General features: G+C 45.3%; 47 protein-coding genes, 1 tRNA gene and 1 pseudogene. 13 read left to right on the plus strand and 36 right to left on the minus strand.

From position 1 onward, the window contains the following. From Xinn_RS22435 to Xinn_RS11345, 5 genes and pseudogenes are all read right to left on the minus strand, one after another. Positions 1 to 201 (minus strand): annotated as a pseudogene (locus Xinn_RS22435) (IS4 family transposase); the annotation flags it as partial. Between the two features lie 136 nt (positions 202 to 337). Beyond that, the gene (locus Xinn_RS11330) at positions 338 to 736 is read right to left on the minus strand and encodes an antiterminator Q family protein (protein ID WP_086955590.1); all 399 of its coding nucleotides are present in this window, start codon (positions 734 to 736) and stop codon (positions 338 to 340) included. Between the two features lie 12 nt (positions 737 to 748). Then, a complete protein-coding gene (locus tag Xinn_RS11335) occupies positions 749 to 2,644 on the minus strand; it encodes a toprim domain-containing protein (protein ID WP_086955589.1) in 1,896 nt (631 codons plus the stop codon). A 36-nt stretch (positions 2,645 to 2,680) separates the two neighbouring features. Next, positions 2,681 to 3,433: a helix-turn-helix domain-containing protein gene (locus Xinn_RS11340; RefSeq protein ID WP_086955587.1), complete on the minus strand. Its 753-nt coding sequence runs from the start codon at positions 3,431 to 3,433 to the stop codon at positions 2,681 to 2,683. Between the two features lie 78 nt (positions 3,434 to 3,511). Further along, the gene (locus Xinn_RS11345; protein ID WP_086955586.1) at positions 3,512 to 3,739 is read right to left on the minus strand and encodes a transcriptional regulator; all 228 of its coding nucleotides are present in this window, start codon (positions 3,737 to 3,739) and stop codon (positions 3,512 to 3,514) included. A 179-nt stretch (positions 3,740 to 3,918) separates the two neighbouring features. Between Xinn_RS11345 and Xinn_RS11350 the strand changes: the two genes are divergently transcribed. From Xinn_RS11350 to Xinn_RS11360, 3 genes are all read left to right on the plus strand, one after another. Then, a complete protein-coding gene (locus Xinn_RS11350; RefSeq protein ID WP_086955584.1) occupies positions 3,919 to 4,530 on the plus strand; it encodes a helix-turn-helix domain-containing protein in 612 nt (203 codons plus the stop codon). Between the two features lie 283 nt (positions 4,531 to 4,813). Then, positions 4,814 to 5,164, plus strand: coding sequence for a hypothetical protein (locus Xinn_RS11355; RefSeq protein ID WP_086955583.1), 351 nt, complete (start codon positions 4,814 to 4,816; stop codon positions 5,162 to 5,164). 301 nt (positions 5,165 to 5,465) lie between these two features. Further along, positions 5,466 to 5,642 carry a helix-turn-helix transcriptional regulator gene (locus tag Xinn_RS11360; RefSeq protein WP_422645984.1) on the plus strand — a complete coding sequence of 59 codons (177 nt, stop codon included), beginning with the start codon at positions 5,466 to 5,468 and terminating at the stop codon, positions 5,640 to 5,642. A 73-nt stretch (positions 5,643 to 5,715) separates the two neighbouring features. Here Xinn_RS11360 and Xinn_RS11365 read toward each other — a convergent pair. Further along, a tRNA-Arg gene (locus Xinn_RS11365) sits at positions 5,716 to 5,792 on the minus strand. A 193-nt stretch (positions 5,793 to 5,985) separates the two neighbouring features. On the opposite strand from Xinn_RS11365, the gene folD reads away from it, so the two are divergent. The 3 genes from folD (at position 5,986) to loiP (ending at position 8,918) form a co-directional block, all read left to right on the plus strand. Further along, the gene (folD, locus tag Xinn_RS11370) at positions 5,986 to 6,861 is read left to right on the plus strand and encodes a bifunctional methylenetetrahydrofolate dehydrogenase/methenyltetrahydrofolate cyclohydrolase FolD (protein ID WP_086955579.1); all 876 of its coding nucleotides are present in this window, start codon (positions 5,986 to 5,988) and stop codon (positions 6,859 to 6,861) included. Beyond that, positions 6,861 to 7,073, plus strand: a complete 213-nt coding sequence (gene ybcJ, locus Xinn_RS11375; protein ID WP_086955577.1) for a ribosome-associated protein YbcJ — start codon at positions 6,861 to 6,863, stop codon at positions 7,071 to 7,073. The genes folD and ybcJ overlap by 1 nt, the downstream gene beginning before the upstream one ends. 1,089 nt (positions 7,074 to 8,162) lie before the next feature. After that, positions 8,163 to 8,918 carry a metalloprotease LoiP gene (loiP, locus tag Xinn_RS11385; RefSeq protein ID WP_086955573.1) on the plus strand — a complete coding sequence of 252 codons (756 nt, stop codon included), beginning with the start codon at positions 8,163 to 8,165 and terminating at the stop codon, positions 8,916 to 8,918. 156 nt (positions 8,919 to 9,074) lie between these two features. On the opposite strand, the gene secA is transcribed toward loiP, so the two are convergent. Both secA and secM read right to left on the minus strand, forming a co-directional pair. Next, positions 9,075 to 11,783, minus strand: a complete 2,709-nt coding sequence (gene secA / locus Xinn_RS11390; protein WP_086955572.1) for a preprotein translocase subunit SecA — start codon at positions 11,781 to 11,783, stop codon at positions 9,075 to 9,077. Positions 11,784 to 11,938: 155 nt separating this feature from the next. Continuing rightward, positions 11,939 to 12,478: a secA translation cis-regulator SecM gene (gene secM, locus Xinn_RS11395; protein WP_086955570.1), complete on the minus strand. Its 540-nt coding sequence runs from the start codon at positions 12,476 to 12,478 to the stop codon at positions 11,939 to 11,941. 37 nt (positions 12,479 to 12,515) lie between these two features. Between secM and Xinn_RS11400 the strand changes: the two genes are divergently transcribed. Then, the gene (locus Xinn_RS11400; protein ID WP_086956591.1) at positions 12,516 to 13,073 is read left to right on the plus strand and encodes a DUF721 domain-containing protein; all 558 of its coding nucleotides are present in this window, start codon (positions 12,516 to 12,518) and stop codon (positions 13,071 to 13,073) included. A 112-nt stretch (positions 13,074 to 13,185) separates the two neighbouring features. Here Xinn_RS11400 and lpxC read toward each other — a convergent pair whose 3' ends face one another. The 21 genes from lpxC to leuO all read right to left on the minus strand — a co-directional run bounded on the left by lpxC (position 13,186) and on the right by leuO (position 38,437). Next, complete coding sequence (gene lpxC, locus Xinn_RS11405) at positions 13,186 to 14,106, minus strand: UDP-3-O-acyl-N-acetylglucosamine deacetylase (RefSeq protein WP_086955568.1); 921 nt, start codon at positions 14,104 to 14,106, stop codon at positions 13,186 to 13,188. Positions 14,107 to 14,205: 99 nt separating this feature from the next. Further along, complete coding sequence (gene ftsZ / locus Xinn_RS11410) at positions 14,206 to 15,369, minus strand: cell division protein FtsZ (RefSeq protein ID WP_086955566.1); 1,164 nt, start codon at positions 15,367 to 15,369, stop codon at positions 14,206 to 14,208. Positions 15,370 to 15,437: 68 nt separating this feature from the next. After that, positions 15,438 to 16,694 (minus strand): cell division protein FtsA, encoded by a 1,257-nt coding sequence (gene ftsA, locus Xinn_RS11415; RefSeq protein ID WP_086955564.1) that lies wholly within the window; start codon positions 16,692 to 16,694, stop codon positions 15,438 to 15,440. A gap of 14 nt (positions 16,695 to 16,708) precedes the next feature. Then, complete coding sequence (gene ftsQ, locus Xinn_RS11420; RefSeq protein WP_086955562.1) at positions 16,709 to 17,518, minus strand: cell division protein FtsQ; 810 nt, start codon at positions 17,516 to 17,518, stop codon at positions 16,709 to 16,711. 1 nt (position 17,519) lies between these two features. Then, entirely contained in the window at positions 17,520 to 18,440 is a 921-nt protein-coding gene (locus tag Xinn_RS11425) for a D-alanine--D-alanine ligase (protein WP_086955560.1), read from the minus strand. Beyond that, positions 18,433 to 19,908: a UDP-N-acetylmuramate--L-alanine ligase gene (murC, locus tag Xinn_RS11430; protein ID WP_086955558.1), complete on the minus strand. Its 1,476-nt coding sequence runs from the start codon at positions 19,906 to 19,908 to the stop codon at positions 18,433 to 18,435. Before murC ends, Xinn_RS11425 begins: the two co-directional genes overlap by 8 nt. A 103-nt stretch (positions 19,909 to 20,011) precedes the next feature. Beyond that, on the minus strand, positions 20,012 to 21,082 hold the full coding sequence (murG, locus tag Xinn_RS11435; protein ID WP_086955557.1) for an undecaprenyldiphospho-muramoylpentapeptide beta-N-acetylglucosaminyltransferase: 1,071 nt from the start codon (positions 21,080 to 21,082) through the stop codon (positions 20,012 to 20,014). Continuing rightward, the gene (gene ftsW, locus Xinn_RS11440) at positions 21,079 to 22,272 is read right to left on the minus strand and encodes a cell division protein FtsW (protein WP_086955555.1); all 1,194 of its coding nucleotides are present in this window, start codon (positions 22,270 to 22,272) and stop codon (positions 21,079 to 21,081) included. Before ftsW ends, murG begins: the two co-directional genes overlap by 4 nt. Beyond that, positions 22,272 to 23,582 (minus strand): UDP-N-acetylmuramoyl-L-alanine--D-glutamate ligase, encoded by a 1,311-nt coding sequence (gene murD / locus Xinn_RS11445; RefSeq protein WP_086956590.1) that lies wholly within the window; start codon positions 23,580 to 23,582, stop codon positions 22,272 to 22,274. Before murD ends, ftsW begins: the two co-directional genes overlap by 1 nt. Before the next feature lie 17 nt (positions 23,583 to 23,599). Beyond that, positions 23,600 to 24,682, minus strand: coding sequence for a phospho-N-acetylmuramoyl-pentapeptide-transferase (mraY, locus tag Xinn_RS11450; protein WP_086955553.1), 1,083 nt, complete (start codon positions 24,680 to 24,682; stop codon positions 23,600 to 23,602). Then, positions 24,676 to 26,058: a UDP-N-acetylmuramoyl-tripeptide--D-alanyl-D-alanine ligase gene (gene murF / locus Xinn_RS11455; RefSeq protein WP_086955551.1), complete on the minus strand. Its 1,383-nt coding sequence runs from the start codon at positions 26,056 to 26,058 to the stop codon at positions 24,676 to 24,678. Before murF ends, mraY begins: the two co-directional genes overlap by 7 nt. Continuing rightward, a complete protein-coding gene (murE, locus tag Xinn_RS11460; RefSeq protein ID WP_086955549.1) occupies positions 26,055 to 27,557 on the minus strand; it encodes a UDP-N-acetylmuramoyl-L-alanyl-D-glutamate--2,6-diaminopimelate ligase in 1,503 nt (500 codons plus the stop codon). Before murE ends, murF begins: the two co-directional genes overlap by 4 nt. A gap of 42 nt (positions 27,558 to 27,599) precedes the next feature. Further along, positions 27,600 to 29,354: a peptidoglycan glycosyltransferase FtsI gene (locus Xinn_RS11465; protein WP_086955547.1), complete on the minus strand. Its 1,755-nt coding sequence runs from the start codon at positions 29,352 to 29,354 to the stop codon at positions 27,600 to 27,602. 28 nt (positions 29,355 to 29,382) lie between these two features. Beyond that, positions 29,383 to 29,703 carry a cell division protein FtsL gene (gene ftsL / locus Xinn_RS11470; protein ID WP_086955546.1) on the minus strand — a complete coding sequence of 107 codons (321 nt, stop codon included), beginning with the start codon at positions 29,701 to 29,703 and terminating at the stop codon, positions 29,383 to 29,385. Further along, on the minus strand, positions 29,700 to 30,659 hold the full coding sequence (gene rsmH, locus Xinn_RS11475; protein WP_086955544.1) for a 16S rRNA (cytosine(1402)-N(4))-methyltransferase RsmH: 960 nt from the start codon (positions 30,657 to 30,659) through the stop codon (positions 29,700 to 29,702). The genes ftsL and rsmH overlap by 4 nt, the downstream gene beginning before the upstream one ends. A 2-nt stretch (positions 30,660 to 30,661) precedes the next feature. Then, positions 30,662 to 31,120: a division/cell wall cluster transcriptional repressor MraZ gene (gene mraZ, locus Xinn_RS11480; RefSeq protein ID WP_086955542.1), complete on the minus strand. Its 459-nt coding sequence runs from the start codon at positions 31,118 to 31,120 to the stop codon at positions 30,662 to 30,664. A 649-nt stretch (positions 31,121 to 31,769) separates the two neighbouring features. Next, the gene (gene cra / locus Xinn_RS11485; RefSeq protein WP_086955541.1) at positions 31,770 to 32,777 is read right to left on the minus strand and encodes a catabolite repressor/activator; all 1,008 of its coding nucleotides are present in this window, start codon (positions 32,775 to 32,777) and stop codon (positions 31,770 to 31,772) included. An 89-nt stretch (positions 32,778 to 32,866) separates the two neighbouring features. Further along, on the minus strand, positions 32,867 to 33,361 hold the full coding sequence (gene ilvN / locus Xinn_RS11490) for an acetolactate synthase small subunit (protein ID WP_086956589.1): 495 nt from the start codon (positions 33,359 to 33,361) through the stop codon (positions 32,867 to 32,869). Further along, positions 33,361 to 35,088, minus strand: a complete 1,728-nt coding sequence (gene ilvI / locus Xinn_RS11495) for an acetolactate synthase 3 large subunit (RefSeq protein WP_086955539.1) — start codon at positions 35,086 to 35,088, stop codon at positions 33,361 to 33,363. Before ilvI ends, ilvN begins: the two co-directional genes overlap by 1 nt. A 277-nt stretch (positions 35,089 to 35,365) precedes the next feature. Next, entirely contained in the window at positions 35,366 to 37,168 is a 1,803-nt protein-coding gene (locus Xinn_RS11500) for an AMP-dependent synthetase/ligase (protein WP_086955537.1), read from the minus strand. A 324-nt stretch (positions 37,169 to 37,492) separates the two neighbouring features. After that, the gene (gene leuO / locus Xinn_RS11505; RefSeq protein WP_086955535.1) at positions 37,493 to 38,437 is read right to left on the minus strand and encodes a transcriptional regulator LeuO; all 945 of its coding nucleotides are present in this window, start codon (positions 38,435 to 38,437) and stop codon (positions 37,493 to 37,495) included. 898 nt (positions 38,438 to 39,335) lie between these two features. Between leuO and leuA the strand changes: the two genes are divergently transcribed. The 3 genes from leuA to mutH all read left to right on the plus strand — a co-directional run bounded on the left by leuA (position 39,336) and on the right by mutH (position 43,587). After that, positions 39,336 to 40,901, plus strand: coding sequence for a 2-isopropylmalate synthase (gene leuA, locus Xinn_RS11510; protein ID WP_086955534.1), 1,566 nt, complete (start codon positions 39,336 to 39,338; stop codon positions 40,899 to 40,901). A gap of 2 nt (positions 40,902 to 40,903) precedes the next feature. Further along, positions 40,904 to 42,025 carry a 3-isopropylmalate dehydrogenase gene (gene leuB, locus Xinn_RS11515; RefSeq protein WP_086955532.1) on the plus strand — a complete coding sequence of 374 codons (1,122 nt, stop codon included), beginning with the start codon at positions 40,904 to 40,906 and terminating at the stop codon, positions 42,023 to 42,025. A gap of 872 nt (positions 42,026 to 42,897) precedes the next feature. Further along, positions 42,898 to 43,587, plus strand: coding sequence for a DNA mismatch repair endonuclease MutH (gene mutH, locus Xinn_RS11520; protein WP_169923569.1), 690 nt, complete (start codon positions 42,898 to 42,900; stop codon positions 43,585 to 43,587). 117 nt (positions 43,588 to 43,704) lie between these two features. Here the strand turns inward: mutH and def are convergent, their stop codons facing one another. From def to Xinn_RS11535, 3 genes are all read right to left on the minus strand, one after another. Continuing rightward, positions 43,705 to 44,211: a peptide deformylase gene (gene def, locus Xinn_RS11525; protein WP_086955528.1), complete on the minus strand. Its 507-nt coding sequence runs from the start codon at positions 44,209 to 44,211 to the stop codon at positions 43,705 to 43,707. 277 nt (positions 44,212 to 44,488) lie between these two features. Continuing rightward, positions 44,489 to 45,643, minus strand: coding sequence for a trans-sulfuration enzyme family protein (locus Xinn_RS11530; protein WP_086955526.1), 1,155 nt, complete (start codon positions 45,641 to 45,643; stop codon positions 44,489 to 44,491). 20 nt (positions 45,644 to 45,663) lie between these two features. Continuing rightward, a complete protein-coding gene (locus tag Xinn_RS11535) occupies positions 45,664 to 47,034 on the minus strand; it encodes a pyridoxal-phosphate dependent enzyme (protein ID WP_086955524.1) in 1,371 nt (456 codons plus the stop codon). Between the two features lie 378 nt (positions 47,035 to 47,412). On the opposite strand from Xinn_RS11535, the gene Xinn_RS11540 reads away from it, so the two are divergent. Together Xinn_RS11540 and Xinn_RS11545 are read left to right on the plus strand one after the other, a co-directional pair. Then, complete coding sequence (locus Xinn_RS11540) at positions 47,413 to 48,357, plus strand: lipase family protein (RefSeq protein ID WP_086955522.1); 945 nt, start codon at positions 47,413 to 47,415, stop codon at positions 48,355 to 48,357. Positions 48,358 to 48,389: 32 nt separating this feature from the next. After that, positions 48,390 to 48,881, plus strand: a complete 492-nt coding sequence (locus Xinn_RS11545; RefSeq protein WP_086955519.1) for a membrane-associated Zn-dependent protease 1 — start codon at positions 48,390 to 48,392, stop codon at positions 48,879 to 48,881. Between the two features lie 115 nt (positions 48,882 to 48,996). Here Xinn_RS11545 and Xinn_RS11550 read toward each other — a convergent pair whose 3' ends face one another. The 4 genes from Xinn_RS11550 to galE form a co-directional block, all read right to left on the minus strand. Beyond that, positions 48,997 to 49,689, minus strand: coding sequence for an O-methyltransferase (locus Xinn_RS11550; RefSeq protein ID WP_086955518.1), 693 nt, complete (start codon positions 49,687 to 49,689; stop codon positions 48,997 to 48,999). Positions 49,690 to 49,737: 48 nt separating this feature from the next. Beyond that, positions 49,738 to 50,892 (minus strand): galactokinase, encoded by a 1,155-nt coding sequence (galK, locus tag Xinn_RS11555; protein ID WP_086955517.1) that lies wholly within the window; start codon positions 50,890 to 50,892, stop codon positions 49,738 to 49,740. 60 nt (positions 50,893 to 50,952) lie between these two features. Then, positions 50,953 to 52,011 carry a UDP-glucose--hexose-1-phosphate uridylyltransferase gene (locus Xinn_RS11560; RefSeq protein WP_086956588.1) on the minus strand — a complete coding sequence of 353 codons (1,059 nt, stop codon included), beginning with the start codon at positions 52,009 to 52,011 and terminating at the stop codon, positions 50,953 to 50,955. Positions 52,012 to 52,140: 129 nt separating this feature from the next. Continuing rightward, on the minus strand, positions 52,141 to 53,160 hold the full coding sequence (gene galE / locus Xinn_RS11565) for a UDP-glucose 4-epimerase GalE (protein ID WP_086955515.1): 1,020 nt from the start codon (positions 53,158 to 53,160) through the stop codon (positions 52,141 to 52,143). Between the two features lie 185 nt (positions 53,161 to 53,345). On the opposite strand from galE, the gene Xinn_RS11570 reads away from it, so the two are divergent. Further along, positions 53,346 to 53,663: a SymE family type I addiction module toxin gene (locus tag Xinn_RS11570; protein WP_186435710.1), complete on the plus strand. Its 318-nt coding sequence runs from the start codon at positions 53,346 to 53,348 to the stop codon at positions 53,661 to 53,663. Positions 53,664 to 53,830: the final 167 nt, after the last annotated feature.

The following is a 53,830-nucleotide window of genomic DNA, read 5'->3' on the forward strand; positions in this document are numbered from 1 at the left end:
GGGGCACAGGCCATTAACTTTTTGATGCAACTGGGCAATGGAGGTGATTTTCCCCGAGCTAAGTGCCGTAATAAGGCTAAGGATAAACACATGAGGTTCAATATTTCTCACGCGTTGAATAAATCCACATTGAACAGCAATCTTTTGCAAAGAAACATCATTGAAGAATTGCATTAGCTGGTGTTTTATAGCGATAATCATCACAGGCTTCATCCGTGGTTTTGATATTAGTTTAGCGACGATTATCAGATCATAAATGAAGCCTTTTTTCTATCTAAAAATAAACGGTTATTGCTTAAGATCCTATCTATGTATCACAATATACTGACTTTTGTCATTACGCAACCGCTTTAACGCCTTCTTTTTGAACCCCTTTATGGATTTCCAGTGCCGCCCCGGAAACCGCCAGAACACCTTCAATAAACCCTTCTGCCACCTGTATCCGTTTAGTCACTTCATTATGGGAAATACCTAAGGGTTCACTCATTGACCGCAAGGCGATCCCCTTAATATAGTGCAGCACAATCAGCTGGAATAAATAAGGGTCATGCTGTTTCAGCCGCAACACGGCGGCATCCAGTACCCTACCGTCATCATCACAACACGGGGAACGTATTCTCCGGTTACGGGGCAGCAATCCCTTAAACCCAGCGGCAACAGAGGGCCAGTCCAGCGGACTTTTGCCCACACAAACCCACGCACCCCATTGGTTGAGGATCATTCGCATATCACGCATTCGTGTCCTCGCTTATCCATCTTCATGTTCGGTAACATTTTGTCTCTTCCACACTTCGTCATACTCAGAGGCCGGCATATTGGCAATATAGTGATAGGGATCAGCCCGTTCCTGCGGCAAAAACTGATGGGATTTTTTGTCCAGATACAGCCCGATACCGCCCTCCCAGCCGTTGCCGTTCCGCTGTTTCTCAATCAACACCATGGCCGCCGGATCGGCCAGTTTTTCCCGTTCCTTTTCCGTTAACCCGGCTCCGGTGTCCTGCTTTTGCAACACACGCTCACGGGCTTTATTGCGCCAGATAATCATCAAATTGTCGGTCAGGTCAGTAATCGCCCCGGTGCCTTTGACATCCATTTTCCCCGTCGGTCGCTCCTCACTGTCCCCTTTTCGACTGTGGGTCACCAGGATCACATGGCTGCGGGTACGGTTTTTGAAGTCACACAGGGCATCCACAAAGGCTTTCTGCCCGTTGTAATCATCCTCCCCGATACCGCATTTCATCAGGCTGTCGATAACAAACAGCTGAATACCGTAACGACGCTGCGCATAGCTGAAGATCTCAATCACCCGCGCGGCTTTTGCCGTTCCCGTCAGGCCAAAAACCCACAGCCGATCATCGTAAAACTGAAATGCGGCCTCGATTTCTGCCACCGGCGGCCTTTCCGAGCAAGCCGCCTGCTGGGTCAGCCGCTTCAGTAACTGTCCCGGCTTCAGCTCAAAAGAGGCCACACAGGCCCGGATGCCCTGCCCCATCGCTTCACACAGCAGGTGCCCGACCATCTCACTTTTTCCGTGCCCGTTGACCCCATTGAGCACCGTCAGCTCTGATTCGCGGAAACTGAAATGCGGATTCAGCCTGTCCCACGGTGTGGTAAACAGGCAGTGGGCCTGACCGTAGAACGCCTCAATCGTGTCCTGATAAAACTCGCGGGCACTGCACAACTCTTCCGGGTCAAAAAAGGCTGCCGTTTCAAGGCAACGCACCACCTCATCCGGTGTCATGCCCGCCTGCAAACCGGCATTGATATCCTTGTACGGCAGGCTGACTAACCGGCAGCGATGTGCCCCTAACCGGCTGGCAATCTCTTTGGCCGCCTCCCGCCCCACGTCATCGTTATCCATGGAAATCCAAATTTCCTCAAAGCGATCCAGATTGTGGTATTCAAACTCAATCCACTGCTGTTTGGCCCCCTTACCACCCCCGAACGGCACAGACAGGGCCGGCAAACCGTACTGGTGATAACTCAGGCAGTCGATCTCCCCTTCACACAAAATCACCACTCGGACAGCGTTCGGTATTGCCTGCCAGCCAAACAGGCAGGGTTCACACCGGGCTTCCGCCATCATCACTTTTTTACCCTTGGGACGCACCGTACTGATGCGCTTGACCTGCAACAGTTCCCCGTTCCGTTTGTAGGGGAAGGCAATGGCCGGCAATACCCTGTTTTCAGCAGGAAACCAGACACTGGCATCCCCAATCTCAAACGCTTCCGCGGTCTGGCGACTGATCCCCCGGCTAGCCAGATAGGCATAACACTGGTCAGGTTTGAAGACGTGTTTTGCCAGCCTATGACGATCTGGCCGGACAAAGTTTTTTGTCTGTTTGGCGGCAAAATGGCGATCGTCATCGGCAATCCCCAGAAACTGTTTTGCCTCCGTCATGGCCTGATGCAGCCCACAATCACGCACCTGCACCCACAAATCCAACAGATCCCCGCCGGTGCCTTCAGCAAAGTCGGACCAGACTTTCTTGCCGGACAAATTAATTTTCAGGCTGTTGCCGGCTTCCCCGTTGACCGATCCGACAACCCACTCATGCCCGGCCTTGCGTCCGTCCGGCAGCAGGTATTTTGCTACCCGCACTACGTTATTCCAGAGTTTTTCCGACAGTACTTTTGGTGTCATACGCTCTCCCTTTCACTGACTGAATTCCGGCCAACCTTATCGTTCGAGGTAGTAATAATCCCCGTACTTCTGAAGTGGGGCATGATCCGGATGCGGATTTTTTTGTGGCTCCCGCTGATAAGCTTTGGCATTACGCAACCAGCTGTTCAAGGCCCGCCCCCAATCCACAAACCGGTTGCCCTTGCTGGCATGGTGATCCGCAAATTTTAAAAATTCTTCTCGCAGGTTCACGCCCAACTCACTGGCCAGCCCCTGATGCTGCTCGGTCGGGAAAAAATTGTCCGGCAGCGGGTAGGGGATTTCTGCTTTTCGTGACGGTTTTTCGTTGGCGCTTATAACAGGTTCTTTGACCGGTTCAAAAGAGTGACTGATTCTGGTGCCATCTGGTGGCATAGGGGGGCTGTCATCTGACGGCACAGGGAGGTCAGCAAATGGCACAGGGGTATTTTCTGGCGGCACAGGGGATAGGCTTTTCGGTGACACAGGGGGGGTGCTTTTTGATGGCACAGGGTCAGCGGATAAGTTCAGGTAATAAACATTCGAGGCATTCCCCTTGCCGTTATGGTTCCCCAGTCGGTTCTCCTTGGTCAGCAACCCCATTTTAATCAGGGCATGAATGTGACTTCTCACCGCACTTTTACTGCATTCGCAATGATCAGCAATGTGCCGGTATGAAGGCCAGCACTCCCCTTTGTCGTTCGCATTATCCGCTAATTTGATCAGCACCAGTTTTCTCAGGGAATTGCCTACCCTGATACCCATTGCCTTCGCCATCAGACTCATACTCATACCACTTCCCCCTTACCGTACGCTAAACAAGAGCCACCTGCTCATATCGGACCTGCCTTATCCACCACCGACCGGTGTTTATTTGGTTTTAGGCGGCGGAAAAACAGTCGGCAGATCAGGACGCAACTCATGGGCCTGAACCGCCCCGTTCGAAAAAACCACAATATCGGGCACCAATGACACCGAAACCCGTTTTTTTCCGTATAACCATGCGCTGATCAGCGATTGCGCACACCCCAGAACCTGAGCCAGTTTGGCCTGACTACCGGCGATTTTTATCACTTTCTTTATCACTTTGTTTTTCATTGTTGCCTTCTCCAACACAACCGCAATAACAATATCACTAACAGTCAATATAAATCACTATCGGAGTATTTGTAAAGGTATCACTTTAGAGATAGAATGAGAAAAAAAGATCCAAGACTGCGATTCTTGGGTTCTATCATGCATTTCACCGAAATGCGGGAACCACTTATGAGGCACTTATGACTCTTGCTGATAGATTAAAAGAAGCCATGGCAGACAAAGGGCTGACCCAATCTGCACTGGCAGAAAAAGCCGGGATGGCGCAATCGATGATATGGAAATTACTCTCCGGAAATGCGACTAAAACAGGCCGGCTCGTTGATTTGGCCAAGGCTCTGGGAGTGCGACCGGAATGGCTCAGTGATGGCAGTGGTGATAAATATCAGCCGGGTGAGACTGATGTGACTGCCGGACAGGATAACCGTTATGTGCCGGTCAAAGTGTATGAGGCAGAGCAGGAAACCCGGGAAACCTTTGTAGTGCCGGCCTTTTCTGAACCGCAGGCTTCGTTTAGTGCCTGCCGCGCTTATCGTATCACCCAGAATACCGGCTGTGCAGAAGCACCGGAAGGCACGGTGATTGTGGTGGATACACAGGAAACTGTCGCCAATGATGATTTAGTCTATGTGCGGATAGGCGACCATTATTCGGTTTATCGTTACAAGCAAGGCGGCGCAGTCGGTTTTTTGGCCGTTGATGACACCCGTATCCCCTTGATAACACTCTCGCCTGAGATGGAAATCCTCGGGGTGATTGTCTATTTATTTCGTGACATGAAGCGAAGACGGTAGCGGTAGCGTTCCCCTCCCTGACGTCAACCAGCCTCTCTTCCCCTCTTTTTATGCCAGGATGCTGTTTTTCCACACAGCGTCTTGGGTACGAACTGGCTCTTTATCACTGTCACGCTGAAAAATCATTCAGGCAAGATTTGATTAAAATAACTTCATATCAGCAGGATAATGAAAAAAACGCCCTTTATATCACTTTAGGTATGGATTTGATGCGATTAAAGTGATAACGTTAGCGGCATCAAAGTGATAGGAATAATCACTGTTATAGTAAAAGAGAGGATTTATGCATACCTTTATTTCTGACACCATCAAACTGCCGACAGCAAAACAAAAAAATATCCTTAACATTAAATACATTATTGCCACTATTCCGCCAGCAGATCGCCTGTACTCAGGAACACATAATTCCTCTTTTTGGACAGGTTCGTGCCCTGAGAGTTGGAATAACGGCCTGAATATCGATGAATTTAAACATCATATATTAACGACCTATCGGGTTAGCCCAAAACATACCGAACCCGTGTCTTGTTATCATTTAGAACGCATTTCTGATTATGGTTATGCACTCTATAAACGGCGAGGACGATATATGCATTTGGTGAATACCATCCCTTTTATTAAGCCCAAAAAATAAAATCAAAAAATTTTTATTCCGATAAAAACCGAATGACAGCGCCTACGCTGGGGCATTTTTCAACCTGAATTCAGGACGAGGATACACAAGAAGAGAAGATGGAAGACAACTCGATACGGATATGATTAATGGGTACTTGATGTGGTATCCAACAATGGAAGATCAATAAATTCAAATAACATCCCTCACCCTCAACCCTGAGCTGGAAGACACCATTTGGGGGTGGTGGATGGAAAGGTCACCACGGAAAAAATTATCAAGGTGATTTTGGGAAGCTGAGTTCAAAAAACAGGAGATAGTGATGATAAGATATATCAAACGGGAAGAAATGCAAAAGTTAACCGGGAAAAGCAAAACAACACTTTGGAGAATGTACGCAAAAAGAAATGAGTTTCCTAAACCAGACAGAACTGCTGGTGGAACATTTCTAGGGTGGTCTGAAGAGGTTTATGAAGCTTGGGTGAGGGAAAAGAAGTAGTGCTAACTTGACCCGTTACCTGACCTGCTGTTATGGAGAATCTTCGATTTTTTATCGTAACTTATTGATTTTATGGTACGCCCTACAGGATTCGAACCTGTGACCTACGGCTTAGAAGGCCGTTGCTCTATCCAGCTGAGCTAAGGGCGCATTGAGATGTGAAATAAGAAACATCATTAATGCAATGCGTTAATGCTGACGTGGATTATACGGGCATAATGGATTGAGTCAATGGCCTTTTCGTTCAGATGCTCATTTTATGATTATCATTAAAACTGACAGGCGCTTCATGTTCTGACAAAATAGCCCCCATTCCTATAATTGATGATGGAATCTTAAATACATGTCAGCAAAAATTATTGATGGGAAAACGATTGCGCAGACAATCAGAAGCGAAGTTGCAGAAAAAGTCAGACAACGTGTTATTGCCGGAAAACGTGCTCCGGGGCTTGCCGTTGTTTTAGTGGGAGAAAACCCCGCTTCCCAAATTTATGTCGCAAGTAAACGCCGCGCCTGTGAAGAAGTCGGTTTTACTTCCCGCTCTTATGACCTGCCAGATACCACCAGTGAAGCCGAATTACTCTCTTTAATAGATAACCTGAACAATGATCCTGAAATTGACGGTATTTTAGTTCAACTTCCTCTCCCCGCCGGTATTGATAACGTCAAAGTACTGGAACGCATTCACCCTGATAAAGATGTTGATGGTTTTCACCCCTACAATATCGGCCGCCTGTGCCAGCGTGCTCCAAGGCTGCGTCCTTGTACACCAAGAGGGATTGTGACACTGCTTGAGCGCTGTAATATCAACACTTATGGCTTAAATGCGGTTATTATTGGGGCTTCCAATATTGTCGGTCGCCCAATGAGTCTTGAATTGCTGTTAGCCGGATGTACCACAACAGTTACTCATCGCTTCACGAAGGATCTACGCCAGCATGTTGAACAGGCTGATTTGTTGATCGTTGCTGTCGGTAAACCAAATTTCATTCCCGGTGAGTGGATTAAACCCGGCGCGATAGTCATTGATGTCGGTATCAATCGTCTGGAAAATGGTAAAGTCATTGGGGATGTCGATTTTGATAAAGCATCTGAACACGCAAGCTGGATTTCTCCTGTGCCGGGTGGTGTCGGCCCGATGACTGTTGCGACATTAATTCAAAATACCTTGCAGGCATGCGAGGAATATCATGATAGAGATACAACTGAAGGTTATTGATGGAAATTTTTAATTTAGATGGTCATCCTTATGTCGAACTGTGTGATTTATTGAAGCTTCAAGGGTGGAGCGAAAGTGGAGCTGCCGCAAAAGCTGTGATTGCAGAAGGTTTAGTTCATGTTGATGATCAGGTTGAAACCCGCAAACGCTGCAAGATTACTGCCGGTAAAGTTGTTACTTTTAATGACGTGTCTGTTCGTGTAGAAGAGTAACCTGACTTTTATTATTAGTTATTTAAAAACAGCATGTTATATATTGATGTGCTGTTTTTCATCTTATAACTATATATCCATCAGAATTCAAGGTGCTTTTTTTATTCGTATCAAAGCATGATTACTTCCATGAGAATTAATCTGACAGATGTTCCAAAAAATCTCGGATTTATGCATGACATGGCTCGTTATGAACGAGTTTGCGACTAATTATCGAGCACTTCAAACATATATTCAGCTTGATAATGAAAATCTGTATTCTCTGCCTCCATTGTTTTAACCCGTAGATCACAGATTAGAATCCTGTAGGAATACATTTATACCTGTAAGACTAGCAGTAATGAACGTGTGGATTAAGTCATTGTTCAATATAATACCAATAATAGCTTTATTTATTGTTAACAATATGGGGTTTATTTCTATAGAGTTAACTATCAAAGAGGTAATAACTATCTGGCCAAGTCATGAATATTCGCCAGATGAACTACATTTCCTTATTGATGCCACTGATTATGTGATGCTGACTAACAATTTTCTGTTTATTTTTTGTATCATAATTTTCTTTTTTCGGAATAAATTAAAATACAGTTTACAACTGATTTTCTCTGCCTTTTTAATTAGCATAATTAATAATGCCGTTAGACTAATTTACATCCTGAATTTCTCAGTGCTTCTCAAATTCATTAAAGTTCAATCTCTAAACTTTATATTTATTTCGTTTCCAGTCTCAATAGTTATTATTTACATTCTTGCAAGGGTTAATCTTCATAAAAAGTAACTAAGATGATGAGCACAGACAGCCATCTTGTTGTTACAACGAAAATAATCATAACCATATGTTTATAATCATTATTTTTAAATCCGACTGACTTTTCTGGCAAAATAGTAATATCCATTGTGCTATATTTATTAAGTTAATCTAAACTAAATCGCTCTGTTTATGGTTTAATTATTTTGTTTAAAGTGTTATCAAATTCACATAATCACCATTATTAGAGTTTATTCCTATTATTATTTTTAGCAAAATGCATCGTCTTTTAATGCTCTAAAAATATTAGGGCTGTGTATTGCAAAGGAAAACAAAACGTTATGAAAATGAAAGCTCTTGTTGCAGTAGCTGTTTCTGCTGTAATGCTGACTGGTTGTAAGAACCTTGACCATGGAATGCTGGCTAGCTCAGGAATGCAATTATTCAAAGCAGCAACGCTAAGTGATTCTGATGTCAAACAGCTATCTGACCAATCATGTGAGGATATGGATGCACAGAATAAAATTGCACCCGCATCCAGCCAATACACTAAGCGCCTGAACAAAATCGCCAAAGCATTAGGTAACGAAGTTAACGGTACGCCAGTTAACTATAAAGTTTATCTGACTAATGATGTAAACGCGTGGGCAATGGCTAACGGTTGTGTACGCGTATACAGCGGCCTGATGAATATCATGAACGATAATGAAGTTGAAGGTGTTCTGGGTCATGAAATGGGGCACGTTGCTCTGGGCCATTCACGTAAGGCTATGCAGGTTGCTTACGCTGCGGTTGCTGCTCGTACAGCAGCAGCATCAGCCGGTGGTGTCGCAGCACAGTTGAGCGATTCTCAACTTGCGTCACTGGGTGAAAAACTACTCAATTCGCAGTTCTCACAGCATCAGGAAAGTCAGGCGGATGATTTCTCTTATGACCTGTTGAAAAAACGCAATATTAAAACTGAAGGTTTAGCGACCAGCTTCGAGAAACTGGCTAAACTGGGCAGTGGTGAGACCAGTATGTTTGATTCACATCCACCGTCAAAAGAGCGTGCTCAACACGTTCGTGACCGTATTTCAGCAGACAAAAAACAATAGGTTCTGCCCAGATTACAGCGGTGTCAATGGTATTGCTCAAATCTTAAACAGCGTCAAAAAAATAAAACCCTCAACTTTATTCCCTTTGGAATATCATTGAGGGTGCAAATAGCAGCCAGCGATAAATTATCACTGGCTGTTTATAGCGGGCTTTAATTATAACCGACCGTGGCAATGCTTATATTTTTTGCCAGATCCACATGGGCAAGGATCGTTACGTCCGACTTTACGGGAACCACTTGCCATTTGTGCTTCCGCTTCTGACATCAAAGCTCCCTGCTCAACTTCATGACTTAAGTGCTGCTGACTTGCCAGACGCTCTGCTTCTGCACGACGTTGCTGCTCAAGTGCCTCCACTTCTTCCGGCATTCTCACCTGAACTTTGCCCAAAGTGCTGATGACTTCATATTTCAGTGATTCCAGCATATTGGCAAACATAGCGAAAGATTCGCGCTTATATTCCTGCTTTGGATCTTTCTGCGCATAGCCACGCAGGTGAATACCCTGACGCAGATAATCCATTGCTGCCAGATGCTCCTTCCACAAGGTATCCAGTGTTTGCAGCATGATGCCTTTTTCAAAGTTACGCATCATCTCTTCACCGACGATTTCTTCTTTCTGTTGATAAACTTCTATCGCCTTTTCAAGAATACGCTCGCGCAATGTCTCTTCATGCAGTTCAGGTTCTTTATCCAGCCACTCTTTAATTGGTAAAGAGAGATCAAAGTCATTAACCAGACGCTCCTGCAAGCCCGGAATATCCCACATCTCTTCCAGAGATTGTGGCGGGATATAAGCATCAATAGTCACTTTGAAAACATCTTCACGGATGCTGGAGATGGTTTCGCTGACATCACTCACATCAAGCAGATCGTTACGCTGGGCATAAATTGCACGGCGTTGGTCATTAGCAACGTCATCATATTCCAGCAATTGTTTACGGATGTCGAAGTTGCGGCTTTCAACTTTACGCTGTGCATTGGCAATTGCTTTAGTCACCCATGGGTGTTCAATCGCTTCGCCCGGTTGCATACCCAGTTTACGCATCATCCCTGTAACACGGTCAGAAGCAAAGATACGCATCAGGGAATCTTCCATTGAGAGGTAGAAGCGTGAAGAACCCGCATCCCCCTGACGACCGGCACGACCACGCAACTGGTTATCAATACGGCGTGATTCATGGCGTTCTGTACCAATAATATGCAAACCACCTGCTGCCAGCACTGCATCATGGCGTTCCTGCCATGCCGCTTTAATTTGCTCAATTTCCGTTTCTGTCGGTTCTTCCAGCTTGGCAATCTCTGCCTGCCAGCTTCCCCCCAGCACGATATCAGTACCACGCCCTGCCATGTTGGTCGCTATAGTAACATTACCAGCATGACCAGCCTGTGCGATGATGTCTGCTTCCATTGCGTGGAATTTCGCGTTCAGAACATTATGTTCAATCCCCGCGTTAGTCAGCGCCTGAGAAATCACTTCTGATTTTTCAATCGAGATAGTTCCCACTAACACTGGCTGGTTATTGCTGACGCGCTCTTTGATATCTTCAATGATCGCATCAATTTTTTCCGCTTCCGTCATGTAAACCAGATCAGGCAAATCCTTACGGATCATCGGACGGTTAGTCGGAACAACAATGGTGTCCAGCTTATAAATGGAACTGAATTCAAAAGCTTCTGTATCCGCAGTACCTGTCATACCTGCCAGTTTTTCATACAGGCGGAAGTAGTTCTGGAATGTGATAGACGCCAGTGTCTGGTTCTCGTTTTGGATCTCAACATGCTCTTTGGCTTCCACTGCCTGATGCAGACCATCAGACCAACGGCGCCCCTGCATTGTACGCCCGGTGTGTTCATCAACAATGATGACTTCACCATCTTTAACGATGTAGTCCACATCACGGGTAAACAGGGCGTGTGCTCGCAATGCCGCAGTCACATGGTGCATCAGCATAATATTGGTCGGAGAATAAAGGGATTCACCTTCATCCATCACTTTGGCATTTACCAGCAACTCTTCTATCAGTACCAGACCACGTTCGGTCAGGTTAACCTGACGTGTTTTTTCATCAACGGAGAAGTGCCCCTCACCCTGAAAAGTATCTGAATCCTCTTTTTCCTGCCGGATTAATTGTGGGATCAGTTTATCGACTTTAATGTAAAGCTCGGAGCTATCTTCCGCCGGACCAGAAATAATCAGTGGAGTACGGGCTTCATCGATCAGAATGGAGTCAACCTCATCCACCAGAGCGTAATGCAGTTTGCGTTGTACCCGCTCTTCCGGGCTGAATGCCATGTTGTCACGCAGGTAGTCGAAGCCGTATTCGTTATTGGTGCCGTAAGTAATGTCTGCCGCATAAGCAGCACGTTTTGCCGGAGCTGGCATATTCGGCAGGTTGATGCCAACGCTCAGGCCCAAAAACTCAAACAACGGACGGTTGTTTTCAGCATCACGCTGGGCCAGATAATCGTTCACGGTAACGACATGAACACCACGGCCACTCAGTGCATTCAGATAAGCAGGCAGGGTTGCGGTCAACGTTTTACCTTCACCTGTACGCATCTCTGCAATACAACGTTCATTAAGTACCATCCCCCCCAGTAGCTGCACATCAAAGTGACGCATACCAAACACGCGTTTACTGGCTTCACGTACTGTCGCAAAGGCTTCCGGCAGTATTTTTTCCAGTGATTCACCTTCGTTGAGGCGAGCACGGAATTGCTCTGTTTTAGCTTTTAGTTCTTCATCAGACAGTTTTTCAAACTCAGGTTCCATACGGTTGATAACATCAACCGCTTTACGCAACCGACGCAGGGTTCGATCGTTACGGCTACCAAAAATCTTAGTCAGTAATTTAATTAACATAGTTAATACATCTCAAATGAGGCCACTATTACAGCCTGCCAATTGTGTCTTTTATATCCGTTATGATTCAAATTGCTGCCATGCAATTTGGTATCTATTTGGATATGTGACTCGAATTTCGTAACTGTCTTATTCTCAAAAATCAGACAGACACATTAAAATAATAAAGATTGATGGTTAACCGCAGGCCCGGCTCGAATACCCTGAGTTTGAGCAACCCAGAGTGCCGGTGTATGGACATCAGGAGGAGTTGCTGTCACAGCCGCAATACCAACCGCAGATTCAAATCGGGTCGGAGCCTGTATCAGCATAGCATGCAATGTATCCAGCATTAGCCGTTGCATGAAAGGCATTGCAACCCGGATACTTTCTTTTGCTTCTTCACATCTGACTGGCTCAGTAACAGAAAAAGCAAAAGAAAGCCGCCGGATAACATTACGAACGGCATGTTGTTGCCAGTAATTTAAGTTATTTGAAGGCTGACGTTGAGAGTTTTGTAACTGAAACAAATGTTCAAAGGATGAAAGTGCCTGATTTTGATTTCGCTGAGCGGATGATGCTTCCGTATGAGGCAGGCTTTCTGCGGCTCCGGCCAAAACGGGAGGCACACCCATTCCTGTAGCGACCAAGCTCAGTAAAAGGTGAGACCAAAAATAACGCCTGCCAAATTGTCGCCAAAGATTTAGAATACTCATGAAACCTTCATTAATAAATACTGGAACCGCCTTTATTATGCGAGATAGCCGCCCACAATCACTGGACTTATTATTGTTTGAAAATCAGCCAGAAAATGCGGCAACTGCCGGAAAAAGCCCGCTTCAGGCCATTCAACGACATGCCATTGCATTACTGAAACTCAACCGGGCTGTTCTTAGCCTGCTTCCCGGACAAGTGCGCCCTTGGTGCCGGGTCGCAAATTATCGTAAACATATTTTGGTGTTAGAAACAGGTAATGCCAGCTGGAAAACCAGACTTTACTATGAAATTCCCGTTTTACTTTCCGCATTAAGAAGTGAAATTCTACCATCTTTATCTTCTATCGACATCAGGATTAACCCATCATTAATGGTTAAAAGTCATAATAATGAACAGAGTGTCGAAAAAATATCAGAAAGAAAACTTAATAATGATAGTCAGAGCTTACCAACTCGCCAGTTAAGTCATGAAAGTGCAGAGACATTGATGGCATTGGCTGAACGTAGCCCTGAAAAATTGAAAAGAAGATTGGAGCGATTGGCTGCGCTGGCCGGAGAGAGTACCAGTGCAGCCAAGATGAAACGTCAGCGCTGAATAAAAAACATCAGCGAGAGCAGCGTAACAGATAACATAACCCACTGATGAATCATAAGAATATTCTCAATACACGGTTTATCAATAACAGCTGTATTAATAATCTATTGTATTAATATGCCAACACTGTTGATGGTGCACGGAAAGCCAGTGGCATTTCAGCTTCATCTTCAAATGTGACAAACTCCCAAGCACTTTCCTGCGCTAAAACTGCCTGTAGCAGTTTATTATTCAATGCATGACCTGATTTAAACGCAGTAAATGCGCCAATAATGTTATAACCACACATAAACAGGTCACCGATGGCATCCAACATTTTATGCCGGACAAACTCATCTTCAAAGCGCAGACCATCTTCATTGAGTACGCGGTAATCATCTACCACAATTGCGCAATCAAAGCTGCCACCTAAGCACAGACCCTGAGATTGCAGGTACTCAATGTCACGCATAAATCCAAAAGTACGCGCACGACTAATCTGACGAACAAAAGAGTCGGCTGAAAAATCCAGACTATAACGCTGAGAGCTGGAATCAATAGCCGGATGTTGAAAGTCAATCGTAAAATCCAGACTAAAACCGTGATATGGTGCCAGTTCAGCCCATTTATCACCTTCTTCCACGCGAACTGTATCTTTCATACGCACGAATTTTTTCGCCACGTTCAGCTCTTCAATGCCTGCATCTAATAACAGGAAGACGAACGGGCTGGCGCTACCATCCATAATCGGGATTTCTGGCGCGTTCACATCAATAACAATATTATCGATGCCTAAACCTGCCAGTGCCGCATTCAGATGTTCAACGGTTGAAATTCGCACATTTTGTTCATTCACCAGACAAGTGCAGAGCATAGTATCACGCACAGATTTGGCATCAGCCGGAAAATCTACCGGAGGATTCAAGTCAGTACGACGATAGATGACCCCGGTATTAGCCGGTGCTGGACGCATTGTTAATGTGACTTTTTTACCGGTATGCAAACCGACACCAGTCGCCTGAACAATACGCTTTAATGTCCTTTGTTTGATCATCGTTTATCTCTCGCAATATCACTAATCCTGCCAATCACTATAAAATATGATTGGCAGGAGATTTTAACACAAAAAGCGGAGAAACCAATTTTTTAGCTATCAGTCAGCCTGCTTGCGCAAAAATGCCGGAATATCTAGATAATCAGGTTCTTTACTTGTCTGTGTACTCTGGTCATTGACAACTTTTGCCGCTGGTTTATTTTCGTCAGGTAATGACGTCATGCCACCGGGCATCTGTGGGTAGCGACGATCCAGTGTGTTTGGCTGAGATGCTTTGTTATTAGTCACCAGTGTGATCTCAGGACGTTTATCCATCCCGATACCTGTGGCAACAACAGTAACGCGCAGCTCATCATTCATATCCGGATCCAATGAGGTACCGATAACTACCGTTGCGTTGTCTGAAGCAAATGCACGGATAGTATTACCCACGGTTTCAAACTCATCCAGACGCAGGTCAAAGCCCGCTGTAATGTTGACCAGAACACCACGCGCACCTGACAGATCGATATCTTCCAGCAATGGGCTGGAGATAGCCATTTCAGCGGCCTCTTCTGCACGGTCTTCACCCTGCGCAATACCAGAGCCCATCATGGCATAACCCATTTCAGACATCACAGTACGAACGTCAGCGAAGTCAACATTCATTAAGCCGGGACGCGTGATCAGTTCAGCGATACCCTGAACCGCACCTTTAAGTACGTCATTAGCTGCACCAAATGCATCCAGCAGAGAAATGCCACGACCCAGCACTTTCAGTAATTTGTCATTTGGAATAGTGATCAGTGAGTCCACATGTTTGGACAGTTCAGTGATCCCCTGCTCCGCGAAGGCCATTCGTTTTTTGCCTTCAAAATTAAATGGCTTGGTGACAACAGCAACGGTCAGAATTCCAAGCTCTTTGGCAATCTCAGCCACAACGGGAGCAGCACCGGTTCCTGTACCACCACCCATACCGGCAGCGATAAATACCATGTCAGCCCCTTCCAGTGCCGTACGTAGGGATTCGCGATCTTCTTCCGCCGCAGTACGTCCGACCTCAGGGTTTGCTCCAGCGCCCAATCCTTTTGTAATGCCGTTGCCAATCTGGATGGTCTGACCGACAGCTGTTTTACGCAATGCCTGAGCATCAGTGTTAACCGCAAAGAAATCGACACCTTCAATACGCTCACGCACCATATGCTCTACAGCATTACCGCCGCCACCGCCGACGCCGATGACTTTAATCACCGCGTCATTGGTTAATTCCAGTGGTTCAAACATAATTTCTCTCCGTTTTGTGCCTTTATGTCGAGGCCGGGGTGATTATTTCACGGCCTCTGTATAAAAAATCAAAATTCTTTTCTCAGCCAGCTACTGACTTTTTTGAACCAGCCGCTTACTGAAGTTCTTTTATCAGCATCAGAATCGCCGCCAAGGTGGGATTCTTTGCCATAATGCAGAAGCCCGACTGCCGTTGAGTAGCAAGGCTCCTGCACGTAATCTGTCAGGCCGGTAATGTTCAGGGGACGTCCAATACGTACCTGAGTATGAAATACTCTTTGAGCACACTCAGCCAAGCCATCTATCTGAGCCCCTCCGCCTGTCAAAACGATCCCTGCGGCCAGATGATGTTTCACTCCCTGCTGACGCAATTGCTCCTGCAATCGTAAAATTTCATCATTAACTAAATTCAGCAGTTCGGTATAACGTGGCTCAATCACTTCAGCCAGAGTCTGGCGTTGCAAACTGCGGGGAGGGCGTCCTCCCACACTCGGAACTTCAACGCTTTCATCCTTGCTGACTATCGAACCCAGCGCGCAACCGTGGCGCACTTTGATGGTTTCAGCATCGCTCGGTGGTGTACCAAATGCGTAGGCAATATCGCTGGTGACAACATTTCCTGCATATGGGATCACTTTGGTATGACGCAAAGCACCGCCGGTATATACAGCGATATCCATCGTTCCGCCGCCGATATCAACGACACATACGCCTAATTCACGTTCATCTTCGGTCAAAACAGCATAACTTGCGGCTAATCCTGCAAAAATAAGCTGGTCAACTTTCAGTCCACAACGCTCAACAGCTTTTACAATATTTTTTGCCATGTCGTTATGGCAGGTAATCAAATGGACTTTCGCCTGCATACGCACACCGGAAAGCCCGACTGGGTTTTTGATACCTTCCTGATAATCGATAGCGTATTCCTGTGGGATCACATGCAAAATACGGTGCTCATCACGAACACGAACCGATTTGGCGGTATGGACAACACTGTCCACATCATCCTGTGTTACTTCTTCTTCTGAAATTGGCACCATACCAATTTCGTTCTGGCAGCTAATATGCTTACCAGACAACGCCAGATAAACTGAAGATATTTGGCAATCTGCCATTAATTCAGCCTGATCAATCGCACGCTGGACGCATTTTACGACTGATTCCAGATCATTGACGCCGCCTTTATCCATGCCGCGGGATGGGCAATTCCCCACTCCGATAATATTAACCATACCATCGGGCAGAATTTCACCAACCAGGGCAGATACATTTGCTGTCCCGATTTCAAGGCCAACTACCAATTTTCTGTCCGTTGATTTGATCATCGTTGTTCTGCCTGTCACTGTTTATTTTCTTGCACATTCATTGAAGCTGGTGCATCAGTTAATAAAGGTGCCCAGCCTACCGCAGCACCACTGTCATAACGTAAGTCCACATAAGCCACACGTTTTTGCGTGTTTTTCAGCAACACAGGGTAAAGCTCAATAAAACGCTGAATACGCCCTTCTTGATCTTTATTACCCAACTCCAGCCGGACATCATTATCCAGTACCAGTTGCCAGGAATTACGAGCCGTCATGATCACTGCTTTCACTTTCATTTTATGTGCAGCAAGCTGTTCAGCCATTGTGCGATATTCTGCCAATACGATTTTTTCTTTGCCTTCCGGGCCATAGAGCATGGAATAATGCCCTGTGGTGCTACGTTCAATAGGCAAACTGAATACTCTTCCTTCTTTATCCAGCATGTGAGTATCATTCCAACGCACATAAGGCACGTATTCTACCAGATGAATTTTCAGTTCATTAGGCCATTGTTTACGTACCGTAACCTGACGAACCCATGGCAGCCGCTCTATCTGGCCCTGAATAACATTGACATCTTGTGTCATAAATGTCTCTGGCGTGCCCAACGACAGGATAGCCTGCCTGACATCATCATCCGTGGTGTAATGCCGCTGGCCTGTCAACACCAGTTTTGAGAGTGGCAGCCTGTCTGAATCCTTCATCCACTCTAAGGTTACCCAACCTCCCCATGTGACAGTGCCGACCACCATCAGGAAGAAGAGAAACCCAGCCAGATAATAACCATTACTGGGACGGGAACTCCGAGCTTCAATTTCCCGCGTATTCCGGGCTGCCTGTGACATATCAATCAGCCAGCTCCAGAATTCTTGCCACTAATTGTGAAAAACTTACCCCCGCCTGACGCGCAGCAAGAGGCACCAGACTATGACTTGTCATACCCGGAGAAGTGTTCACTTCAAGTAGATAGAAATTGCCATTCCCATCATCCATGATATCAACCCTTCCCCAGCCACTACATCCGACGATCTTGTAGGCTTTTGATGCGATATCCGCCAATTCTTGCTCTTTCTCTGCACTTAAACCACTCGGGCAGAAATATTGAGTTTCGTTTGAGATATATTTCGCATCATAGTCATAGAATACATCCGGTGCCTGAATACGAATGGAGGGAAGAACCTCATCACCAAGAAATGCCACTGTATATTCCGGGCCGAACATCCACTTCTCAATCAAGATAGTTTTGTCATATTGGAATGCCAGCTCCAGTGCTGCATATAGCTCGGAATAGTCATTCACTTTGGTCATGCCAACACTGGAACCTTCCAGATTTGGCTTCACCATTAACGGCAGCCCTAATTCTTGAACATATTCTTTGATTTGAAAATCATTAAGTTGTTCAAATTGATGTGAATTAATCACAACATAAGGAGAAACAGGTAGTTTTGCTCCTTCCCATAGCTGTTTTGTTCGTAATTTATCCATTGATAAAGCGGATGCCATCACGCCACTGCCGGTATAAGGAAGCTGCAAAAATTCCAGTAAACCCTGTACTGTGCCATCTTCACCACCACGCCCATGCAGAGCGATAAAGACTTTGCTGAACCCTTCTTCTTTGAGTTTAGTCACATCAAAGTATTTTGTATCGACTGAATGCGCATTAATACCCGCTTCCTTCAACCCAGCTACAACAGCCTGCCCGGATTGCAGTGAAACTTCACGTTCAGCAGAAGTCCCTCCCAATAAAACAGCGACCTTATCAGCCATGATGCACTCCTTCATTAAAAGACGGCTGTAGTTTTGTCTCAGCCAAATTGCGCGCTATTTTACCGATATTACCGGCACCCTGTACTAATACTAAGTCGTTGTTTTCCATTATTTGTGACAGCATGGCCGAAATTTGCTCCGGTTCTGACACTAATATAGGGTCTAACTTCCCTCTACTACGGACAGTACGGCATAAGGAACGGCTGTCAGCCCCCGGAATCGGAGTTTCTCCGGCTGAATAAACATCCAGCATTAACAGAACATCCACCTGATTTAAAACATTGGCAAAGTCATCGTACAGATCACGCGTTCTGGTATAGCGATGAGGCTGAAATATCATCACAATACGTTTGTCAGGCCAGCCCGCCCGCGCAGCTTTAATTGTCGCATCGACTTCAGTCGGATGATGACCATAATCATCAACTAACATGACACTGCCTTCTTTGTTATTAATATTCCGGAGAGAAAAATCCCCCAAGAAATCAAAACGCCGTCCGGTTCCCTGAAATTCAGCCAGTGATGCCAGAATTGCTGCATCGTCAATCCCTTCTTCAGTCGCGACAGCAACAGCGGCTGTTGCATTCAGTGCGTTATGTTTCCCCGGCGCATTCAGAACAACATGAAGTTCAGGCAAATCTTCACGGCTGATGGTAAAGAAGCCCTGTGCTCCTTTCTGTTCATAGTGGGTAATGCGAACGTCAGCCTCTTCGCTGAAACCATAAGTCGTTACATAACGCCCGATACGGGGAATCAATTCTTTCACAACCGGATCATCAATACACATCACTGCCCGGCCATAAAATGGCAAATTATACAGGAAGTTGACAAAAGTCTGCTTCAGGTTTTCAAAGTCTCCCTGATAGGTATCCATATGATCAGGTTCGATATTGGTTATCACCGCCATCATGGGCTGTAAGTGCAGGAAAGAAGCATCACTTTCATCCGCTTCGGCAATCAGGTAACGGCTGGTGCCGAGACGCGCGTGAGTTCCCGCAGCTTTGACCAGTCCGCCATTGACAAATGTAGGATCAAGGCCAGCCTGAGCATAGATACCCGCAATCATTGCTGTCGTCGTTGTCTTGCCATGTGTACCCGCAACAGCGATGCCATGCCGGTAACGCATCAGCTCTGCCAGCATCTCTGCACGGCGGATAACCGGAATACGAGCTTCACGGGCAGCAATAATTTCCGGGTTGTCAGCAGGGATTGCTGTTGATGCAACAACCACGCTGGCATTGCGCACATTCTCGGCGCGGTGATTAAAATAAATGGTTGCTCCCAGTGTAATCAGTTGCTGTGTCACTGGATTAGGAGCGAGGTCAGAACCACTTATCTGATAACCCTCATTAGCCAACACCTCGGCGATACCACCCATGCCAGCACCACCAATGCCAACAAAGTGGATATGCCTGACTTTTCTCATTTCAGGCACTGAAGCTCTTAATTTCGCCAACTGTTGTATATTCACGTTTTAATCTTCACTAGTTATGTTTACTTCTCCGCCCTGCCGGTATATGCGAACCCACAGAACGGCCTGAATACTCATTTTTAAACTACATTTTTTAACTGCATTAATTTTTTTTAACTGCATCAATCAATGCCGCAGCTACGCGTTCAGTTGCATTGATAATGGCAACTGAGCGGGCTTTCTCTGCCATTTCCCGTAATTGCGGACGCTGCCACTGTTTCAGCAATTCCACCACGGCATCCGCTGTAAATTGAGGCTGTTCAAGTATTTTGGCTGCCCCTGCTTTTTCCAGCGGCAATGCATTCCAGTATTGTTGACGATCTTTATGCTGAAACGGCACAAAAATCGCGGGTAAACCTGCTGCCGCAATCTCACTTACAGTCAATGCACCGGAGCGGCAGATGACGATATCCGCCCACGCATAAGCCTGTGCCATATCATCAATAAACTCAGTCACCCTGAAATCAGCGACAGCCAAGTCTGTATATTTCTTCTCTGTTTCTGCCTGCGCACCTTTTCCCGCCTGATGCCAGACAGAGATGCTGTCACCCATACGGGAAGCGGCCTCTGGCATTGTCTGGTTCAGGACTCTTGCTCCCTGACTGCCACCAACAACAAGAACGCGTACAGGCCCCTGTCTGTCAGCAAGGCGCTGTTCCGGCGCAGGTAAGGCCAACACATCTTTACGAACCGGATTACCCACTACCGGAGCATCAGGAAACGCGCCCGGAAAAGCCTGCAAAACTGTTTTGGCAATTTTAGCCAGCCAGCGATTGGTTAACCCTGCAATACCATTCTGTTCATGCAGAACGACCGGAACACCACACAGCCATGCAGCAATACCGCCCGGCCCTGAAACGTATCCGCCCATTCCCAACACAACGTCCGGCTGGTAGCGTCGGATAATCGCTTTTGCCTGCCGGATCGCTTTAAAAATTCTGATAGGAGCAGCAAGCTGTGCTTTTATTCCTTTACCCCGTAACCCTGAAATCTGGATAAATTCGATATCTATGCCATGTTTCGGTACTAAATCAGCTTCCATACGATCAGCTGTTCCCAACCAGCGGATATCCCAGCCCTGTTCTTTCAAATGATGGGCAACCGCCAGCCCCGGAAACACATGGCCTCCGGTACCACCTGCCATCACCATTAACCGCCGGTTTTTGCCACTCATTTCGGGCTCCTTACGAACGCCTGTGCTTTTGCCAGACGTACTTCATAGTCAATTCGCAATAATAAAACGATGGCCGTTGACATCGCGATCAAGCTCGAACCACCATAACTTACAAGAGGCAATGTCAGTCCTTTCGTCGGTAACATCCCTGAAGCCGCACCAACATTGATAAATGCCTGAAAGCTGAACCAGATACCGATAGCACAGGCCAGAAAACCGGCAAATCGCTGATCAAGCTGCAACGCACGGCGGCCAATCATCATTGCTCGGAAAGCGACGAAGAATACCATTGCCAACACTAAAACCACACCTAAATAACCTAATTCTTCGCCTAAAATGGAGAAAATAAAGTCAGTATGCGCTTCCGGTAAATACTCCAGTTTTTGAACTGAATTCCCAAGCCCCTGCCCGAAAAAATCTCCGCGACCAAATGCCATCAGAGACTGTGTGAGCTGATAGCCGCTACCGAAAGGATCATCCCATGGATTCAGGAAAGAAGTTACCCGGCGCACACGATAGGGTTCCGCCACAATCAATACGCAAACAGCAAAGATCCCGCAGCCAATGATGGCAAGAAACTGCCACAATTTTGCTCCCGCCAGAAATAACAGCGCCAGCGTTGTTACAAACATCACGACCACGGTTCCGAAATCAGGCTGGGCCAACAGCAAGACAGCCAGCGCAACCATGACTCCCATCGGCTTACAGAATCCCCATAAGTTATTTCTCACTTCATCTACCTTTCTCACCAGATAACTGGAGAGGTAACAAAAGAGCGATAACTTCGACAATTCTGCTGGCTGAACACGTAAAGGGCCAATGGCTACCCAGCGCGAAGCACCATTTATCGAGCTACCTACAAACAGCACGACAACCAGCATCATAATCGTGATTAATAACATGATATTGCTGTATCGCTGCCAGAATGCCATCGGAATACGCAGCGTAATCAATGACAAACAGAATGCCAGAGCAAGATAAGTTCCATCACGACGAGCGAAGATAAATGGATCTTGTGCCAGACGCTGACCAACCGGCATTGAAGCGGAAGTCACCATCACAAAACCAATCACAGCTAACCCGAATACCATCCAGACCAGGGTACGATCATACATGACGATATCTGTGGGATCTGTCTCCACATTACCCGCCAGCCAGTTTTTAAATTTACCGAGGCCCGGAATGATCATTAGCCCAGCTCCTCCGCCAAACGGGCGAATTCATGCCCACGATGTTCAAAACCACGAAACTGATCAAAGCTCGCACAAGCCGGTGACAATAACACCATATCTCCGGCCACCAGTTTCGGTGTAATTTCTCTCATGGCCTGCTCCATCGTATCTGTCAATGTAGAAATTTCTGGACGCAACTGTGCCAGTTGATTGCCATCACGACCAAAACAGTAAAGACGAATGTTATTGCCTGATAAATAAGGCTGAAGAGGAGTGAAATCCGCCTCTTTCCCGTCCCCCCCGACTAACAGATAGAGAGTTCCTTCCAGTATCAGGCCATTCAGTGCGGCCTGAGTACTGCCGACGTTTGTTGCTTTGGAATCGTTTACCCAACGAATACCGTTTCTCATATGTACTATCTGAAAACGGTGCGCCAGCCCCTGATAAGTCCGCAATGCCCGCAGGCTGGCTTCTCGCGGGATATTAACCGCATCTGCCAGCGCCAGCGCTGCAAGCCCGTTAGTGTAGTTATGCTGACCTGTCAGACACATTTCACGTATCGATAATACTGCTTGTTGATTGGCAACCAGTTGCTGCTGTTCCGTGTCAAGCCGGTAATCACCACTGTCTACACCAAAACTGATACAACGGTTGTCTTTACCTGTTACCGGCAGAGTCAGATAGTCCTGCGCATTCACAACACACACGCTGGCCTGATCATAAATACGCAGCTTGGCGGCGCGATATTGAGCCAGCCCTTCAGGGTAGCGAACCATATGGTCTTCAGTCACATTCAGTACTGTCGCTGCGGCGGCGCGCAGACTGTAAGTCGTCTCAAGCTGAAAACTGGAAAGCTCCAGAACATATAGCTGGGATGGCTGTTTCAATAACGCCAGAGCCGGGACGCCAATATTTCCCCCGACACCCACCTGCCATCCGGCTGCTTTCGCCATTTCACCAACCAGACTGGTTACTGTGCTTTTACCATTTGAACCCGTAATCGCCACAATCGATGCTGTTGCCTCACGGCAGAACAGTTCGATATCGCCGACGATTTCAATTCCTGCATCAGCCGCTGCCTGTAGTTCAGGTGTTGCCAGTGCAATACCCGGACTGGAAACGATTAGGTCAGCTTCCATCAGCCATTGCGTATTGAAACTTCCGGTGTGGCATTCAACGTTATCCGGCAACTTGTCACTTCCCGGTGGTACGATACGGGTATCCATCACGCGTGGAGTGACTCCGCGCGCCATGAAAAAGTCAACGCAGGAAAGGCCGGTTAACCCCAGCCCAACAATAACGACTTTTTTACCTTCGTATTTTGTCATGATCTGTTCAGTCATGATTAACGTACCTTCAGTGTTGCCAGACCAATAAGTACCAGCATCAGGGAAATAATCCAGAAGCGTACAATGACGCGTGGCTCTGGCCAGCCTTTCAGTTCATAGTGATGATGGATAGGAGCCATGCGGAAAATACGCTGCCCCCGTAACTTGAACGAGCCAACCTGCAAAATAACGGACAGTGTTTCCACAACAAAGACGCCACCCATAATGACCAGCAGAAACTCCTGACGCAGTAATACCGCTATCGTTCCCAGTGCTCCGCCCAGAGCCAGTGAACCTACATCCCCCATGAAAACCTGTGCCGGATAAGTGTTGAACCACAGGAAACCCAGCCCTGCCCCGACAATTGCAGTACAGACAATCACTAGCTCACCGGCATGGTTCAAATAAGGAATATGCAGATAATTGGCAAAATTGACGTTACCAGTCGCCCAAGCCACCAATGCAAAACCGGCAGCCACTAACACTGTCGGCATAATTGCCAGACCATCCAGCCCATCCGTCAGATTCACAGCATTACTGGTTCCGACAATCACGAAATAAGTCAGCAGGATATACAGCAGACCAAGCTGCGGCATGACGTCTTTAAAAAACGGCACAACCAATTGTGTCGCCGATGTATCTTTACCAATGCTGTACATCGAAAACGCTACACCAAGCGCCAGTACGGACTGCCAGAAATATTTCCAGCGGGCAATCAACCCTTTGGTGTCTTTACGGACAACCTTACGGTAGTCATCAACAAACCCGACGATGCCATAGCCCAACAGTACAGCCAGTACGCACCAGACGTAAGGGTTATCCAGACGCGCCCATAACAGGACAGAAATGGTAATAGAAAACAGGATCAGCAACCCGCCCATCGTCGGCGTTCCGCGTTTACTGAAATGAGATTCCGGCCCATCATTACGCACAACCTGACCAATCTGTAACTTTTGCAGGTAAGCAATCAGAGTTGGCCCCATCCATAACGCAATAAACAACGCAGTCAGCAAACCGACTATTGCTCTGAACGTCAAATAGGAAAAGACGTTAAAGCCCGTATGATATTTAACCAGATACTCGGCCAGCCAAACTAACATTGGAAGTTCTCCTTCAGTGAGTCCACTACCTCTTCCATTTCGGTGCTACGTGAACCTTTAATTAATACAGAAATTGTTTCGTGGTGTTTCAATAAAGGCAGCAATGCTGCAACTAATTCTGCCTTGCTGGAGAAATGCTGCCCCCGACCACTTGCATCACTAATATGGGCACTTAAAGGCCCGACGCTAAGAATTTGTTCAATCTCGGTCGATGCTATTGCTTCACCCACCTGACGGTGGCACGCAACCGCCTGCTCACCCAATTCGCCCATATCGCTGACCACCATCACGCGATAACCGGGCATCCGGGTTAATACTTGTGCTGCGGCGATCATAGAGCCGGGATTGGCGTTATAAGTATCATCCAGCACGACTTTTCCGGCAGCCAGAGGAACTGGGAATAAGCGTCCCGGTACGGCTTTCAGCCCTAATAAACCCACACGGATATCATCAAGGGATGCTCCGACGGTAATCGCCAGCGCACTGGCAGCCAATACATTGGCTATATTGTGTTTTCCGGGCAATGGTAATGTGATTTCGCAACTTCCGATGGGTGTATGCAGGCAGAAATGCGTTTCCAGCGGCTGTTCCTGAATCTCTGTCACATAAAAATCTGCGTCTGCCGCAGGTGTGATGGAAAAACGCCATACCGTCTGCTGGCTACCGATATTCTGCTGCCAGTTAGGCCAGTCATTGCTGTCCAGATTGATAATTGCAGTCCCTGTGGACGAAAGCCCTGCAAAAATTTCACCTTTTGCTTTAGCGACTCCGGCCAATGAACCAAACCCTTCCAGATGGGCTGAAAACAGGTTGTTAACCAGCGCACTTTCAGGGCGCACTATTTCAGTTGTATACGCAATTTCACCAATATGGTTAGCCCCCAGTTCAATAACGGCAAACTGGTGCTCTGATGTAAGCCGGAACAGGGTTAACGGCACACCGATATCGTTATTGAAGTTGCCTGCGGTATAAAGCGTATTACCACATTGACGTAAAATTGCGGCGGTCATCTCTTTCACGGAGGTTTTGCCGGAAGACCCCGTTAATGCAACAACCCGTGCCTGGCTCTGCGCCCGCACCCAGCCCGCCAGTTTGCCCATTGCCAGACGAGTGTCCTTCACAATTACCTGAGGGCAATCAACCTCAAGAGGACGGCTGACCAACAACGCGCCAGCTCCCTGCTTCACAACATCAGTTGCGAAGTCATGAGCGTCAAAATTTTCCCCTTTTAAGGCAATGAACAGATCACCAGATGCTATTTTGCGGCTGTCGGTTGTTACTGACTGAATCTGAGTAACAGTGGCCTGCGGGTCGGAAACGTGATGTAACTTCCCTTCGGTTACACGTGCCAGTTGTTGTAGTGTTAATGGGATCATGCTGTCACCCCCAACAAGCGCGCAACCGTCAGACGATCTGAATAATCCAGACGGCGGTTCCCCACCAACTGATAATCTTCATGACCTTTACCTGCCACCAGCACAACATCTTCTTCTGTCGCCTGCATAATCGCACTGGTAACCGCTTCAACACGCCCATGAATAACCATCGCTCGACCCGGATCAATGAAGCCTGTCAGGATATCCGCAACAATGGACTGAGGCTCTTCACTGCGTGGATTGTCGTCAGTAACAACTACCCGATCTGCCTCTTGTTCAGCAACGCCTCCCATTAACGGGCGTTTGCCTTTATCGCGATCGCCGCCACAACCGAACACACACCAGAGTTGCCCTTTACAGTGCAGCCTTGCTGCTGCCAGCGCTTTTTCCAGTGCATCCGGCGTGTGAGCATAGTCCACAACGACGGTAGGACGGCCTGAGGCGGAAAATACTTCCATCCGCCCACAGACCGGGATCAGACAAGATGCAGTTGCCAACAATTTTTCCAACGGATAACCCAGTGATAATAGCGTTGCAAGAGCTAATAACAGGTTGCTGACATTAAAAGCCCCCATCAGAGGGCTTTCTATAGTCCCGCTTCCCCAGCTGGATTTGAAGGTAATCGAAGCACCTTTATCGTGATAGCGGATTTCCTCCGCAGATAACCACCGCCCCTGCCAGTTCTCCGGCAGACGGTTTTCCATCGTCACAGCTACAGTTTCAGATAAAGCGGAACCAGATAAACGAGAAAGCCATTTCAGGCCGATGTCATCATCAGCATTAATAATTTTTTGTTTAACGTTATGAGTGCTGAACAGTAACCATTTAGCTTCTTCGTAATTTTCCATATCACCATGGTAATCAAGGTGATCACGGCTTAAATTAGTAAAAACAGCCGCCTGATAGGGCAGGGATGCCACACGGCTTTGTATCAGGCCATGTGATGAAACCTCCATTGCCGCAAACGTCGCTTTCTGGTTAACGAGTTGCTGTAAATCAAGCTGGATATCAACGGCTGAGCCGGTGGTGTTTTCGGTCGGAACAGTCATGCCCAGCAGACCATTTCCTACTGTGCCCATGACGGCGCTGGTTTCTCCCAGCCCCTGACTCCACTGTGCCAGCAATTGTGTTGTTGTTGTTTTACCGTTGGTTCCTGTGATACCAACCAGCTTTAATTTGTTACCCGGGTGCTGATAAAATTCACCTGCCAATTTCGACAGTTTATTATTTAAATCATCAAAATAGATAACCGGAACACCGTGCATTTCCTGAATGGTGCCGTTATCCGCTTTTCCCTCCGCTTCAGCGATCACCGCAGCGACCCCCTGAGCGATGGCTTGAGGAATGTATTTTCGACCATCTGTCTGATGCCCTTTAACCGCAACAAACAGATCTCCGGCAGCCGCTTTGCGGCTGTCCAATGTCATTTCTCGCAGCGGAAGCTCAGGAGCATTAATTCTCCAAAGAGCCAATAAATCGCGTAAATTACGATCTTCCACTTTTATCCTCTTTTTATTTATTCATCACAGATTAGTTATTAACTAGTTATCAACTACAAACTCTTTTTTATCGTCCACAGGCAAAGCATCCGGCTCAACGTTCATCGTACGGAGGACACCACTCATGATGGCGCCGAAGATAGGCGCTGAAACTGCTCCGCCATAATATTTTCCTGCCTGTGGATCATCGATAATCACAACCAGTGCAAAACGCGGGTTACTCGCCGGTGCAACACCAGCGGTATAGGAAATATATTTATTTACATATTTACCGTCCGGCCCGACTTTCTTAGCCGTACCGGTCTTAATCGCAATACGATAGCCTTTTATTGCCGCACGTACGCCACCGCCACCGGGCAGTGCCACACTTTCCATCATGTGTACCACTGTGCGCATAATATGCTCAGGAAATACCCGGGTGCCCGGAACGGGTGGGTCGACTTTGGTAATTGACAGTGGACGATAAACACCCATACTGCCTATCGTTGCATAGACTCGCGCTAACTGTAACGGTGTTACCATCAGCCCGTAGCCGAAAGAGAAGGTGGCCCTCTCAAGATCTGACCACCTTTGTCTATTTTTTGGAAATACGCCACTCTTTTCTCCGACCAACCCCAAATCGGTCGGTTTTCCCATCCCAAAGCGATAATAAACATCTACCAGCTCTGAGGCAGGCATCGCTAACGCCAGTTTAGAAACACCAACGTTACTCGACTTCTGTAAGATCCCCGTGATGGTTAATTCAGAGCGAGGGGCAACGTCTTTAATTTCATGGCCTCTCGAACCATACATCAACCGATAGGGTCTGGTATCCAATACGGTATTTTCTTTGACAATCCCACTATACAGCGCACTCATCACAACCAGAGGTTTAATCGTCGAGCCGGGTTCAAACATGTCAGTAATAGCCCGGTTACGCATTGCATCTTTGGGTGTTCCCGCCAGATTATTCGGGTTATAGGACGGGCTGTTTGCCATTGCCAGTACTTCGCCGGTATTAACATCTACTAATACCGCTGTACCGGATTCTGCTTTATTCAGCACGACTGCTTTCGTTAATTCGCGGTAGACCAATGTCTGAAGACGCTCATCAATACTGAGTGCCAAATCATGGGCAGCTCTGCTGTCTACGGATGAAATATCCTCGATAACCCGTCCGTTGCGATCCTTACGAACAGTCCGGCTGCCCGGTTTCCCCGTCAGCCAGCTATCGAAACTCTTTTCGACTCCTTCAATACCATTGCCGTCAATGTTGGTCACGCCAATAATGTGTGCTGTTACCTGCCCTGCCGGATAATAACGGCGGGATTCCTGACGAAGATAGATACCCGGGAGTTTTAGTTTTCCGACATAATCGCCGATAGAAGTGTTAACCTGACGGGCAAGATAGACAAAGCGACCTTTAGGATACTCATTGATTTTACTGGTTAATTGATCCAGAGGGATAGAAAGAGCATCAGCCAGCGCCTGCCAGCGGGTATCCCCCGTGATCCCCCCTTTTTCCAGAACCTCTTTCGGGTCCGCCCAGACAGCATCTACCGGCACACTGACTGCCAGCGGACGCCCGTTACGGTCGTTAATCATGCCACGAGAAGTAGGAATGGACTGAACACGCAGAGAGCGGGAATCACCCTCTTTCACCAAACGGTCAGGGTTGATAATCTGCAAATAAGCCACTCGAATCAAAAGCCCGATTAAAGCAAGCGAAATGCCCCCACAGAGCAAGACAAAACGCCATCTGACAAAACTGGCTTTATCTTCTTGTTTTTTCAACTTTAAAGAGCGTGCAGCTTTCATCGCCTACCTTTTAGTTGTCAACTGGACTTTATTGAGTGATCACAATATTTTCTTGTGCCGGATCGACATGTTGCATATGAAATTTTTCAGTCGCTATGGATTCGATCCGACTGTGGTCACCCAATGCATTTTCTTCAAGGAGCAAGTTACGCCATTCAATATCCTGAGCATCAATCTGAATTGCCTGACGTTCTTTCTCCGCAGTCAATAAGCGGGTCTGATGGGTGACCGTCACTACACTGATGGCAGAAACCACAACAGCCACCAGTAAAATACATGGGATTTTGGCATTACGGATCAGATCCCTGCCAATGACTCCCACTAATCCATGACGTTCACCTGCCACTATTTACCTGCCTTCTCATCACCTGCTTTTTCAGCAAATCGCAATACCGAACTTCTTGCTCTCGGATTGGTTGCCACTTCATCCTCTGAGGGTTTCAGTCTGCCAACTGCTTTCAGACTACGCCCTCCCAATGCCCTCAATTGTGCTTCAGTAAGCGGCAAACCTGCCGGTACCTTAGGCCCCTGACTATGTTGCTGGATAAAGCGTTTCACTATGCGATCTTCCAACGAGTGGAAACTGATGACTGATAATCGCCCTTGTGGTGCTAAAACTTGCAATGCACCGTCCAATGCACGTTCTATTTCTTCCAGTTCACTGTTAATGTAGATTCTGATAGCCTGAAAACTGCGTGTCGCAGGATGCTTATGTTTCTCCTTGATTGGACTTGCCTTAGCAATCAACTCAGCCAGCTCTCTGGTTCGCGTGATCGGTTCTTCCTGATTGCGGGCAACAATGGCTCTTGCAATACGTTTGGCAAAACGTTCTTCACCAAACGTTTTCAGTACCCACGCGATATCATCAGCTTCAGCCTTCATCAGCCATTCTGCGGCTGATTGCCCCCGGGTTGTATCCATCCGCATATCCAGCGGCCCGTCACGCATAAATGAGAAACCACGTTCAGGATCATCCAGTTGCGGTGAAGAGACCCCTAAATCCAACAGCACACCATCAATCTTTCCAGCCAGACCAGCTTCTTCTACATAGGCAGCCAGATCTGAAAATGGCCCATGTGTAATAGAAAAACGCGGATCTGTAATCGCTTTTGATGCTTCAATGGCCTGAGGGTCGCGATCAATTGCCATCAAACGACCATTCGGCCCTAATTTTGATAAAATCAGGCGAGAGTGCCCCCCTCGCCCGAATGTTCCATCAATATAAATTCCATCTTCTCGGATATTCAGTCCATTGACCGCTTCATCCAGTAATACACTGGTATGTTTAAAATGACTATTTGCCATGTTTATAGTGATAAATCCTGTAGCCTTGCTGATAAAGGTTCTTGTGTAGATTGTTCAGCAGCGATGTCACTTTGTACTTGCTGATACCAGACCTGCTCATCCCACAATTCAAATTTATTAAATTGCCCAACCAGCATGACCTCTTTTGTTAGCCCTGCATGCTGACGCAATGTATGGGCTAACAAAAGACGTCCTGCACTGTCCATTTGGCATTCACTGGCGTGTCCTAATAACAAGCGTTGAACACGACGTTCGGCTGGGTTCATGCTGGATAAGCGAGATAATTTTTCTTCGATGATTTCCCATTCGGGTAATGTATAAAGCAACAGACACGGCTGATGAAGATCAATTGTACAAACCATTTGACCTTTTGATTCCGTATTCAGCGTTTCCCTATATCGGGCAGGTACTGTAAGTCGCCCTTTAGTATCGAGATTAACCAGTGTTGCTCCACGAAACATACTCAGGTTACCCCTTGATGGCCGAAATCTCCACATTATCCCACAAATCACCACAATTAAGAGTTTACGGATGGTATGAAAACCTTGTCAAGCCAGAGCCAGTGTGCTTTAGCTAGATTTACAGAAAGATTTAAGAGAGAAAAAGGAGGATTTTTTAGATTATGCAATATTATTGTTTCATAAATTATTGATAAATATCATTAATTAACTATTAGCACCAAGGCCAATCTGAAAAAGATTTTTTAGGACAAATAATTATCACTTAAATTAATTTATGCAATCAACATCTCATTATTGCGCAATTGTTAACCAACTGTAATCTATCAATAATCAAAATATATTCAGATTAAAATAGTATAAAAAGTAATAATAAACTGAAATAAAGTAGAACAAAAAAACCGTAATCATTTGAATATAAAATAAATAAATAGTCACCTTTCATGAAAGAAATAACTTTTATTTATAATCGGCACATTGAAGAAAGGAAATCTATTTTTTTACCTACAATAGTCTATTTGCAATTTTTCAGGCAGAGATTTTCGTTCAGAAAAATTTTAGTCAGAATAATCTCAAAATTAAATCAACGAACCTATTTAAATGATTTTAGATACACTATATTGCACCCTCATGTTAAATGAGGGTACACAAATCAGGCTTTCCGGCTCAGGCTTCCCCGACGACATAAATGGCGACGCATACGCGTAATCCCCGGTTCAGGCCTCTGTTTTTCATCCAGACTGGCCAATACCAGTGACAAAGCCTGTTCAGCCACATCACGATGGCGCTGTGCCACCGATAATACCGGGCACTCAAGGAAATCAAGCAACTCATGATCACCAAATGTTGCAATGACTAACTGTTCAGGTAAACGCCCGCTGCGTTTCAGGATGGTATCCATCACGCCCTGAAGCAGAGCAAATGAAGTCGTGTAGAGTACCTGAGGCAGAGGGTTCTTTTCCAGCCATGAAGCAAAAACCTCAGCAGCAGCTTCACGTTCATAGCTGTTCGCATAGAGATAATTCACTTGACGCGGATCATTTTCCCACGCTTCACGGAAACCCTGCTCACGTAAAAAGCTGACTGATAATTCAGGCAATGCACCCAAATAAAGCACAGATTCTGAAGGGAACTGACGTAATTCCTGTGCCAGCATTTTCGCATCTTCACGATCGTCCCCGACAACGCTGACAAAATGTTCACTGTCCAAGGCGCGATCAAGCGCGATAATAGGCAGGGAACGGTTCGCCCAGCGCTGGTAGAATGGATGCTCAGGAGGAAGCGCGGTGGAAACAATAATTGCGTCAACTTGACGCTGCAAAAGATGCTCAACGCAACGCATTTCGTTATCTGGCTGATCTTCAGAGCAGGCTATCAAAAGTTGATACCCACGCTGCCGCGCCTGACGTTCAAGATAGTTGGCAATACGGGTATAGCTTGTATTTTCTAAATCCGGTATCACTAAACCAATAGAACGGGTACGCCCTGCCCGCAGACCGGCAGCAACAGCATTCGGGTGGTAATTATGTTCTCTCACCACCGCCATCACTTTCTCTACTGTTTTATCGCTGACCCGATACTGCTTAGCTTTACCATTGATAACATAACTGGCCGTAGTACGTGAAACACCTGCTAAGCGGGCGATCTCATCCAGTTTCACATTAACCCCTCAGTAATATGATAGAAAAAGCCCCACGTTACAGTAGGGCCCGGTAAATATCTGTATATTAACCCGCAGATCGCGAATTTTCATCGCATAATTTTCTCTCCGCGAGCAACACCCACAATGCCCGATCGCGCAACCTCCACGATCTCTGCAACTTCCCGCACCGCATCAAGAAAGGCATCCAGCTTCTCGCTCGTTCCCACCAACTGAACAGTGTACAGTGACGAAGTAACATCCACGATCTGCCCGCGAAAAATATCTGTGCTGCGTTTAATTTCTTCACGCCCGTATCCGCTGGCCTGTAACTTTACCAACATGATTTCGCGTTCAACGTGAGCACCGGCAGTTAATTCATTGACCCGCAGAACATCCACCAGCTTATGTAGCTGTTTTTCTATCTGCTCCAGTACCTTCGCATCACCTTTAGTTTGGATGGTCATGCGTGATAATGTCGGGTCTTCTGTCGGTGCCACTGTCAGACTTTCAATATTATAACCCCGTTGTGAAAACAGCCCTACCACGCGAGACAACGCTCCCGATTCGTTTTCAAGTAATACAGACAAAATCCGGCGCATGATCAGGTCCTCTCTGTTTTGCTTAACCACATTTCATCCATTGCTCCTCCACGGATCTGCATTGGATAAACGTGTTCTGTTTCATCAACGGTAACATCAACAAAAACCAGACGCTGGTTTTCTTCCACTTCACGCAAAGCCTGAGCCAGCTTGCTTTCCAATTCATCATAACTCTGGATGGATACGCCAATGTGACCGTAAGCCTCTGCCAGTCTGACAAAATCGGGCAGTGATTCCATATAGGACTGAGAGTGGCGACCCGCGTAAATGATATCCTGTATCTGTTTCACCATTCCCAAAAAGCGGTTGTTTAAGTTCAGCACCAAAACCGGTAAGCCATACTGCAAAGCAGTAGATAGCTCCTGAATATTCATCTGGATACTGCCATCCCCCGTCACACATATAACTGTCGCAGCCGGATTTGCCAGCTTGACGCCAAGCGCAGCGGGAAGACCAAAGCCCATCGTTCCCAGACCACCAGAGTTAATCCAGCGTCTTGGCTTATCAAATGGATAATGCAGTGCAGCAAACATCTGATGTTGCCCGACATCGGATGCAATATATGCATCCCCTTTGGTCAGTCGGTACAGTGCTTCAATCACCGCCTGTGGTTTTATTTTCGGACTGGAACGATCGTAATCAAGACATTTGCGATTGCGCCACTGTTCAACAGATAGCCACCAGTCTTTTATTGCATCGGGGTCCTGAATACTTTCCGTGGCATCCAGCAGTTCCACCATCTGACCAAGCACCTGTTTTGCATCGCCAACAATCGGAATATCCGCAGTCACCGTTTTAGAAATGGACGTCGGATCAATATCAATGTGTAAGACCGTTGCATTCGGGCAATATTTTGCCAGATTATTGGTTGTGCGATCATCAAAACGCACCCCTACGGCAAGAATAATATCTGCATTGTGCATCGCTTTATTGGCTTCAAACGTACCATGCATTCCCAGCATTCCCAGATTCTGCTGGTGAGTAGCAGGAAAAGCGCCCAGTCCCATCAACGAACTGGTAACGGGAAGACGAAGAGATTCCGCCAGTTTCAACAGTTCCGCTGAGCAGTCTGAATTAATTGCACCTCCCCCCACATAAAGCACCGGTTTTTTCGCTTCCTGTAACGCTTTAAGTGCTCGCTTAATTTGCCCCTTATGCCCCTGAATCGTAGGGTTATAGGAACGCATCTTAATTTTTTCTGGATAAATATAGGGAAATTTCAGTGCCGGATTAACGGTATCTTTAGGGAAGTCGATAACAACCGGGCCGGGACGGCCACTTGCAGCCAAATAAAAAGCTTTCTTGATGATATTTGGAATATCTTCCGCTTTTTTCACCAGAAAGCTATGTTTTACGATAGGGCGGGAGATCCCCACCATATCACATTCCTGAAAAGCATCATTACCGATCAGAGAACTGGCCACCTGACCAGACAACACCACCATCGGGATTGAATCCATATACGCCGTTGCAATTCCGGTTATCGCGTTGGTTGCTCCTGGCCCTGAAGTGACCAGAACAACCCCCGTTTTCCCTGTTGAACGCGTATACCCATCAGCCATATGGACAGCGCCCTGTTCGTGACGAACCAAAATATGCTCTATTCCGCCAATCGTATGCAAGGCATCATAAATATCCAGGACTGCCCCTCCCGGATAACCGAATACATGCTCAACGCCCTGATCAATTAACGATCTGACGACCATTTCGGCTCCTGACAACATCTCCATTGAGTTTGCCTCCAAGCTCTGTTTGCAAGTTAATGTCAGGACTTCATAAGGCCATCATGAAAAACAACCTTACTTATCCCATTCTTATTTATGCTCAGTGAATATTAGATTAGCATGCGTGATGACACGCATTTCATTAATACACTAAGCCATTAACATAACGTCAGACACCAAGGTTATCAAACAACAATTCACAGATTGAAAACATTTTCTTAATAAAAGTGCTTTTTTTGCAAACAGTTAAGCCAAAATAGGGACATTATTATCCAGAGCTGATTCAATCCCGGTACATGGATTCAATTTCATTCTGATAATGCTGAGAGATAATCTTACGCCGTAATTTCAGCGTCGGGGTCAATTCACCTTTTTCCATAGAAAAGGCTTCTGGCAACAGAGTAAAGCGTTTTACCTGATGGAATTTGGCGATATTTTTTTGTAATTCTTTCAGGCGTTGCTCAAATAATCCGACAACCTGATGATTACGGAGTAATTCCAACCGACTCTGGTAGTGAAGATTAATCGATTTTGCGTAATCCTCCAGCGCTTCATAGCTTGGAACAATTAACGCAGAAACAAACTGACGGGCATCAGCAATCACAGCAATATGCTCGATAAAACGATCCTGACCCAATGTTCCTTCAATTAACTGTGGAGCAATATATTTCCCCGTTGATGTTTTCATTAAATCTTTCAGGCGTTCTGTAATGAACAGATTACCTTTCTCATCCAGCCCTCCGGCATCGCCTGTACGCAGCCAGCCATCTTCGGTAAAAGCATGCACGGTTTCTTCCGGACGATTGAAATAGCCTTTCATGACGATCGGGCCTCGTACCTGAATTTCACCTGCCGTACTGATACGAACATCCACTCCGGGCAATGGTGTACCTATTGAACCCAGCAAATAATTTTTCTCTTCCCAGCAGGAAACCGTGGCACAGGTTTCCGTCATCCCATAACCGTATTTGATATTAAGACCAATAGACAGGAAGAAGCGCGTAATGGAATCCTCAAGGCGCGCTCCGGCAACCGGCAGAAAACGAACCCGACCGCCCAACAGTTGACGGAGTTTATTCAATACCAGACGATCAGCCAATTTTGCGTTACATAAAGAGAAAGGACTGCCCTTTTCACCGTTTAGCTGACGTAACCAGCGGCGTTCGCCCTGTTTGATTGCCCAATTGAAAATCATTCTGCGCCAGAACGGAGCACGGGAAACTTTATCAAGAACTGCACTATGTATTTTTTCATACAAACGAGGAACAGAACACATCACTGTCGGACGCACATCAATCATCGCTTCCCGCACAAAATTTGTGTCAGTCAGATAGACATTCAAGGCACCTGTATGCATGACGTAATAACTCCATGCACGTTCAAAAATATGGGATAACGGCAGAAAACTGAGAGATACATCCTGTTGAGTGAGCGTCAATCTCTGATCGTGCAGATAAAGCTGAGCAGCGATATTCTGGTAATCCAGCATGACACCTTTTGGCTCGCCTGTTGTACCGGAGGTATAAATTAACGTAAAAAGATCATTCAAATCCAGCCCGGCAATACGGCTGTCAAGTTCAGCCTGATACTGTGTTCTGTCAGCCGCAATAAATGCCGATAAATACAGTGCCTGTTCACACCCTTTCAAATCGACAGATTCATCAAGAACAACCAGATGATTGAGCTGTGGGCAAAGCGTCAGTAGTGTCAACGCGATATCGTACTGCTCCTGTCCGCCCACAAATAAGACCCGCACTCCTGCATCATTGAGAATAAATGCAGCCTGATCACAACTGCTTGTTGCATAAAGCGGTACTGTGACAGCTCGTAACTGCAAAATAGCCAGATCCGATAATGACCATGCCATTGAGTTATCTGCAAAAATACCGACTTTTTCCTGAACTCCCACCTCAAGTGACAACAGAGCTCTGGCAATAGATTTCGTTTGGCTATCAATATCCTGCCAGCTCATTTCAAGCTGCTCTGATGGTGACCATTGGCGAAATACAATCTTTTCAGGATATTTGCTGACTTGCTGTTGTAATCGTTTGATCAAGTGATAGGAGTGCAGAGAATTTGTTACCACAATATATTCCTGTTCTAAATCTTTGGTTCATCACATTCAGCAAGAAAACTGCCTAATTTTCAGCTTACATGTGTTAGCTATTTCCGCGCAGTCTACCCATTCCTGATGAAAGGGGGAAGCGTATTTTTAAGGTGGTCCTCAGACAAAAGAAGGAGATTTAATAATTAACTATTTTTTGTGATAACTGCGCTCAGGGAGATCAATGCGGGGCTTCAGCCTCTCACCGGAGGCTGGCCGCCACAATGCAATTCGAAATAGATTAGGAATGCAATTTTAAAAATAACAACAGGTTAAAAAATAACAACAGGAAGATGCGCCGTTTTATTACCGTTCACCAAGGCAACTCAGTAATGATTTCATCCACTGATGTCCTTTATCTCTGTTCATAGAAGCATGCCATATTAAATAGCACGGGCGGGAAACACTGTTATTGGGTAATGATACGGCCCGGATATTTAACTGGCCGGAATAGTGCTCAACCATCCATTTAGGTGCGATAGCAATCAGGTAAGTCTGAGATACAATGTTAAGAACGCTATTTAAATCAGTTCCCTGATATGAGACAGAATCCATTAATTCGTTGTTTTCATAGTAAGGTTTGCTGAATGAGTCTGAATTATCTAATGCTACAATTGCATGTCTCTCATCCAGCAATTGCTGCTGACTGATGCAATCATCAATTCTGGGATGGCTTCGAGAAACGGCCAGAACCAATTCATCATCAAATAATGGAAAATGATGAAAATCAGGATGTTCAAATTGGGTATAACTGATAACAAATTCGATTTCTTGATATTTTAATTTCTTCTCAATATTGTCGTTTATTTGTGTTTTTATCACTACATCTATATTGGGAGAATGTCTTTTTATTTCACCAACAATTTGAGCTGCTAAACGGATATCAAGTGGACTACAAATAGAAAGGTTAAATGTTCTTACACTATTATCGGGATCAAACCCCGCACCGGGTAACTCATTATGTACAATCTGAAGTGCCTGCCTGAGAGGCCCGAAAAGCTGTTTTGCCCTCGCCGTTGGCTGAATACCACGCCCATGCCGCACAAATAATTCATCATCAAACATCGTTTTTAAGCGGGACACTGCGTTACTCACTGCTGGCTGTGACATACCTAATGCCTGAGCTGCTCGTGTAATATTCTGCATTTGCATCACAGCATCAAAAACAGTAAGTAAATTGAGATCCACACTACGCAATTGAACTTCACATGGTTCTTTTTTTCCTGTATTTACCAGGTTGCATCCAGCCATTATTTAATTTCACTCCACTAAATTTATTGCAGCGATCTTATTATTAAGAAATGAATATCCGCTGCCTTACCATGCAAATCTCAACATTTTAAAGAGCCATTTCAAATAATAAGATCATTTACCCCAATTAATTAGAATTAAATTGAGACTCTTCCTTGTATAAAAACAATTATATCTTACTAAAAATCATAAAAAATAAATTATTAATTCACAATTATGACTTAGAATTATCCTTATGAATTTATTTATATAAATTTCTCAGCAGGATTAAATTGTCATATTAACTATGATTGGTGATCTGCCAATACATAACAGTACAATTTATTCACACAATGAATAAATTGCTTTTATTAATATATTTATAATTGATATAATTCTTGATTATTAAGCCAAGAACACCATAGTGAGTATTCATTCTATCCCTGTCTCTTTAATAAACATCTGTGTAACATGACAAATATTATATTTATTATCTATTGGAGCCGGATTTTACTTCATATATAGCTATGAAAAATAGATAAAAACATCGCTAAAAATGTAAAAAATAGTCACTCCGGCTACGGAGAGGTTAAAAAAAAACCTATTAGTGGACATTATTCATTCCCGGCCTAAATCTATCCTGCTTGACAATGTTTTTCAGATGACGTATCAATAATTATATCGAAACGGTAATACTCAATTAACAGATTCACAAAGGTTGACTTACATGATTCACAATACTCGTCTACTAAGCCTACTACTAATCGCCTTTAATGTGCGCGGTATGCTGGTAGATTGAATTAAGAGTTAATCTTTACCAGAGATAAAAACCCGCGCCTGACGCGGGTTTTTTTATACCTGCCCGGCGCCCTAAAAAACTAAAACATGAACATCACAGCCAATTGACGGGAGTACCACTATGAGTCAGCAAGTTATTATTTTCGATACCACATTGCGGGATGGTGAGCAGGCGTTGCAGGCCAGTCTGAGCGTTAAAGAAAAACTACAAATCGCTTATGCGCTGGAAAGATTGGGGGTTGATATCATTGAAGCCGGTTTCCCCGTTTCTTCCCCCGGAGATTTTGAATCCGTCCAGACTATCGCCCGCGAAATTAAAAACAGCCGTATCTGTGCATTATCCCGCTGTGTTGATAATGATATTGACGTTTCGGCTGAAGCCCTGAAAGTTGCTGAAGCCTTTCGCTTGCATATGGTGTTGGCTACTTCCAACCTGCATGTCGAACATAAATTAAAAAAAGGCTTTGATGATATTGTCGAAATGGCAGTTCGTTCCATCAAACGGGCACGCCGGTATACCGATGATATAGAGTTCTCCTGTGAAGATGCCGGACGCTCTGATATCGATAACTTGTGCCGCATCATTGAACAGGCCATAAAAGCAGGCGCGACAACAATCAATATTCCTGACACCGTCGGTTATACAACCCCCTACCAATTTGGCGGTATTATTCAGACTCTCTTTAATCGCGTACCTAATATTGATAAAGCTATTATTTCTGTCCATTGTCATGATGATTTGGGTATGTCAGTAGCGAATTCCATTACCGCCGTTCAGGCAGGAGCCAGACAGGTTGAAGGAACCATTAACGGGCTTGGGGAGCGAGCCGGAAACTGCTCACTGGAAGAAGTCATTATGGCAATCAAAACCCGCCAGCAAATGTTGGGAGTTCACACTAACATTAACCATAAAGAAATTTACCGTACCAGCCAGTTAGTCAGCCAAATCTGCAATACCCCAATCCCGGCTCATAAGGCCGTTGTAGGCAGCAATGCTTTTGCCCATTCATCCGGCATTCATCAGGATGGTATTCTGAAAAATCGTGAAACTTACGAAATCATGACACCAGACTCCATCGGCCTCAAAGACACCCAACTGAATCTGACTTCCCGCTCTGGTCGTTCTGCCGTAAAACATCGCATGACTGAAATGGGCTATCAGGAACAGGATTATGATCTGGATGCTCTGTATAAAGCCTTTTTGAAATTAGCAGATAAAAAAGGTCAGGTTTTTGATTACGATCTGGAAGCTCTGGTGTTTATGAACCAGCAACAGCAGGAAGACGAACACTATCATCTGGATTATTTCAGCATTCAGTCCGGTACCAATATTGTCTCAACAGCAACAGTGCGTCTGGCCTGCGGCGATGAAATTAAATCAGAGGCGGCAACCGGAAACGGAACAGTCGATGCTATCTATCACGCTATTAACCGTATTACTGGCTATCCGATAAAATTACTTTCCTATCAGTTATCCGGCAAAGGGCATGGGAAAGATGCGCTTGGTCAGGTCAATATTATCGTAGAGTGCTTTGGCCGCCGCTTTCATGGTGTGGGATTAGAGACCGATGTTATTGAATCTTCAGCTAAAGCCATGATCCACGCTCTGAACAGTATTTGGCAGGCAGAACAGGTCAAAAAAGAAAAACAACGCATACAAAAGAACACAACAAAGGAAACTGAATAACAATGTCTACTCACTCTATTGCAAGACAGCAGGAGCCTGCTCACTATCATATTGCCGTATTGCCCGGTGACGGTATTGGCCCGGAAGTCATGAAGCAAGCCCACAAAGTACTGGATGCTATCCGTCACCGTTTTGCCATTCGCATCACGACCAGTGAGTACGATATTGGGGGAATTGCTATTGATCGGCATGGCAGCCCTTTACCCGACGTCACCGTTTCTGGTTGTGAAAATGCGGATGCCATTTTGTTTGGCTCTGTCGGTGGCCCCAAATGGGAGCATTTACCTCCGGCCAGCCAACCAGAACGCGGGGCTTTATTACCATTACGCAAGCATTTCAGACTATTCAGCAACCTGCGACCGGCACGCTTATATACCAGTCTGGCCTCTTTTTGTCCGCTTCGTCATGATATTGCGGAAAAAGGTTTTGATATTTTATGTGTTCGTGAACTGACGGGCGGCATCTATTTTGGCCAGCCCAAAGGACGGGAAGGTGAAGGAAAATATGAGCGGGCTTTCGATACCGAAGTTTATCATCGGTTTGAAATAGAAAGAATTGCCCGTATTGCTTTCGAATCAGCCCGCAAACGTCGGCATAAAGTGACTTCGATTGATAAAGCCAATGTTCTGCAAAGTTCTGTTCTTTGGCGTGAGATTGTCAGTGAAATTGCGAAAGAATATCCTGATGTTGAAATCAATCATATGTACATCGACAACGCCACTATGCAGCTTATCAAAGCACCTTCTCAGTTTGATGTTCTGCTTTGTTCCAATATCTTTGGTGATATTTTATCTGATGAATGCGCCATGATCACCGGTTCAATGGGCATGCTGCCTTCTGCCAGCCTGAATGAGCAAGGGTTTGGCTTATATGAACCCGCCGGAGGTTCTGCTCCCGATATCGCAGGAAAAAATATCGCCAACCCAATAGCCCAGATCCTATCCACTGCTCTCTTGATGCGTTACAGCCTTAAACGGGATGATATTGCGGATGCCATTGAATCTGCAATCAACTACGTACTGGAGCAAGGATACCGAACCGCTGATTTGGCTGGTAATGGAAAAGCAATCAGCACTGATGAAATGGGTGATATCATTGCTCGAGGTATCATCGAAGAAAAGTAACCCATATAAAATATACCCAATGGATTTCGGGTTGTATCGCAGCGGCAAGCAGGAGGCAAATTCAACAGGAACGAATTTGCCCAGCCCAAGGCTGGCAACCGGAAGAATAAACTGAATGTTGAAGACTGGTGTAAAAAATAGAGTGGTATGAAAAATAGTGGGTGAATACAGGTTATCATCATTGGCCTGAATTACAGGGGCAAAGAAATACAAAAGGGGTGAAATGAGTACTTTTGTATGGTTTGACTTTAAATCTGTATGGGTTACACCTTTGGAAGGGTAATTCACAGAAAAAGCTAAAGTTATAAACAACCACAGTCTGCCAGTGATAATTTTATTCACTTTTTCTGTGGATATGTATGTGAAAAACTCAGGGGTAATACAGGTATAATTTTCTTTACCCTTTTCAATCGTCTGATAAGATTAAATAAATACCTATTATTTTTCATTACGTTAATGTTTATAACATGCATTCTTACAACCTGTGCGCAATATCACAAATTTTTGTTTTTATCACACTGTGCAAATATCAATCAATGGTGAATTTATCCACAGGATATGCCTTTTAGTTAAGCAAAAATCGCTTATTTTTGTAGAAAACCACCTTTGGCAGGGCTGTAAATCAAACCAGTGATCCCAATTTTTATCACTTATCCCATAGTTCTGTGGATAACATGGTGTAAGATCCTGTTTATTATCACGGTGAATAGGTGAACAATCATAATGAGTTTATTTTTAATTCGAAAAATACAAATATAAATACCTTTTATATCATGTCATTATCTGGTTAATTAGCGTACTGATAAGCTTATAATGAAATTACAAAACCAAAGTGTTTACTTTTTAAACAAACCTAAATATATCTTATAGTCATGCAATTCATACCACCAGCACCACCAGAAAACGAACAACAACTCTTCGAACGAGCCAGATCTCTGGCTGGCTCAACGTTAGGAGAGCTGGCTATGCAGGCCGCTATTTCCATACCGCCCAATCTGAAGCGTGATAAAGGTTGGGTAGGCATGTTGCTTGAATATTATCTGGGGGCAAATGCAGGAAGTAAGCCAGAACAGGATTTTGAACATATCGGCGTTGAATTGAAAACGATCCCGATAGACAGAAAAGGTGCACCATTGGAAACCACCTTTGTCTGCGTTGCACCTTTAACCGGCAACAGTGGCATCACATGGGAAAATTGTCATGTCAGACGTAAATTGTCTCGTGTTTTATGGGTGCCTGTTGAAGGTGAAAGAGAGATCCCGCTTTCTGAACGCCGTGTTGGTTCTCCGCTCCTCTGGAGCCCCAATCCGGTTGAAGAAGAATTATTAAGATGCGATTGGGAAGAATTGATGGATCTAATCGTATTAGGCAAAGTTGAAAGCATTACAGCTCGTCATGGTGAAGTATTACAATTGCGTCCAAAAGCAGCGAATAGCCGGGTATTAACAGAGGCTATCGGTGAATATGGTCAGCCCATCATGACGCTTCCACGGGGTTTTTATTTAAAGAAAAGCCTTACTGCGCCATTATTAGCCCGCCATTTTTTCATAGACCCTGATTAATGCTGTCGCTTAATTTCAGTTACTATGGCTATTTCAATGGCAATAGCTCTCCGATTATCCCAGTCACCAGAATCATAGTGACTGGAGTATATTAACCTGTATGCTGATGATTACCGGTTAGTTTGTTCTACCGTGCAAATATTTTTTCACTTTTTTCAATGCCATTTGTCTTTTTAAAGGTGACAAATAATCGATGAAAATAATACCGTGCAGATGGTCAATTTCGTGCTGCATCACGATAGAAAGAAAGTCTTCACTTTCCACTGTGATAGCCTGACCATTCCTATCCAGCGCTTCTACTTTTACTTTTTCAAACCGTTCCACATCTGCATAATATCCGGGGATGGATAAGCACCCCTCCTGATTCACGACTTTACGTTCTTTTTCAACGATTTTAGGATTGATTAAAATCAGGGGCTGATTCCGCTCCGGCGAAATATCAATCACTAATACTGACTCTCGTCTTCCTACCTGAGGTGCAGCCAGCCCAATACCATTATCCGTGTCATACATTGTTTCCAGCATGTCATCGACCAGCGTCTGGATACCTTTAACATCGGTGACATCAACACATTTCTGTTTCAGTCTTTCATCAGGAATTGTGAGTATATTTAAAACAGCCATAACCATTCTCCTTTGTTTACGGAACGCTAAGAATATATATGCTGGTGGCCATCAATGTCTATGGAGCGGTCATCATAGCTCTGCTTTTACTGGCTATTTTACTGACACTATTGAATAAAAACATATCAATGTCGGAGAAGAAATAACATTATGATAGTTCTGAAAAATCTGACTATCTCTCAAGCCAAGCTGGCAGAACTGATTAATTTTTAACGATAGGAAAACCGCACACTAAAATGCCAATCCGAAACCGGACTGGCATTTTATTATTGCAACTTTACAGATTTGCTGCGGCAAGCGCCTGTGATAAATCGGCAATCAAATCATCTACATTTTCAACACCTACTGAAAGACGGATTAACTGCGGTGTAATGCCTGCGGCCAAACGTTTTTCCAATGGAATAGAAGCATGGGTCATTGTAAACGGCTGACCAACCAAACTCTCCACCCCCCCCAGACTTTCTGCCAGTGTGAACAGTTTCAGTGCTTTTATCACCCGATGAGTAGCGTCATCATCACCTTTCAATACGATGGAAATCATGCCACCAGCACCTTTCATCTGACGCTTCGCCAGCTCATGCTGAGGATGAGATTCAAGACCGGGATAAAAGACTTTGTCTATCTGCGGCTGCTGTTCCAGCCACTGGGCAATTTTTTCTGCGTTGCTGATATGCCGTTCCATACGCAGTGATAGTGTGCGTATGCCGCGCAAAACAAGGAAACTACTGAAAGGATCAAGAATACCGCCGATTGAGTTTTGCAGGAAAGCAAGCTGTTCAGCCAGTTCCGCATTATTTCCCACTACCGCAAGGCCAGCAACAACATCGGAATGGCCATTCAGGTATTTCGTCGCAGAGTGAACAACAATATCAAACCCTAAATCGAGCGGACGCTGAATATAAGGTGAAGCAAAGGTATTATCCGCAACACTGATGATCTTATGATGTTGTGCTATCTGAGCAATTGCTGCCAAATCAGCCAATTTAAGCAGTGGATTAGTTGGCGTTTCCACCCAAATCATTTTTGTATCCGCCTGAATAGCTGCTTCCAGTGCCGCAGTATCTCCCGCTTCGACATAGGTAACACGCAATCCGGCCGTCCGGCGACGCACTTTTTCCAACAACCGATAAGTACCGCCATACAGATCATCCACTGCAACAATGTGACTGTCTTTATCGAGCAACTCCAGAATCGTCGAACTGGCTGCTAAACCTGAGCCAAATGCATAACCCCGGCTGCCATTTTCCAGCTCCGCAATTGCCCGCTCCAGCGCATCACGTGTGGGATTGCCACTACGAGAATACTCATACCCCGTATGCTGACCCGGTGCGGGTTGTGCATAAGTGGATGTTGCATAAATTGCAGGCATCACAGCACCAGTGTGATCAGGGACATAGCCAGCGTGAACGCTTTTAGTATCAAATTTAGTCATTAAGTTATTCCTGAAATAGGTTAATTGAGTTGTTGACGCCATGCGTTCAGCACGTCAGTACGGGTAACAAGGCCAATAAAGTGATTACCATCATCAACAATCAGCGCTACATGCCCCGCATCAAAAGTTGCAACCAACTGTTCCAGCGGCGCAGTTTTATGGAGAGTCTTAATCTGACTGGTCATAGCCTGACTGACGGGTAAAGAGAAATTATGAGAATCAGCCTGAATGGCATGCATCAGATCCCACTCATCAATAATACCGACTATCTGGTCATTATCGAGTACAGGGAGTTGTGAAATGTCATATAACCGCATTCGCCCATGTGCAATCTGTAGGGTGTCCTGTGGAGAAACAAAAACTGTCGCACCATCGCGGTAACGATATGTCACATAATCACTTAGATCATTTTCTTTCTGCTGTGAACGCAACCCTTGTTCCAGTAGCCAGTAGTCATTGAACATTTTAGACAAATATTTATTACCACTGTCACAAGCCAGAGTCACGACACGCTTTGGCGTTTTCTGCGCACGGCAATAGCGTAAAGCAGCAGCCAATAACGTACCTGAAGATGAACCGACCAGCACACCTTCCTGTAAAAGCAATTCTCTCGCACAGGTAAATGCTTCAGCATCGGTAATCCGGTATGCATGACTAATGTTAGAAAAATCCCCCAGCGGTGGAATAAAATCCTCGCCGATCCCTTCCACAAACCAGCTTCCTGCTTCGTCGTAACTGCCATATTCAACGTAATCAGCAAGAATAGAGCCTTTAGGATCAGCAAGAACAAACCGGGTATCAGGAGAAACATCCCTGAAATAGTGGCTTAAACCGCCAAGCGTTCCTCCGGAGCCTACACCAACAACGACAGCATCTACATTGTGTTCCATCTGCTGCCATATTTCAGGGCCGGTTGTTGTTATATGAGCCAGTGAATTAGATGCGTTATTAAACTGATCAATGTAATACGCGCCGCTGATTTCTTTCGACAGACGCAACGCATAATCCTGATAATATTCCGGATGACCTTTACCCACATCAGAACGGGTCAGACGGACATCCGTTCCCAATGCTCTCAGGTGATATATTTTTTCCCTGCTCATCTTATCCGGTACAACCAGTATCAGCTTGTAACCTTTCATGGCAGCAACCAGCGCCAGCCCGATACCCGTGTTGCCTGCCGTTGCTTCAATGATGGTTCCGCCGGGTTTCAGCAGCCCCTGTTTCTCTGCCTGTTCAATCATTGAGAGTGCAACTCTGTCTTTTATAGAACCTCCCGGATTCTGGTTCTCCAGTTTAATAAATAACTGGCATGGCCCCGTATCCAGATGAGTCAGTTCCAGTAACGGAGTATTCCCAATCAGTTCCAGAACCGAGCGTGGTGCTGACATATTAGCCTCTTAATATTCAGTAATATTTGAAAATAATACTTATAGATGGGTAAAGGATAACGCTGTACGGCAGCGGATTAAAAAGAACAAATCAAAACTACATATAACAAAAGAGAATTAACTAATTCGATATTGAATAATAGAAATATTTCCTCACCAAGCCTCTGGCTGATCTGCTATACCAATGGCTCAAATTCTCAGAAATTCTGCCAGAATGATATACGCTTTAATTATCCTTTTTTTATTTTTTATACTGATAAAGTTTGATATTGCAGTACAACACAAATGACAGAAATACACACAGCCAATAATAATATTCCCAATGGATTTCGGGTTGCAGCGCAGTAGCATAAAGAAGCAATTCGAAAGGTGACGGGTATGAATAAAGAGGAATTAACAATGTATAACAATACGTTACCTAAAAAAGCTCAACTGGCATCATTGATACTGTATGCCGCAGAGATGAACAGACAGCATTACAATAACCCAACGCCCCCTGCTGACCCTCGCTTAGAAGAAGATGGCTGGGATCTTGTGGCCTATATCAGTGGTAATGACCTCTCTTTTTCAGTCAATCCCAAAACTAATCAGCAATTTTTAATTACGCTGCCCACTCATGTCTGTTATGGATATATCGCTAAGAATAAAAAAACGCCGACAGAGTATGTCATTGCTATCAGAGGAACCGATGATTCAAATCTGCTTGAAGCGCTACATGACATTGTTCCCGCATTCACCTCACCATGGGCTGATACTCCCCAACAAAAAGTCAATATGGGGTTTTATAGTGTTTATAATTCCCTGAAACTGAACATTATTGAACCTGAATATAAAGATAGTTACAGACACCTCAAATTCTCCAATGCAATTGCTCAGTTCATCGGTATCAATACGCCATATACTATATTGGGTCATAGCCTCGGAGCGGTTATTGCAACATATCTGATGAGGGATATTCCTCTGCTTGGCGATAAGCATAAAGCGTGCCTGTTTGCCAGCCCAAGAGCTGGTAATCAAGAATTTGCCACTCATATTGATAACCACTTTGCTAACTATGAAACATTCAGTTATGAAAAGGATCTGGTTCCTCATCTGCCTCCATACATCCCGTTCATACTGGAGTATGAATCGCTGTCAAAGTCAGAACTCCTTAAAACACCGGATGGCCTGAATATCAATAATAGTCTGGGATGCAACCATCATTTAACCAGTTACATTGCCCTGTTGGACCCTGAACAACTCCAGAAACTACTCAGAGACCCCCAAGCTTCAGAAGATCTTAAAACAACATCAGAGTGTGTATCCCTGACATCAGTTAGCTAAAACCCAATCATCCGAAAAAGGGGAAAGAAAAAATGAAACGGGGTCGTTATACATACGGAACGTTATTACTATTAATGATAAATAGCTTTTTCAGCTCTACTCTGTGGGCTCAAGGAGAAGCTCATTTGTTATTCCATATGGGGCTGGGGGCAAAAGGACAATTCTTCGTCGGAGGAACAATGCAAAATCAGGGTGATCAACCTGTGGCTGGCGGATATCTGGCGATTTTACCCCTTAATACAACATGCGAACCGCAATCACTCATCGTGTATTCATTTGATTCACTGGCGCCGGGAGAAAAGCAGGAATTCCGTATTCCTGTGGATGTTCCCTTCAGCAGCTATCATCTGGCTGGTTTCGGGGCTTATGATGATATGGGGTTTTCACTTCCTACAGTAGATGAAACAGCAAAAGTGATTAAAGATCGTGAGTCAAATGAACGTAAAACATGCCAGTCAGCGCGGGAAGCTAGAGTAGCTGATGATCCTGATACGGAGAAAAAAATCCAGAAAATCCGCCATTGAAGAGATATTAGGTTTCAGATTACACTACAGCAGGTATAAGCCCTCGGTAAATTTCCGGATGAAAATTCCTTTTACAGGGATTACCGAGGGAATAAAAAGCGGTATCCTGCCAGAATTAATTCACGCTATCATTGATCCGTAACAGCGCAAACCCATCCCAACCTTTCTCACCTACAGTCTGCAAAGCAGTTGCGGTGATTTCCGGACGGTTAAACATGTTATCAAGAGCCTGATGAATACCTTCAGAAAACTCATCACGCTGATCATGCACCACTCCACCACCACGAACTACGTTATCCGCAATAATAATACTTCCCGGACGCCCTAGCTTGATTGCCCAGTCAAGGTACAGTGAGCTGTATCTCTTATCCGCATCAATAAAAACCAGATCAAAAGGCGCTTTTTCAGTTAGTAATGGTAACGTCTCACTGGCATCTCCCTCGATGATTTCAATCTTATGAGCGAGTTGAGCCAATTCAATATTACGCTGTGCGACCTGCACTATTTTTGGATTTTTCTCCAGCGAGATGAGCAAACCATCATCCGGTAATGCTTTTGCCATACACTGAGCACTATAGCCACCTAATGTGCCAATTTCGAGAATACGTTTTGCTCCGCTAATCTGAACCATCATCATCAAAAACTGCCCTTGTAGGGCCGAAACATCGATGGCAGGCAATCCCTGACTGGCATTATATTCGAGGGTTTGTTCGAGATTAGGTGCAGGATGTAACAGACTCTTCTTTAGATAGCTATCAACTGATGACCATTGTTGTTGTAATTCTTCGTATTGTAATTTGGTACTCAAGATAACACTCCTCTTTATAGGTAAGAAAAATGGTTACTCATTCTTGACTTATATAAGCTGCCCCGCTCCTCTGCTCGCCTGACAAATGTAAATAGTCGCTTGCAGGCCGGTTTTTATTTTGTATTCGTTTTCGATAGCCTTCCCGACTTCTCCCACTAAATCGGGGGGCAGCAATACCACGATACAGCCGCCAAAACCGCCTCCGGTCATGCGAACACCTCCCCGCCTCCCAATCACATTTTTCACTATTTCCACCAGCACATCGATTTCATAAACGGTGATTTCAAAATCATCGCGCATGGAAATATGGGACTCCTCCATAAGTTGGCTGAGGCGAATCAAGTTTCCAGTCCTTAACGCATCAACCCCAGCCAGAACTCGCATATTCTCAGAAATAACATGACGGGCGCGTTTGGCGAGCAGGGTATCAAGCTGCTTCTGTATGGTATCTAATTCATAAATAGAGACATCACGCAGTGCTCTGACACCTAATATTCGGGCCGCATCTTCGCATTGCTGACGCCGTATATTGTATGCGCTATCGACAAGGCCGTGCTGCCGGTTGGAATTGATAATCATCACCGTGATATTTTCCGGCATCGGAACGGCCTGTATTTCCAGCGTACGGCAATCAATCAGTAAAGCGTGATCTGGTTCGCCACAGGCTGAAATAAGCTGATCCATAATGCCGGATTTACAGCCTACAAATTGATTTTCGGCCTGCTGCCCATTTATGGCTATCATTTTCCGACTCAAGTCGAGCTGATAAAGCGATTTGATAGTCAACCCGATCACAACCTCCAGCGACGCTGAAGAACTAAGCCCAGCACCTTGTGGAATATTGCCACTTACAGCGATATCCATTCCTGCAAACGAGTAGCCATGTCGGAGCAAAGACACCACCATACCACGGATATAATTTGCCCACATTTTATCCCGATGAAAATGGATTGGTTGCGAGAGGTCGAACTCATCGCGATCATTCTGATAATCAACAGCAACCACTCGAATCAACGTATCATCGCGTCTGGCTGCGGCGGCTACCGTCCGGTAATTAATCGCGCAGGGAAGAACAAAACCATCGTTATAATCAGTATGTTCGCCAATTAAATTCACCCGTCCCGGAGCCTGAAAAAAATGAGTCGGAGAAGAGTGAAAAATGCCATTAAAAGATTCTGTTACCTTTTGGATTAATGCCTTCATCGCTACACCCTCCGCAAACACATTCCTTATAAACGTGCTTTATCAATAACTATATTTTTATCAAGAGCTGCCATTTTTGAAATGAATATCACTGACAGACTGTAATCTTTGGGCTGCCTCTTCCGGCGTCAAATCACGCTGGGCTTCAGCCAGCATTTCATACCCTACAAGAAACTTACGTACACCCGCCGAACGCAATAACGGTGGATAGAACAAAGCATGCAACTGCCAGTGCTCAATATCAGTTTGTTGATCAAAAAAAGGTGCAAAATGCCAGCCCATAGAATAGGGAAAGGAGCATTGGAAAAGGTTGTCATATCGGCTGGTCAGTTTTTTAATGGCAATTGCCAAGTCATCACGCTGCTCTGCTGTCAGTTCATTCATACGCCGGATAGGGCTTTTCGGCAATAACATTGTTTCAAACGGCCACACAGCCCAATAAGGCACAACGGCAAGCCAGTGTTCGGTCTCAACCACTGTGCGCACACCATTTTTCTGTTCAGCGATGGCATAATCCAGTAATAAATTAGAACCATGCTGCTCATAATACTGTCTCAGTAACTCATTTTTACGTACCAGCTCATTAGGCAGGAAATCACTGGCCCAGATTTGCCCATGCGGATGAGGCTGGGAGCACCCCATCATTTCCCCTTTATTCTCAAATAACTGAACCCAGATATAGTGTTGACCAAGTTCTTCTATTTGGTTGTTCCATACATCAATAATACGGCGGATATTTGTCAGAGATAATTCAGGTAAGGTTTTACTGTGGTTTGGTGAAAAACAGATAACCCGACAAATCCCCTTTGCCGGTTTGCTTATAAATAGCGGATCGTCAGTGGTAGCAATATTGGGAATTTCCGACAATAAGGCAGAATAATCATTCTGAAAGACGTAAATATCCTGATAATCAGGATTTATATCCCCTGAAGCGCGGGGGTTATTCGGGCATAAAGAACACTGTTTATCGTAACTCTGAAGTGCAGGATACTGTAATAATTCATCTACCCCAACCCACGGCCTCTTAAGCCTGTGTGGTGAGACAATGACCCACTGTCCTGTTAAAGGGTTATAGCGCCTATGTGGATACTCAGCCTGATTAAATTGCATTTTTGACATAACCAGATGCCCGATGTTAATCACACATCCATGTATCCATTCCGTATCACATAAATCAATGGGCATAAATGCCTTTATACCCATTATAATTATGCTGCTATGCCTGTTTTATTCAGTACCGAATATATATTATCCGGCTTTATAACCATTAGGGTTGTGAGACTGCCAACGCCATGCATCTTCGGTCATTTCCACAACCGTACGATTTGCCTTCCAGCCCAGTTCACGTTCAGCTTTTTCCGGGCTTGACCAACATTCTGCAATATCCCCCGGACGGCGTGGACAAATTTCATAAGGAACCGGCTTACCACATGCCTGACCAAATGCTTCCACCATTTCCAGTACGCTCGTACCTTTTCCTGTGCCCAGATTATAGATATGCAGACCTGATTTTTTACCTACTGCATTCAGTGCCGCAATATGGCCATCAGCCAGATCCATTACATGGATATAATCGCGGATACCTGTTCCATCCACAGTCGGATAATCATCACCATAAACAGACAATTTTTCCCGGCGGCCAACTGCTACCTGAGCAATATATGGCATTAAATTGTTAGGAATGCCCTGTGGATCTTCCCCCATCGTACCTGAAGGATGTGCGCCTACCGGATTGAAATAGCGTAATAATACAATGGACCAGTCACTTTCCGCATGATGGAAATCAGACAGGCAACGCTCAACCATATATTTACTTGTGCCATAAGGATTGGTGGTATTACCTACCGCAGACTGTTCAGTAATAGGAACAATTTCAGGATCACCATATACCGTTGCGGATGAACTGAAAATAATACTTTTTACCCCTGCTTTGTGCATACTCCGCACTAATACCAGCGTGCCATTAACATTATTATCATAGTATTCAATAGGTTTTTCGACTGATTCACCAACAGCTTTCAGACCAGCAAAATGGATAACCGATTCAATAGAGTGACGGGAGAAAACAGAATCAAGGAACGTTTCATCACGAATATCCCCCTGATAAAACAGCGGCCTGATACCCGTCAGTGTTTCAATACGGTTCAGAACTTCCTGACTGGCATTACACAGGTTATCGACAATAATCGGCGTCATACCTGCTTCAATCATCTGGACGCAGGTATGACTGCCGATATATCCCATTCCACCTGTCACTAATATTTCCACATTTACCTCTTTTTTAATTGGACTGAATTAAACAGTTATTCAACCAATAAGATATACCCTGTTTTTCAGACGCTATTCTTATTGATTAACGCACAGTATAAAAAGAGTTAACCATTTAGTGAAGTGACGACTTCCCGCCGTACCGTAAACACTGAGACTTCCCACTTCACAAGCTGCAACAGCCCATACGACAAATTTACGCTGAAAACACGGTTCACAATAAAGCCGCGAAAACAGAACGTTATTACACCGTGGGATACGTCCCGCAAAACGACAAGGCCACAGCACCGCCGGCGATTCATCTTAAAGGGCAATGGCTTAAACAGGCTGGGTTTGAGATTGGCGGTTCTGTTGCTGTTAAAATCATGGACGGCTGTTTGGTGTTGATCCCCGACAGTGACGAGACCAACAGCCTCAAACAGCAATACCAGCGCCAGCGGGCACAAATCAGTGACATTAAGCTGCGGATGCGGGAATTGATTGGGGACTACAAAATCAGCTAAAGGCAGGAATTGAACAGCTCTCAAAACTCAACAACCACCGACTAAAGTCGGTGGGTTAGTGATTAACAGACTGAAAGTCCGGATACGCATCGGCTGAACGATGCGTCAATTATCCAGCCTGAAGTTATCATTCGGGTTGGGTTCAAAATGATGTTCCAGATAGGCCT

This window comes from Xenorhabdus innexi, from assembly GCF_002632485.1.
Lineage (GTDB): Bacteria > Pseudomonadota > Gammaproteobacteria > Enterobacterales > Enterobacteriaceae > Xenorhabdus > Xenorhabdus innexi.

Coding starts and splice junctions, on each gene's coding strand:
- Xinn_RS11330 (WP_086955590.1), bottom strand. CDS start 736: ATGCGTGATATGCGAATGATCCTCAACCAATGGGGTGCGTGGGTTTGT.
- Xinn_RS11335 (WP_086955589.1), bottom strand. CDS start 2,644: ATGACACCAAAAGTACTGTCGGAAAAACTCTGGAATAACGTAGTGCGG.
- Xinn_RS11340 (WP_086955587.1), bottom strand. CDS start 3,433: ATGAGTATGAGTCTGATGGCGAAGGCAATGGGTATCAGGGTAGGCAAT.
- Xinn_RS11345 (WP_086955586.1), bottom strand. CDS start 3,739: ATGAAAAACAAAGTGATAAAGAAAGTGATAAAAATCGCCGGTAGTCAG.
- Xinn_RS11350 (WP_086955584.1), top strand. CDS start 3,919: ATGACTCTTGCTGATAGATTAAAAGAAGCCATGGCAGACAAAGGGCTG.
- Xinn_RS11355 (WP_086955583.1), top strand. CDS start 4,814: ATGCATACCTTTATTTCTGACACCATCAAACTGCCGACAGCAAAACAA.
- Xinn_RS11360 (WP_422645984.1), top strand. CDS start 5,466: ATGATAAGATATATCAAACGGGAAGAAATGCAAAAGTTAACCGGGAAA.
- folD (WP_086955579.1), top strand. CDS start 5,986: ATGTCAGCAAAAATTATTGATGGGAAAACGATTGCGCAGACAATCAGA.
- ybcJ (WP_086955577.1), top strand. CDS start 6,861: ATGGAAATTTTTAATTTAGATGGTCATCCTTATGTCGAACTGTGTGAT.
- loiP (WP_086955573.1), top strand. CDS start 8,163: ATGAAAATGAAAGCTCTTGTTGCAGTAGCTGTTTCTGCTGTAATGCTG.
- secA (WP_086955572.1), bottom strand. CDS start 11,783: ATGTTAATTAAATTACTGACTAAGATTTTTGGTAGCCGTAACGATCGA.
- secM (WP_086955570.1), bottom strand. CDS start 12,478: ATGAGTATTCTAAATCTTTGGCGACAATTTGGCAGGCGTTATTTTTGG.
- Xinn_RS11400 (WP_086956591.1), top strand. CDS start 12,516: ATGCGAGATAGCCGCCCACAATCACTGGACTTATTATTGTTTGAAAAT.
- lpxC (WP_086955568.1), bottom strand. CDS start 14,106: ATGATCAAACAAAGGACATTAAAGCGTATTGTTCAGGCGACTGGTGTC.
- ftsZ (WP_086955566.1), bottom strand. CDS start 15,369: ATGTTTGAACCACTGGAATTAACCAATGACGCGGTGATTAAAGTCATC.
- ftsA (WP_086955564.1), bottom strand. CDS start 16,694: ATGATCAAATCAACGGACAGAAAATTGGTAGTTGGCCTTGAAATCGGG.
- ftsQ (WP_086955562.1), bottom strand. CDS start 17,518: ATGTCACAGGCAGCCCGGAATACGCGGGAAATTGAAGCTCGGAGTTCC.
- Xinn_RS11425 (WP_086955560.1), bottom strand. CDS start 18,440: ATGGCTGATAAGGTCGCTGTTTTATTGGGAGGGACTTCTGCTGAACGT.
- murG (WP_086955557.1), bottom strand. CDS start 21,082: ATGAGTGGCAAAAACCGGCGGTTAATGGTGATGGCAGGTGGTACCGGA.
- ftsW (WP_086955555.1), bottom strand. CDS start 22,272: ATGATCATTCCGGGCCTCGGTAAATTTAAAAACTGGCTGGCGGGTAAT.
- murD (WP_086956590.1), bottom strand. CDS start 23,582: ATGACAAAATACGAAGGTAAAAAAGTCGTTATTGTTGGGCTGGGGTTA.
- mraY (WP_086955553.1), bottom strand. CDS start 24,682: ATGTTAGTTTGGCTGGCCGAGTATCTGGTTAAATATCATACGGGCTTT.
- murF (WP_086955551.1), bottom strand. CDS start 26,058: ATGATCCCATTAACACTACAACAACTGGCACGTGTAACCGAAGGGAAG.
- Xinn_RS11465 (WP_086955547.1), bottom strand. CDS start 29,354: ATGAAAGCTGCACGCTCTTTAAAGTTGAAAAAACAAGAAGATAAAGCC.
- rsmH (WP_086955544.1), bottom strand. CDS start 30,659: ATGGCAAATAGTCATTTTAAACATACCAGTGTATTACTGGATGAAGCG.
- mraZ (WP_086955542.1), bottom strand. CDS start 31,120: ATGTTTCGTGGAGCAACACTGGTTAATCTCGATACTAAAGGGCGACTT.
- ilvI (WP_086955539.1), bottom strand. CDS start 35,088: ATGGAGATGTTGTCAGGAGCCGAAATGGTCGTCAGATCGTTAATTGAT.
- leuO (WP_086955535.1), bottom strand. CDS start 38,437: ATGGCTGGATGCAACCTGGTAAATACAGGAAAAAAAGAACCATGTGAA.
- leuA (WP_086955534.1), top strand. CDS start 39,336: ATGAGTCAGCAAGTTATTATTTTCGATACCACATTGCGGGATGGTGAG.
- leuB (WP_086955532.1), top strand. CDS start 40,904: ATGTCTACTCACTCTATTGCAAGACAGCAGGAGCCTGCTCACTATCAT.
- mutH (WP_169923569.1), top strand. CDS start 42,898: ATGCAATTCATACCACCAGCACCACCAGAAAACGAACAACAACTCTTC.
- def (WP_086955528.1), bottom strand. CDS start 44,211: ATGGCTGTTTTAAATATACTCACAATTCCTGATGAAAGACTGAAACAG.
- Xinn_RS11530 (WP_086955526.1), bottom strand. CDS start 45,643: ATGACTAAATTTGATACTAAAAGCGTTCACGCTGGCTATGTCCCTGAT.
- Xinn_RS11535 (WP_086955524.1), bottom strand. CDS start 47,034: ATGTCAGCACCACGCTCGGTTCTGGAACTGATTGGGAATACTCCGTTA.
- Xinn_RS11540 (WP_086955522.1), top strand. CDS start 47,413: ATGAATAAAGAGGAATTAACAATGTATAACAATACGTTACCTAAAAAA.
- Xinn_RS11545 (WP_086955519.1), top strand. CDS start 48,390: ATGAAACGGGGTCGTTATACATACGGAACGTTATTACTATTAATGATA.
- galK (WP_086955517.1), bottom strand. CDS start 50,892: ATGAAGGCATTAATCCAAAAGGTAACAGAATCTTTTAATGGCATTTTT.
- Xinn_RS11560 (WP_086956588.1), bottom strand. CDS start 52,011: ATGTCAAAAATGCAATTTAATCAGGCTGAGTATCCACATAGGCGCTAT.